Here is a 57,671-nt window from a genome sequence, read left to right as displayed (position 1 = left end):
GATTCCCCGTCGGAAGACCAAAGGGGCACTCGCGCTTGGTCGGTGATCAGCGAAACCGAGCAAGGCATATCGCCGACGCCTAACTGGATTCGAGTTGGCAATTTACCAGTCGTTCAAGAGGTTGAGCCTAACAATGATCATCGCTCGGCTCCCAAGTGTGAGATACCGGCCGTCTTATGCGGTGTGCTGGGCGAAGCCAACGATTTTGATTGCTTCAGTTTTGAATGTAAGAAGGGCAAAGCGTATCGCGTGCAATTGTACGCTCGCGAGACCTTGCGATCTCCGCTTGATGGTGTCGTGAATGTCTTTGGTCCTGATGGGAAGACGATTAAGTCAGCCGATGATGTGGGCGGCAAGCCCGATGGTTTCCTGACTTTTTCAGCCGCTGCGGATGGTCTGCATACCGTTCGGGTTTATGACCACTTACGTACCGGTGGCCCGCTGCACAATTACTTGATTGAGGTCACACATCAACTACCCAACTTCAAGCTCGACTTGAAGGAGCTGCGTCGTGATGAAGCGGCTGTGGTGTCGGTCCCTGTTGGTGGACATGCGGCGATGGTGGTGCGAGCGACTCGAGAAGGTTTCAACGAAGAAATCAATTTCGAGCTCGAGGGTTTGCCTGAAGGTGTGACAGCACAAATATTCCCCATGCCCAAGGGACGAGTGGAGATTCCCATCGTGTTAACCGCAAGTGCGGACGCGAAGTTGGGAGGAGCCCTGTTTGACATCACGGGACGTGGAAAGTTGGGCGATCGCGAGATCACCGCCGACCTTGAGCAAACTCATAAGATCGTTTTGGGTCAAAATCGCCGGGCGATGCTGGAGCATGTGACAGATCGGGCGGTGGTTGCGGTTTGCGATAAGTCGCCCTTTGAAATTGAGTTGGTGCAACCGAAGACACCCATCCTGCGTCGGGGCGACAAGGAGTTGCTCGTCAAGATTAAACGAGACGAGGGTTTTGAAGATGCTGTCTCCATCAAGACGCTTTATCTGCCACCGGGAATCGCGGTAAACAACAGCCGGAAAATCGAAAAGGGCAAGACCGAAGTTGTCGTTCCCGTGACAGCGAATGCCAATGCCGCACTCGGGGCGTGGCCCATCGTGATGCAAATCAGCTACGGTACCAAACGCGGAACGGCAACTGTCACAACGGCACCGATCATGTTGGATGTTCAAATGCCGGTGTTCGATTTCAAGTTCCCACGCTTGGCGGTCGAAACCGGCCAAGAGGCCAGTCTATCGGTCGCCGTTGAAAAGCTGCGTGATATCGAAGGCGAAATTGAGTTTCAGTTGGTTGGGTTGCCTAACGGGGTGACTTGTTCAGAGCCCGTTCAGAAAGCATCGCTCACTGACACTGCGGTGACCTTCCCGTTGGTCATTGATGAGAAGGCAAAAACGGGGACGCACAAAACCATGGTGGTGCGGACGCGGGTGACGCGAGACGGCGAAACGTTTATGCAAACCGATGGCCAAAGTGAAATCCGCATCGACAAGCCGTTGCCTAAGAAAGAACCAAAGGTAGAAGAGAAGAAGCCTGTAGCCAAACCCAAACCTGCAGCGAAAGCCGCACCTAAACCGCTAAGTCGTCTCGAACAGCTTCGTCAACAAAAGGAAGCCTCATGACTCGTTTTGCCAAACCTGGGCTGCGGCTCAACCAGCCCAAGTTCGATCAGCCCGCTGCTTGTTCCGCGGCGGTATGTGATTTGAAGTGGGAAGATGCCCAGCGAGCGACAGGTCATCGCAATGTTGCTATCTCGATGCTTCTTGTATTTGGGGTCGCCTGTTGCTTATTGATGGGCTCGGTTAACGCTGCGACCACCAATGCCAGTATCGCGAAAACCGACGAAGCCGATCAGGTGCAGTTCGACGTTTACCCGCCGAAGATCTCTCTGGATTCGGCTGACGATTTTCAGTCTTTCATCGCCGTGCTGCGGCGCGACGATGGTGGTACCGTGGATGTCACGGATGAGGTTCGCTGGACAGTCGAAGACACCAAACTGGCCAAGGTTGATGGGAATACGCTGCGGCCTCTCGCTGACGGCAAAACGTTTCTCGCCGCCCGATTCCGAGGTCAATTGGTGCGTGCCGAAATCACTGTTTCGCATGCCAGTGAACATCCGCCGGTCAGCTTCGCAAAAGACGTGATGCCGGTCTTAACCCGCTCGGGTTGCAATACGGGATCGTGTCACGGTGCTGCCCGCGGAAAGGATGGCTTTCGGTTGAGTTTGTTTGGGTTCGATCCCAACGGAGACTACGACCGCATCACCCGCGAAATCGGCGTTCGGCGAATCAATCTGGCTCTTCCAGCGGAAAGCTTGTTCTTGAAAAAGGCGGTGGGGTCGGTTCCGCACACGGGCGGGAAGTTGTTCGAAGTCGACAGTGATTACTACCAAACGTTGCATAAATGGTTGCAAGCCGGTGCTCCTAACGACGATTCTAAAAAGTTGCCCGCGACGGTAAGTGACGTCGCGATTTATCCCGCGCAGGCGGTGTTGGAAGGCGATGCTGCGTCGCAGCGAATGGTTGCTGTGGCGACGTACAGCGATGGAACAACTCGCGATTTGAGTCGGCTTGCTTCGTTCTCAACCAATAATTCATCCGTTGCGTCGATCGATCAGGACGGTGTCGTGGTTGCGGGTTCGCGAGGCGAAGCCTTTGTGATGGCGAGGTTTGATACGTTCACCGTCGGCAGCCAGGTTTTGACACTGCCCGCCGAAACGAAGTACTTGCCGCCAGCGACATCGCCGGTCAATTACATCGATGAACTTGTCGATCGCAAGCTCCAGCAATTACGGATTCTTCCTAGCGAGTCATGCACCGATGCAGAGTTCATTCGTCGTGCAACGATTGACATCACCGGTTTGTTGCCCGCCGCCGAAGACGTGACGCAGTTTGTTGCCGATCCGGCTGAAGACAAGCGAACCGTTCTCGTCGATAGTTTGCTTGAGCGTAAAGAATTCAGCGAGATTTGGGCGATGAAGTTCGCTCAGCTCATGATGATCAAGTCTACCAATCAGGTGTCCAAGAAGTCGGCGTTGTTATACGCCAGTTGGTTGACGGATCAATTCGCAAGAAATGTTCCGGTCAATGAAATGGTCGAAGACTTGCTGACCAGCACCGGTGGGACATTCACAGAGCCGCAAACCAACTTTTACGAGTTGGAGCGAGAAACGCTGAAGATGTCTGAAAACGTTGCTCAGTTGTTCATGGGAATTCGAACCCAGTGTGCCCAATGTCACAACCATCCGTTTGATCGCTGGACGATGGACGACTACTACGGCTTTGCCGCGTTCTTTGCTCAGGTAGGTCGCAAGCAGGCCGAAGATTACCGAGAGCGTATCGTTTACAACCGCTCGTCCGGTGAAACCAAACACCCGGTAACCAATCAGAACACGGCTCCCAAATTCCTCGGTGGCGACGTTCCGGAAACCAAGGGGAAAGACCGCCGTGAAGTGCTAGCCCAGTGGCTTGTTTCGCCCGAGAATCCTTACTTTGCTCCCAGCATTGCTAACCGAGTTTGGGCTCACTACATGGGCTTAGGCATCGTTGAACCCGTTGACGATATCCGCGTTAGTAATCCTGCGTCGAACCCGGAGTTGTTCCAAACGCTGGGAGATAAGTTGATTGAATACAACTACGATTTCCGGAAACTGGTTCGCGACATCTGCACGAGCCGTGCATATGCTCGAAGTTGCTTAACGAACGAGACCAATGCACATGACACACGCAATTTTGCTCACGCGGTGGTTCGACGAATTCCTGCGGAAAGCTTATTGGATTGCGTTTGCCAAGTAACCGAGTCGCCTGAAAAGTTCAGTGGTTTGCCGCTGGGAAGTCGGGCCGTGCAAATTGGCGATGGAGCAACCACTAACTACTTCCTGACGACTTTCGGTCGATCGCCCCGTGTCACGGTATGTGACTGTGAAGCGTCGACGGAACCATCGCTGTCCCAGGCTTTGCATCTGCTCAATGGCAATTCAGTGCATGACAAGATCAAGCGGGGCAAGGTGGTTCAAAAGTGGTTGAAGGAAGAAAAGCTTTCGCCGACCGATGTGGTCAATCGCATTTATCTGCGTTGTCTGGCTCGTTTGCCGGTTGCGGAGGAGCACCAAGCCGTTGATGAGTTGTTGGCGGAAAAAGATGCTGACGCCCAAGCGATTTTGGAAGACGTGTTGTGGGGCGTTCTAAACGGACGTGAGTTTGTTTTCAATCATTAAACGCGTTGCTGTAACCTGAATACCTCAGCGGTTTCCTTTTGACGGATACTAGAATGTTTCGATCTTTTTTCGTGTTGCTTTTTGCGAGTGTGGCAGGTTTGGCGGGCGCTGAGTCGGCCAAAGAAGTTCCTGGCAAAACCAAGGTGACGTACGAAGACGATGTGAAGCCGATCTTTCGCGAACACTGCATGACGTGTCACAACCAGGGTGACAAACGTGGTGGGCTCGCGCTGGATTCCTATGGCGTGCTGATGGAAGGTGGCGGTAGCGGCGAGGTCGTCTATGACGATGGCGATCCGGACGGAAGTCGTCTTTGGCAGTTGGTCAACCACGACGACACACCGGTAATGCCGCCGGAGCAACCCAAGATTGCTGAAAAGCAGTTGGCGGTCATCAAGGCTTGGATCGAGGGCGGTGCTCTGGAAAATTCAGGTTCCAAGGCGAAAGCCAAACCCAAGAATTCGTTGGCGTTTGCAGCCACCACTACCGGCAAGCCTGACGGTCCGCCGCCGATGCCAAAGGGACTTTCTCAAAACGTTCCAGTCGTCACGTCACGTGCTGCTGCGATCACGGCAGTTGCCGCTAGTCCGTGGGCACCGCTTGTTGCTGTCGCTGGGCAAAAGCAGATCGTTCTCTATCACGGCGAAACGGGGAAACTGCTCGGCATTCTTCCCTTTACCGAAGGTGTTGCCCAATCACTGCGTTTCAGTGGTGATGGTCGCTACCTGGTTGCTGGCGGGGGTGAGCATAGCGTCCGTGGTATCGCAGCGGTTTATTCCATCGAAACGGGAGAGCGTATGGCTACTGTTGGCGATGATTTCGACACCGTCTTTGATGCGGATTGCAGTAACAAGTTGGACCGGGTCGCACTGGGTGGACCGCAAAAGATGTTGCGGATCTTTGATGCCACCGATGGCACGTTACTATTCGACCTGAAGAAGCATACCGATTGGATCTATGCCGTCGCTTACAGTCCCGATGGTGTGTTAGTCGCGTCGGCCGACCGCAGTGGTGGTGTTGTGGTTTGGGAAGCCGATACGGGACGTCAATACTTGGATTTGACCGACCACAAGGGTGCTGTCAATTCGCTTAGTTGGCGTGATGATTCCAATGTTTTGGCCAGTGCAAGTGACGATGGGACCGTGAAACTTTGGGACATGGTCGCCGGTAAGGCGATTAAGTCAATCAGCGTGGGGAGTCCAGTGACATCCGTGCGATTCGATCACAAGGGCCAATTGGTTACCGGTTCGAAGAACAAAAAGGTTCAAGTTTGGGATGCCGCTGGTAAAAAGCTGCATGAGTTTTCGGGAGCAACTGAATCGGTCTTGGAAGTCGCCATCACGCATGATTCCAGTCGTGTTGTCGTTGGTGATTGGAGTGGTTCGGTGCAATTGAAGTCCATTGCGGATCCGGCATCCGGGATCGCTTTGCCAGCGAACCCCGCACCGGTTCAGGATCGCTTAAAACGGTACGACCAAGTTTTGGCAAGTATGCGAAGTCAACTCACGCCGCTGATTCAAAAACGGGACGAGGCCAACACCGCCTTGGAAGCCGCTAAGAAAAAGCTCGCTGAAACCGAAACCCAAATTAAGACGAGTCGTACTGAGTTAGATGCTGCCAAGAAGTCCGTTGCCGACCTGAAAAAGTCGATGGCCGATAAGAACGCTGGACTTGCACCCATCGAGAAACAATCGCAGGACCTGTACGACAAGATCGTTAAGTCGCGGCAATCGATCGACAAGGCGAACCCGGCCAAAGGGGCAGAGGAACTGGCCGTGTCGGAAACTAAGCTCGCCGAACTATTGACGCAGATCGCTAAAACGAGACGAGATGTCATTCAAGCCAACAAACTGGTCGATGATGCGGCCGGCAAACTGAAAGCGTTGGAAGGACGTGTTTCAGCGTTGGTGGAGGCGCAGAAGAAGCAGACCGAGCAAAGGGATGCGGGGCAGAAACGTCTCAACGAAGCGAAGGTGGCTCATGATCAAGTTGCGAGTAAGCTGAGTGACCAGGAACGAGAAAAGGCGGAACTCGCTGCCGCGGCTCAATAGTTGATGGAAGCGGCGCATCGGATCTTCTCAGACGAAGCGATTTGCAGAGTTCGAGCGGACTCATTGGTGTTTGCTTTGATGATCGAATTGACTACCGATTGAGCGTTCTCGCCTTGCGATGGTAAGTTGTCGCGAACAGCATGCCTGCCTTATCGAGGCTTGTTATCTGATCCGCCGACTTGCCCTTGGTTCTGAAGTAGTTCTATGCATCAATCGCCCGCTGAAACGGATGACACCATTCGTCGTGTGGTGAACGGTTTGCTAGCCGAGGGCGTGATCGCATCGAGTGATCATCACGCTCAACTTGGCTCGACGAATACGACGGCAATGGATTGGTTGCGAGCATCCATGGCGGATGCCAATACGAATTGGCGAGACGAATTGCCTAGGCTGGTGATCACGGACTGCCAAACTTCGGGGCGTGGCCGACAAGGGCGTAATTGGACCGCGCAGAATGACGGGTTAGCATTTTCGTTAGTCTGCAGCGGTGCCCACCGTCTGCTTTCAATCGCAGTGGGTGTGGCGATTGCTCAAGCGATTGAGTTCGTGGCTGGTCCCACATCGTGTGCGTTGAAGTGGCCCAACGACCTATGGATGAATGGTTCCAAGGTAGGCGGAATCTTGATCGAGGGCGTTAGTGTTGCTCGGGATGAGTCAACAACGGCCAGTGTCCCTGAAACGATCGCAATCGTCGGGATTGGGATCAACGTCGGTTCGAGCCCTGAAATCGAAGGTGTTGCGACTTCGTCCGTCGTTGAATCCACGGGTAAAGTGATTTCTCGATCCGAGTTGTTGGCCGAGATCGTTCCTTCGGTGCTTAATCAGTTCGCCACTGGACCGGATGGACACGACGAAGCGATCGCCGAATTTACTAAGCGTTGCGTGCTGCAGGGGGCACGGGTGCGGTGCTGGATCGACGGTGTGAACGTGGAAGGCGTATGCGAAGGGATCTCCTCCGCTGGCGAGCTTCTGGTTCGCAGCAGTTCTGGAATCGTTCGGTGTCAAAGCGGCGAGGTCACACGCGTTCGGCACGTGTAAGACCGTAGCGTGCTAGGTGGAGTGACGGTTTAGCGTGTACTGGTAGCCGCCAGCACATGGATGCATGAGGGCGATGCCGGCCGCAGGTAGCGTGTGATTGAAATTTGATCCGCCGTGATCGCTACAACCGGCATGACTGTTTTCAGCGAAAGCGATTCTGGTTGCGTTGAGTGATCTCGGTGTACTTCGTTTTCAGCCGCACCGTGGTCGCGTCCTAGTGTTGCTCGGACATTTCTATCGATGTCCTGAACTCGCTGCACCTCCTTAGCTACCTTTGTTTCGCCATGTCTGCCGCACCGACGACTACGCCCATTCCTTGGAAACATATCCGCAACGTCCTGGTCATGTTCGCTCCGTTGTGGGTGGGTTCGGCTGTGTTGTTCGGCATTTGTGGAATCGGGGTTGCTGTACTCTCCAAAGACCGATGGTCGGCTCGGCAACCGTTGGTGTTGCGTGACGAAGCGAATGGTGCGGTTGATCGACTGGGCCGTTTCGCCAGTCAAACCGAAATGAAAGCGGCTCAGGAAACGATTCTCGAAATGGCTCAGAATCCTGAAGTCGTCGCCGCCGCGTTAAGGCAAATCGGTCCACCTGATGGTGGCGAAGATTCGAGCTATCCGTCATCGCGAGTTGTCGATAGCGTCGCAACCCAGTGTGTTAACGTTGTCGCACCCCAGGGGAGCGAGTTTGGTAACACAGAGATGGTTTACCTGACCGTCGAAGCGGAAACTCAGGAACGAGCTAGCGAGTTCTGCGGCGTCATGCTGGATAACTTGACTGCCCACCTTCGAGAGGTTCGCCGTATCCGTGCGGATAGTGTGATTGTCGAATTGACTCATGCACGCGATTTGGCTCGTCAAAAGCTCGACTCAGCCTTGGCTCGGATGAAGAAAGTCGAAATCCAGGTTGGTTCCGACTTGGGCGAATTGCGGAACCTGAATGACACGATCTCCGGTGACGGAGCTAATCGCCGAACGATGCAGGAAAATGTACGCGAATTGCAAATCGCTGAATTGGAGATGGAGCGGTTGGAATCGCTTTATCGCGTCTTGCAAGCAGGTTCGAAGGACGCACGACACCTTTTGATCAGTGGTGACGAATTGCTGTCTAGTCAACCATCCCTGCAGCGACTCAAGGACGGCATGATTGATGCACAATTGGAATCAAGCAAGCTGGCAAGTATTTATACGAAGGAGCACCCGCGTCGTCGGGCCGCGATCACTGTTGAACGCGAGATTGCTCAACACATGCACGAAGAAGCCAAAGCGGCGTTGCAAGCGATGTTGCCAACCTTGCAACTCAGTCGAGATCGGGTGAAACGTCTTCGTGAACAACAAAGCTCACTCAACGAAAAGTTGAACCGATTAGCTGGCGTCCGAACCAGCTACTCGAAGTTGGATGCTGAAGTGAGAGCTCTGACTGCCCAGCTCGGTCAGGCTGAAGCATCGCTTAGTGAAGCACAAGCAAGCCGTTCGGCAGCGTTGTCTACTAATTTGCTGAGCGAACTTGGTCCACCGCAGGTTGGCGATTCGCCCGAAGGAATGTCTGGTTCAATGACCGCGATTGGGTCAATCATGGCTGGGTTGGTGTTCGGATTGGGGACGGTATTTCTAGTCGCTCCCGGACCGACGGGGCCAACCTACGGTCGTCGTTTGAATGACTATCTGGCCGGACGCCGCAGTACCGATCCGGGACACAAATCCGGAGAACGTCAAGAAGGACAAGCCGGTGCATTGCCGCCCAACGGTGTTGACCGGCGAGGTCGGTAGCCGAGCGATATGTCGCTACAATACGGCATTCATCTACAGATGCATCTTCGCACGGGGTACTGTCGAGTCAAAAGGCGAGATTGTCGCACTTGTTGACTTGGCCGGTTAGCATTTAGCATAATTCCAGTGAACCTGCACGGCGATGCGAAACGCGTGGTCGGTAGATACGAAGACGGGTACTGCTAGTCAAAGTTCCTTGTGTTTGCACTTTTGTGTCCGCATTTAAGATAGGGACACCCAAATGCGAAACAGCGATCGATAAATGCCGGTAGATGACCTTTCAAAGAAACGCTCTTGGCAATTCGGTTTCTGGCGTGCGTTGCTGAATTCGCACTGGGCCGCTTGGTTCATTCTGGTGGTCTCACTTGCGCTGACCGCGGTCGCGTGGTCGCTTTCTAATCGGTATATCCAGCGACGTGCCGGAGATCGCTTCAATTTCCGGGTCGATCAAGTACTGCATGCTATCGATCAACGAATGCTAGAGTATGAGCAGGTTCTTCGAGGTGGAGTCGGGCTATACAATTCGTCCGATTCGGTCAGGCGAGAAGAGTGGCGGACATACATCGCCAATTCTCAGTTGCAAAAGTTCTATCCTGGGATCCAAGGGATGGGAGTATCCCTGATCGTTGCACCAGAAGAGAAGGAAGCGTTCGAACGTTCGGTTCAGGAAGAAGGCTTCCCCGACTTCAAAATACGTCCTGAGGGGGAACGAGAGCTCTACACTGCGATTGTTTATCTAGAACCGTTTGACTGGCGAAATCAACGCGCTTTCGGATACGACATGTATTCAGAGCCAACTCGCCGTGCCGCTGCTTCGCACGCGGTGGATACTGGCGACCCGGCCGTCTCAGGGATGGTGACCCTCGTTCAAGAAACTGATGAGGATCCACAGAAGGGATTCTTGGTCTATCTACCGCTTTATGATCCGGCTATGCCCGTTGATACGGTGGAACAGCGACGCGAAGCGGCGATCGGATTCGTTTACGCACCCTTCCGAGCACACGATTTGATGCACGGGATATTGCGGTCTGGCATGCCCGACATCACTTTTCGGATTTATGACGCTCCGCATCCAACGTCCGATGCGTTGATGTACGCAAGTGATGAAGGCAGTGTTGATGGTGCCCCAGAGCATCGACCGGATTTCGAAAGTCAACGTGAACTGAGACTTCATGGACGCACATGGACGTTGACCTTTCAGTCCGAAGCAGGCTTTGTAAGCCAAGTCGAAACCTTGCCAAGCCTATTGGTGGGCTGTGGTGGGTTGCTAATCGATTTGCTGCTGTTCTTTGTGATTGGTGCCATTGGTTCCCAGCAGCGGACGGCGAGTGAATTGGCTAACAAGATGACGGCGGCCTATCGACGGACGGAAAAGCAATTTCGAGCGGTTTTTGATACCTCGCTCGATCCAATCTTATTGGTTGATGGTGATCAGCAGATTTTGTATGCCAACCCAGCCGCGGAAGCCATTTTCGGAGAAATGGTACAAGAGGTCGACACACGCTCGTTGCCAGATCTCTTTTTCGATGCGTCACCCAGCTTGGCCGCCGAGAAGGGAATGCCAGCGGATAAGGGAAGTGTCGCATTGCAAGAAGAATTCATTTGCAAGCGAGCGGACGGCACAACATTTCCCGCTGACGTCACATCGTCGGCCTGGGAAGACGAGGGACGAACGTTCATGGCCGTCGTCGTTCGCGATATTTCGGATCAAAAGCAGAAAGACGAAACCATTCGGCAACAAATCCAGGATCTCAAAAGGAGTAACCGTGATCTGGATGACTTCGCCTATGTTGCGTCGCACGATTTGCGTTCACCGCTGAGAGGAATCGAAAATTTGGCTAGTTGGGTAGTCGAAGATGCATCCGAATTGCTGCCGGAAGCTTCCAAGAAACACTTGGAAATGATTATCAGTCGGATCAGTGTCTTGCAGTCATTGCTAACCGACTTGTTGGCTTATTCACGGGTAGGACGCGTTAGCGAAAAAGTGGCCGAGGTCGACACACAGGCGATGGCTGAATCGTTGATTGAGATTCTCGATAAGCCGCCAGGCTTTCAAGTTCAAGCAGAAAATCTACCCGTCATAATGACGTTGAAGACGCCGCTTCAGACATGTTTGCGAAACCTGATTGATAACGCAATCAAGCACCACGACCGAAGCGATGGACGTGTGACTGTGACCTGTGAGATGGATGACGACAATGTGTGCTTCGTTGTGGATGACGATGGGCCTGGGATCCCTCAGCGATCTCAATCTCGTATCTTTGATATCTTCCAAACGTTGCAGCCCAAGGGCGGCCAACGCACAGGTAGCGGTATTGGCTTGTCGATTATCAAGCGAACGGTCGAAAGTTATGGCGGTAAGATCGAGGTCGATTCAGCCCCTGGGGAAGGTGCTCGATTTCGGTTGACCATTCCCCGTGTTATCCGTCGGCAAGAAGCCGATAATCAGTCGAACGCTTGACTTGATTCGGATGAGTTTAGCTATCGCTGCGTCAGTGATAGATCGCTTGAGCGTCTGGCGGTGACTACAGCGACGGCCCGAAAGTAATATGAGCTTGATGCAGGAAGCATGGCTCAGAGCCTTTTGCTAGACTCGAAACCGTCAATGCTGATGGCTCGAATTTGTTGAAGAGCCTTTCCCTTTAGCTCAGCATCGATTTCGCTTCGCTTGATCGTGATGCTGCGAAGGGCTTCGGTTGCTGAGAACTCACGGAACGTTTCAATGCGGTCGTTCGCGTGAAAACCAATCCAACCGATGCCAGAGTCGCAACGGACTTCGACGTCATTGTCGCTGAGTTGGATTCGGGGCGTTGCTGAGGATGTCGTTTCATTCGCATCGAGTTGCAACCATGGGCTCCAGCGAAGATACGACGCACTTTCAGGAGCGAAGTAAGCTTCTTCGCTATCCTCGAAGTTGACGAGGTTGCGGTTCCGACGACTACGAGGATCTTGAAAGGTCACGAATCGATTGAAGTGATCAAAGCCACGACTCATAATGCCAAAACGATCACCACAATGGGGTAGACCGAGTGCGTGACCGGTTTCATGGAGCGTGGCCCCAATCGTGGTGGATGCCAGTCCCCAGATCGCTGAGTGGCTGACGCTGTCGTCGTGAATTTTGGACGTGTCATATTGCGACTCGTCACGGAAAGTGTCGGCAGCTTGCGAAATGCTTAACGGCCAGGAAAACACTGAGGCACTACCAAAGAGGCCAAGGTTGGCGCCGCCTAACGCGGTGTGCCCTTTCATCTTGCCGGTAGCTGCGTCCTTGCGTGTGTAGGCGGCCAGTACCACGTTCTTGGCATCAGGATCTGGATGCTCTTGGTTGATCGATTGCCGGACGTTGTTCCACCAGCGATTGCTATCGCCTAAGGCGTAGTAGTCTTCTCGGGATAATGGACCTTTCCAAGTGTGAACGATTACCTTTCCCTTCGCGTCCCGTTCCAACCGAAAGGTGCGTCGACCATAGCCAAGTTCGTGCATTCGTTCGGCAGTAAAAGTTTGCATCAAGAGAGCGGCGGTACGCAGACGCGACTCGTATTCCTGCACGAGGTCGTCCGTTGGTGTGGCAAAGTCGGTGTTACCGCTGTTGTCGGTCATCCAAACCAAACGAATGTACTTCGGGTTGGTTTGCGGCTGATAGTGAATGGTCAGCGACAGCGGATCGAGATCATCGGCGATTAGCTGAATTTCATTCCGTCCAGGCGATAACTCCACCAACGCCTTGAAATGTCCGTTGAGAGTTACAGCGTTCGTTTTTAACGAGCCATCGGGAGCGTTGACGTTGACGATCTTGAGCTGCGACGTCTTCGATGGAACTGTGCCTCTTAGTAAGACAACGGAGTATCGAACGGTGGAATCTTGTTGATGATTTTCAACGGCTAGTTTGGGCAACTCGCTGTCGCTGGCAAACGATACCGTCGAGTGGTGACCGAATAATGCGGTGACACAACAACAAGTCAGCGCCAATCGAGTGGCAAATGTATTGAGACGGGTATCGACCATTGCGTGTAGACCTGAAGACCATGATGTGTGCTAGACCGGATGAGCGAATCTACGCGTGGCTCGGTCTGTGGACGGCTGGGTTTGGGGGCGGCTGGCTGTGCGAAAAATCGATCGCCGAGCCGAATCGTCCGCATAACGGGTTCATGCGAACGGTAGCGAAAAGTCGCTACGCACCCTGTGCCAGTTTAAGGACCAACTGTTCTAGCATGAAGCGGTCGCGACCTTCGGCGCTATGAGTGCCCTTAAGCCGCAGGTCAGCGTCCAAGAGCCAGCCCAACAATTTTTTGGCACGAGGTCGACCCATGGTCTTGAGTTGCTTTTTAGCAGCTTGCAGTTCACTGGGGCGGCGGATGCCTGCTGATGCCAATGCATCCTCGAACTGCCAAGCACGTCCGGTGCGTTCGCGGTGTTCAATGACGACCGTAGTCATTGCTAAACGACGCAGCGACCAAGCAATTTGTGGCAACAAGGCGATCGCTTTCTCGCCGCTGGTGAAAAGCTTGTCGAGTTGTCGAATCGCTTCTGCAGCGTCGCCGTTGGCAATCGCATCCGTAATTTGCCAGACCGTCTTGCCTTTCCATCCGGAAACGATTTCACGTACTAGTGATTCTTCGATCTTGCCACCAACGTCAACGTACAACGCCAGCTTAGCAATTTCGGTATCGAGCATCCCAATGTCTTCGTCGAGTAACTCGACCAAGGCGTCTGCAGCACCGGCGGACAGTTTGGTTTGGTGACGCTTGGCAACATAACCGGTTAGAAACTTCCGGCGAGTCGCAGCGGTGACTCCCACTTTCGTATCCGTTGCGTTTCCACATGCAACAAGCAGGTGACTCTTATCCGTCGCCTTGTATAGGCGGGTGTTGGTGGCCAGTGAGTCCAGTTCGAGCACGAGGCGGGCGGCATCGCCGGGTGCGGCAACGTACTTTTCCAGTTCCGTTCGGTTCGCCGTGACAAACTTGTCGGCTGAGCGAATGACCAACGTACGTTTGTCACCGGCATCGAAATCAAACAAGGACGCAGTTGCCAGATCATCTCTCAAGTCAGACCACTTCGTAGTCTCGCCTTCGAATTGAGCCCAGTCGCCACCTGCTACTAGGGTGTCCAATGCCCAGCGGCGGAGCGTGGAATCATTGCCGTACAGCACTGCGATGCGATCACCAGCGACGGTCGGCGTTGTCTGCGAAATGTATTCGAAGGCGTGTTGTCGAGGCATGGCTCTCGTCCATGAAAGTTCAATTAAAAAGCACAGCCAAGTCTGGCTCGATCGATCACGTTATATGGTGAACGGTTCCGTGGTGGATCGGAATCGATTGAGAACGAGATCGACTGAGAAACGGGCCCTAGCATTAATGCCGATTGGGCTCCAACTAACGTCAGACGGAATTCGCACAGACATGCGAGGTTCACGAAGACTCGGCTGTTAAATTCGCGGTGAGCGTTAACCGATCGGAACCCTACCGACCAAGTTATCGCCAACGGTGCCAACTCGGACCAGGGGCCCAAGTTGCGAATTTCGAATGCGCGAGCCGCCCGCCAATTGGTGGCGGAACAGGAGCCGATCTTAATTCCGTAGAGCTAGATGCAGGACGACGCCCGACGGTCCGCCGGCGATTTACTCGCCTCGCTCATCGGCGAAGGAGTAGATGCGATATTGCTCTTGATCCTCGACTTCGGACTTCAGTTTTAATCCACCGGATTCGTCAAAGAGCAACATCATGCCAGGACGCTTCAATGCATCATTTTCGTCCATTTCCAGCGACTGACCTCCTTCGAGTCCAACCACGGTAGTACCGGACAACACGCGGACATCCGGAGCTTTCTTAATAAGAAGGTTAATCGGATCGATCACGTCCGCATCACCGGTATGTGCCAGCGTGGATCCCTCGCTGAGTTGCTTCTTGAAAATGGGCATGGCGGTGGCGTATTGAACGTTGTGGTTCAGGCTAAGAGCCTTGGCAGTCGGTTGAGATTTCGAATACTTCACCTCCCGTCCCGCGACTTGGAAGGTTCGCAGTCGAGGTTGTTCGACCGGTCCCGTGAAGTAGCGGCTCAACGAAGGCAGTGAGGCTGGCGGGCTGGGCTCGCTCCATGGACTCCAACGAAGGAAATCACGCTTTTTGGTTTCCTCGGCCTTGTTCATCAACCCTTGAATTCGAGTGTATACCTCACGTGCCAGTGTTGAGCTTTTCGGCTGGTGGAGTGGGTTGGCGGGGAAGTTGGGGTCTTGGACTCCGAAACGTAGGCGGTAGACATACTTCCGGCCTGGCAGCGGGCTTTTGGGATCGCCGCCACGGGCAAAATCGTAAAATCGCATGATCTTGAAATCGACGGGATCAATCTCCACCATCGTCATCGATTCGGACATTCCCATTCCCATGTTCATGCCCATTTCCATGCCCATGCTCATGTCCATATCCATTCCCATCCCCATTCCCATACCGAAGTCTTCGCGGCCGCCGAATGCGTTGGCGCCAGGAATGGCGAGCTCAAGATCGTCCGGGTTCACCTCTTTGACTTCTACGGAAGATTCCATCATCTCCTGTTGAAGCTTGGCGTCCCGTGAAATCATTGGAATCTTGGGGTGCAACGCGAACTTGGAATAGTCGCTTAGCAACACCGGTGGGATGTAACCAGTCAAGTTAATGTCTCGGTAATCGAGCGGCACCAATTCCGGGGCGTATCCGGCCCAGGTATACGCGGCGCGTTTGAGATCCGATTCGCGGGTGCCGATCAGAATCCAATCCTCTTCGACCAATTGTTCGACAGGTTTCTTGGTCACTTCAGCCCGCTGGATCTCGTAATTGAAATACAACGGTTGATCTCGTTGAGGCAAATAGCCCTCCGCTTCGGAAAACGCCTTGCGGAAAGCTTCAGCGACTTGCTTGTGAGGCAACAGTGCAGTGCCCGCGATGAACCATGCCGATTGGATGCCGACGGGCTTTCCAGTGGTGTTGTTGGTGCTGCTAGAGGCTCGATAGCCGAAGTTGTACTTGTCGTTGAATTGGCGTTGGGCCCCTGGGGTCATCTCGGTATCCATTCCCATCCCCATACCGCCCATCTGCATCTGCATTTCCATCTCCATTTGCATCTGCATTTCCATCTCCATTTCCATCTCCATATCGTCCATGCCGCCACGGCGACCTCGTGGAGAACGTCGTTTTGTCGGAGCGACCGGTTTCTCGGTGACCTCCAACGCGTCGGCTCCTTCGAGCGATGACACACGGTTAGAGCCGTTTAGCACGGCAATGGTTTCGATATGACCGCTGGTTAGCAATTCCAACGGAGCAAACAGTTCTGGGTCCTGACGGCGTGTCGCGGAGTCCGTCGGCGACGTTGGGATCAACAGATGCGGTAGCTCGTAAGGCTTCGGGTCGACCGGGGTTTGCCGCTTCAAGGTCTCGGCAATGATGTCGAATTTCAGCGTTTCTTGCCGCGGGCCGATGATAGCCTCGGTGTGGTCATCATCAATACTTGAGCGAACCTGATTCGCTTCAGCCGCTAGTTGATCTGGTTGTTGCTCGTCACGCATGTCGGGCATCTGCAACCCGCCGTAGATCATCCACAGCGAAGCTGCAGCGACGATCGCCACGACGATTTTCTCGCCGTGGAAAATGAAGAAGTTTTTGATCTTATCGGCGTCCATGAGATTCTCCGTCGTGACAACGACTGGTGGAGTGAATGATTGTGTTAGTCGAAAAACTTAGGCGGCGAGTGTCGATGAAACGCACTCGATCCAGTCGCGGTGTGGTGATGTGCACGTCGTTGACGAGTCGATCGCAGCCGACCGTTCATTGATCGCGATTGCATGATTGAGGCCATCGCTTCGATGCCAGTTGAATGCGTTGTCACCCGCTGCGGGGGCCGCATCAGGTGCCGCGGGCTGGACGGGCGACGCCGCGTCAGAGGCGGGCGGAGTCGCTGCTGGCGGAGTTGCGGCCGGTGGCATTGCTTCCGGAGCAGCTGGCTGCGGAGTTGCGTCAACCGGCGGTTGATCCACTGGTGGCTGATTCACTGGTTGTTCAGGTGCTGGTAACGCTGCATCAGGAGCGGCCACGTCGCCATCGCCAATACCGCCAAGCACTTGGCCGTCGATCACGGTTTGAGCGGTAACCTGTTCGACACCCAATTTCTCTTTTTGCGGCGGGTTGTAGATGTGGATAAGTCCGTAGACTTCCACGTTTACATCCAACGGGAAAGTATCCGGCTGCGTGTTGCCCATCGCTCCGCCCATGTCGCGTCCCATGCCCATGCCCATATCCATTCCCATATCAGACATTGATTGGCCGGATCCGTTCAAAGGAAGGATGCGAGTCTGTTTCACCTGGACCATCAAGGGCACGCTTCCGCAGACCGCGATCAGTTCAGGGACTGCTCGCTGGTCGATTTGGACAGACATCATGACGGGCACACGTTTGGCAACCTTCAGAGGAGCATCCGTTGGTGAATCGCTTTCCAACGCGCTCCTTAATTGAGAACCGGTAATGGGCTGGTTCAGGGTGTCGACATAACGACCGTCCGCGGGGTCCACCCCAAGGCCGCCTTCCATACCCATTCCCATATCCATCCCCATGCCCATTCCCATATCCATCTCCATCCCCATGTCCATTCCCATATCCATCTCCATTCCCATCCCCATGTCCATTCCCATGCCTCCATCCATACCCATGGATGCCACGCCGGGCGATGCGAGGGCTCCCGCAACGAAACGAACTTGTCGTCCCATCGAAAGCTGGTTGATTTTGCGGATTTTGGCTTCGAAGGGTTGTTGAGCATCCCCATTAACCTGGGCAATGATTTGCAACAACTGTCGCAAAATCCACAGGTTCTCTTGGCTGTAATAAACTTCGAGCGTCGACGGTCGACGACCTTCCCAAGGAAACAATTCCGCGACAAGTGACTGTTGTGCGGCAATGGGCCACTGCACCAGTGGGCCGGTTTCAGCACCGGTGATGTTCACGCGGGCCGTGCTATTAAACATTTCGCCACCCTGGAAGCCTGAGTCCATTCCCATGGTATCGGACTGGTCTTTGCCAAAACTGGCTTTCCATTCCGCCTTTGCGATTTCCGCCATGCTCGGCAAAACATTGGGGATGTAGTAACGGTACAGGTTCAGCAGCTGGGTTTCTAGCTTTTGATCTTCAAGAGGCGGGTAGGCGACGTAGCTTTCAATCGGGATCAAATCGCGATACTCGTCGACGAAGTCTTTCGTCAGCTCTTTTTCAGGCCATACTAGAATGTCCTTTTGGGCGTCGTAGACATTTTGCCAAGCTTGAAGAACTTCATTTTGGCGACCCTCGATCATCGCTTCCATCTTCTCGTGCGAAGTTGGATTGGGGTGCACCGCCAATTCCGAGCGAATGCTTTTGACCGACGAAACCTCACTTCGAATACGGCTCGCTCGGCTTTCCCGTTCCGCGATCAGCGTCGACGTGACAGAATGCCAGACAAACAGTGATCCCAAAAGAATCAAGCCGACTGAAATCCAAAAGCCATATTGCTTGAGGAAATCTAATGCAGGTTTGAGTTGATCCATGGTTACGGTCGCTGGGGAATAAAGGTCAGGTTAGGAAGAGGAGTTGCTGAAGGTGTGCCGATTCATTTCGTCGCGTTAGTTCATCGCAACGTCACCGGATTCCATCGCGGCTTGTTCGGCTGCCTCGGCTTCGGCCTCCGCTTCCAGTTTGAGTTTGATTCGTTCCGAAAGTGCTAGTGGAGTCCAGACAAACTGGAACGTGAAGTCCAGTCGACGCACTCGCAGGGTTGGCGGTTGGTACAGAATCTTTTCACCATCGGGGCCGTCGATTTCCGTCGGTCCGGTAATCCCCTTCGGTGGCGTTAGCATTGCATAGGGTGCGGCGGGGTCGTAATCCGGATTGGGAATCAAGACTTCCACGGGTTCTTTTTCGTCCAATTGCAGTGGGTAGTCGAAGCCCATCTCTTTCGGCGTGAAGGTCAATTTCTCGCCGTCGATACCGGTCAGCGTGATTGGCTTTTCAATAAAATTGGTGGTCAGGTATTTGCGGACGTGGTTGGTGCCTTCCAGACCTTTCCGTTTCACACTGTTGTAATAGTGGTAACCGGTTAGCTGGATCACCCAGCCTTCACCGGTTGGTCCGGTGTCGGTAGCGAACTCGTCGGACAACGTCCGTTTCATCGTTCGCGCCCAGTTCTTCATTTCTTCCTTGTATCGCTGGTCAACCAGTGGCGTGTACCAGAGCGCCAGATCGGTTAGCTTCTTCGTTTCGATTTGGGTGATGTGAAAATCAATTCGATCTTCGTAGGGCAACTCGGTGGGCGAAGGAAGTTTCCCGTCGGGATAGTCTTCGCGGGGAATCAGCAGGTTGACCGCTTTGAGCATCTCCAGCCAAATCAGCCGTTCTTCCACATTTCCGGATACTTCTTCGCCGAGGCTGTTCAAGAACGCTAGGCGATTTTCAAGCGTCGAGTCTTTTGTCTTTTCGTCGCTACTGTAGGTGGTCAACTGCGACACCGACGACGATGCACCCTTCCAAACGTTCTCGTGCGTGGTCGCCCACGAACGCTGGGTGAACGCATATTGCACGGAAGTTCCTAGCAACAATGCGGCCAAACCAATTAGGGTCCAAGGCTTTTTCGCTCGGATCATCCGTTGCGTTAGGATTTCCTTGGGCACCAACGTGGTGTGGACTTGGCCCATTTCGAGGCCCTGCAAGCACAATCCGTAACACACCGCGAAAGTGGGCGAGTTGTCACGGAAGGTGGGCATCGACAGAACGTCCTCGCCAGCCAATCGGCTGAAACGATCCAGGACTTGGACTTCGTAGCCAAGGTTCTTGCCGAGGTAGGCTGCCAAGCCAGGCATCTTGACTGTGTTACCGGTGACCAGCAGTTCAACGATTTCCGCCTTCTTGTCCATGCTGCGGAAGAATCCGATCGACCGTTGGACCTCGGTGACCAGGTCATTGAAGACCGGACGCATGGTTTGGAAAACCAGCTTGGGGTCGACCGCTTCGCGAGCGTTGCGTTTGAGGTGCTCAGCTTTGGCGAAGGTGAGCTTCAGGTCCTTGGTTAATTGACGCGTGAAGTGGTTACCACCAATCGGCATACTGCGTTGCCAGATTCGGAAACCATTGGTGATCACCAAATCGCTGGAATCCGTACCGATCGAGAGGATGACTGTCGAAGTGGGGGGATTGTCGACGTCGAACTCTTCGGTCTCAAGTCGTTCGTGCATTCGGTCGTAGGCGACCGCGTTGTACAGCGCGATGGGAGCCAGTTGGATCGAATCGACCTGAACATCCGCTTCCTGGAACGGTGCCATTTGTCGATAAGCTTGATCGCGTTTCATCGCGAACAGCCCGACTTCACTTTCCAGTGCGTAGCCTTCTTGGATGACGGCCCCGGGCATCATCTGATAATCCCAGATCACGTCGGAAAGCTCGAACGGGATCTGTTGTTTCGCTTCGTAGCGAACGATGTCAGCGATCTTCTTCAGGTCCACCGGTGGCGGCTTGAAGAACTTGGCCAAACCACTTTGGCCTGGAACGCTGATAACGACCTTGTCCCGGATCGCGTCATTGCGCTCAACGAGTTGCGTCAACGCCTCGGCGATCATCTCGTCGGGGTTGGCGTCGGGCTGACTTAGAATTTTGGGGTATTCAATGAAATCGAAAGCATCAGCGACAATTTCGTCGCCTTTTTTGACACAGTGGAGTGCCTTCAGGGCGCTTTGCCCGATTTCAATTCCCCAAACGCCGGCGGAGCCTGCCATGGATTGCCTTGGAACGATCGTGTGTAGAAAAGAGATAAGTGTGTGCGGGAGGTGCCAGTGCGCTGGCATACTGATTAGTATCTCGTTTTCCTCCCTCTACGTCAAATTTTAGTCGCTCATGCTGCCTTTTGCCGAGTGTTGTGTGGTGATTCCATGCAACAGTATCGAAGATTTCCCTTCACGTCTGAGTTCTGACGCAGCTCGAAGTCTACTTGGCGGGCTGACGGCGGCTTGGCATCCGAGCTTGGTTGCGGCCATCGGTCGGCAGCCATCTTGGCACCGAGCCGACGAATTGCCGGCCCCTGGACGCGTCGTTAGCACCGCCGATCAGGATACTTTCAGTCAGTCATCGGAAGATCCAAACGGTGCCGAATATCGCTTAATCATCGTGCCACAGGCCAGTTTGAGCGAAATCGCCGGTGAACTGAGCGAGTGCCTGAAGGCGGATTCGCACGGGATTATTGATCGGGGGTTGGAAGCGCATGGCGAGGAACGTTTCCTGACCGACATCGTGATTTCGGTCACGGACCGAGGTGACACGCTTCGCAAAATTGCTGCTGCGTCGGAGGCACTCGGGTTCCAATGCGACGACCAAAGTTTTTGGAATTTGAATTCCGATTCTGCTGGTCGATCCGGTCAAAGGGACATCGGCGCGAGCGACTTTTTCGCGTTGGGCTACACTTGGTGGCAAATTCAGGTTTTGACGCGGCGGCTGCGGTACACCAGCAACCTGGACCAGGTCCATTTTGAAAAGCGGCTAGCGGAGGCTGCCACGACTCTGGTTGCTGGAGATGCGGACGCCGCGTGTGCGGCTCTTCATGATTGCTATGACGCATTGGCGGAAGAACGCGATCACTACTTCTCTTCCGATCCGGCCATCATCGATCTGGCTTTGCTGACACCTGGCACGCTGGATGACTGGATGAACGCCACGGAGGCCCAGACTCCAGATAGCCCGAAAGAGATTTCCAGCTCCGATGATCAGCTGCTGGGAGCCACCGGCGAGTCCATTCCGTTGCCGACACCGCAAAATATCTTGGTTGACGAAGAGGTTGCCCGAGCGATCCAGGAGCTTCCCGCTATTCCTGCCGAGGGGATGCGGCAACGTTTGGCCCAATCCGATATCGGAATTTGTGGTGGTGGCCCGTCAAGTGATTTATGCGTCCAGCGACTGACGATCGGTCAGGTCGAAGATCGAGTGGCCGGTGCGTTGTCGATCGTTGAAAAAACATTAGGGCGATTACCAACGGTCTACGCCCGACTCGGTGGTGGAATTGCTGCGGATTGGCTACCCGCGATTGTGGCGGCGAAATTCCAAGGCGTGATCCCGATCGACTTCATCAACGGCGTCGGGTTCGGTGAAGAATCGAAAGTCATCTTGGGCGACACGGGCGATGAGACCGAAGCACTGACTGCCAAGCCCATTGATGCTGCTGACGATGCTGCGTTTCTGACGTTATCGGCTTCTCTGGGCGAAGCGATCGACGGTGGCGAGATTGCGACCGCGTTGCTTGTCCATTGGCCTGGTGAAGGTTGCGATAGCTTTAACGACGTACGACGCGCGTCAACGTGGACGCTGGCGTTGGGCAAGTTTTGGAAGATCGACAAATACTTTTCTGAGGGCGAGCGTCCGTATCATCACGGTTCTCTTCCGGCGCCGACGTCGACGATGGAATTGCTGCTCGATCCGAACAACGCTGCATCAGCGGGCATGTTTGATTCGCAAACACAGCGGAATCTGCGTGGAATGCTCGCTCTAATTGATCCCGATGTGGCAATCCTTTCCTTCGATGACGGCGTCAGCCAATTGCGTCGAAAGATCGCTTCGGCACTCGGCTATCAAGTGGCCGAGAACGATGATTTGTCGACTGCAAGCAGCGCGGTGCTGGTTCATCCGCATTCACCCGCGGCCCGCCAACGAGTCAGTGTGGCTGGTAAGATCTCGGCGCATGCGTCGTCGGTTTTCCATGCGGCTAATGTAGGTGGACGAGCACAGGTGATTGCTGACGTGCCCGCTTGGGGATTTGCGGTAGTCGGCCAAGCTGCTGAATCGGCGGCGGTGGAGCCATCGAGTGATCATCCGAATTGGATCCAGAAGATGGGGCGTTGGATGCGTCCGCGGATTCGAAAGATCGTGGACGGCGATCGTTTAAGTAACGAGTTCATGGATGTGACATTGAATCGCGAGCATGGCGGTATTGATGGTGTGTACAGCGGTCGTGGGCGTGGCAATCGGTTTTCGACGCGGTTGGTTGTGACACCGGTATCGCCAAAGCAGGCATTGGTGGCGGTTTGCGATCGAGTCGACACGGTCACCAATACTCAAACGCTTGGTGAAGTCGTGATGTCCGGCCGGTTTGTCGATCCGGATGATGCATCGCGACAGTTCCCAATGTGGGAAGCACGGTATCAACTTCAACGGGGCAGTCGTCAGTTGAACTACCAAGTCAAAGTAGCCAGCCCGGTACCGGATTCGGCGGACGACGCGACGATCTGGAAACACCTACCTTCCCTGCGTGTGGCGATTGCGGAATCGCTACCGATCATTCGGTGTATCCATAGCGAGAAGCTACGTCGGACCAGTGCACGTCGTTTTGCGTCAACGACGGGTTTCGAAATCGAAGAATCTGACGACCGAACGACTTTGGTAGCGAGTGATCGACCTACGGTTCATCGCCGGGTAGGCGAGCGATTTCTAGATACGTTGGTTTCGTCGGCTGCCGGTTCGGACTGGCATTCGTTTGCGTTTGGTTTCGATGTTCGGGGACCGGTGGCGGCCGCTCGGGCTTTACAGTCCAAAGACTCGATGGCGGTGCCAATCCAGACCAACGCGTCGGGGGTGACGGAGTTATCGCAGCGTGGATGGTTGATGCACGTGTCGCCCTCAACAGTGGAGGCCCAGGTTGTCGATATCGGCGTCGTATCAGATCAAGGGAGCTATTTGGCCATCCACTTTCGTGTGATTCAAACGGTAGGCAAAGCCACGAAGGCGTCTCTTCGCTTTTGCCGCGGGGTGCACTCGGTGATTGAAGTTTCGTCGTTGTCTCGACCACTGGCCGAACTCAGTACTGGGCTAACGTTATCGGACTTAGAAAGTCATGCGATCGCACATGGCGTCGAAGCGGAAGACGACCGGGTTCAGTGGAGTCAACGGGCTCACGGGGTTGTGCATTTTGTCGTCCTCTTTGAGACCGGCGGCGATACATGAACACGTCGATGCCGGTCGATCTGATTTTTCGCGAAGCTGCCTTTGCAAGCAACTTGGTCAGTGAGCAACAATGGCGAAAAGCTGCTTCAGAGGTCAAGCGAAATCGGACTGCGGCTGGCGCAACCGCGCCTGTGGAGGATTCTGAACGCGCCGAGGTGGTCGATCAGATCGCTGCTGTGCTGATCCGTGACGAGGTGCTGACGGAATACCAGGCTCAACAACTTCGAGCCGGCCGAACGAAGCTGACGCTCGGCCCTTACATCGTGACGGACTTCCTAGGCCAGGGTGGCATGGGGCAGGTGTTCGCAGGCTACCACGAAATCATGGGCCGGCGATGTGCGATCAAGGTGTTGCCGCTGGACAAAGCCGACGACGAAGCACGCGAGAGTTTCCATCGTGAGATTCGGTTGCAGGCGTCATTGGATTGTCCGTATTTGGTGCGAGCCTTCGATGCCGGACGTGAAGGCAGTGTACATTACCTGGTGACCGAGTACGTGCCGGGAACCGACCTTCGGCAGTTGGTCAAAGAGAACGGCAAGTTGTCGGTACAGCAGGCTTCGTCGATCGTCGCTCAGGCAGCAGCGGGTTTGGCATACGCGCATGAATCCGGGCTGATCCATCGAGACATCAAGCCCGCGAATATCCTGGTCACGCCGGAGGGGCATGCAAAGGTCGCCGATGTCGGGCTGGCGGCGTTGGCGTATGCTGGCGACGAGGATCCACGAGCCGGGAAGATTGTCGGAACGGCCGACTATCTTTCGCCCGAACAAATCCGAACCCCGCATCTGGTTGGACCGCAAAGCGATTTGTATTCCCTGGGCTGCACGCTGTATTACTGCGCCACCGGGAAGGTCCCGTTTCCCAACGGTGATAGCCGCAGTAAGTGCAAGCGACACCTCACCCAAGCCCCTTGGGATCCTCGCAAGCACACGCCGGATTTGCCTTCGGAGTTCGTTGAAATCATTGCGGACATGATCGAAAAGGACACTCGTAAGCGGGTGCAGACGGCGGCGGAAGTGGTTCGCCGTCTGAGTGCTTTTGCGGCGCCGGGACAGGATCAAGGTGATCAGTGGATGGCCGAGTTGGGGCTGGAGATCGACGCGCCGTCCTCACCGGACTATTCCACCGATCGCTTGCTGGGGGCCGTCGGTGTGCAGCGAAAGCTGGTGCCAACGGGGATGGATACGGACGGTGCATGGCGAACCAGCACGGGCGGCCAAAGCGGTAGCGTTTCGGGGTTGTCCGACGTGAAAGATCAGGACGCGGTGGCGGAGCAAGAGGGAACGCCGCCAGCCAGTTTGGTACAAGCCGTCCCGAATCAGCCAGCGGCGTTCGGCCCGCTGCAAAGTGGAAAAGAGGCAGCCGTTCCGCCACCGATCGCCGAGCCACCGGAGGTAAGGTCAGCGGGCAAGACGGTCACTCGCACGACGCTGGTCATCGCCACCGTCGTAGCATTAGCCATTGGTGCTGCTTTCGGTTTCGCAGTCTCGTGGGTGCTGCGATAGGACACTCTTGTTGGACTCGCACCGCCATCTAGACACTGGCGGTGCTTGCGTTCTGCTGCCGTGTTCGCGTACGACCTAGTTCGGCGCCACTAACGAATCGAGGAACGCCAGAATGTCTTGGCGATCTTGGTATGAAAGCGACAAGAATCGGTCCCGCGTGCCTGCGGATTCGCCGCTATGCATCGCGATTGCTTCCAGTACGGTTTCGGCTCGGCCGTCATGGTAATAAGGAGCCGAATCTCGTAGACCCCACAAAGGCGCGGTTCGCCATTCTTGGTTGAACTTAGTTGGTTCGATATCCATTCGTTCGTACCTGTCGATTCTGGCTAGTGCGTGCTGAGTCGCCTCCGGATTTAATCTCGCTTGCATCTTGTTTTGCGCGTTTTTTGCGACTACCGAATTGTTTTTCGTGTCTGGATTGTACATGTAGTCGATATATCGAACGGAGAAGAGACTCGTCGGTCCCTCGGGAGCATAGAAAACGAAGGATGGGCTGTTCTTACCGTAGTTTTGCGATGATCGTGATGCCTCCACATTCATGCCGATGCTGGACGACGAGTCGAACCCCTTGGGAATTTCGATCATCTCCGTCACACCGTAGTAGGCTTGGTTCACCTGGGTAACGAATCCTGTGGGGACGGAGGCAGCGACTTCGCTGTACATCAGTTTGCGATTAACGATATAGGGTTCAGCGTGATTTAGATCGATTGTTGAGCCGCCCATGTCGTGTAAGAGTAAATCGCTGTAGATGCCATGAGCGGGGCCCATGTCGCGAACGTGACATGTGCTACAACCGATGCTGTTGAATAGTGTTTCGCCATTGCGGAGTGCAGCGAGTTCGCTAGTGCTGGTCGGCAGATTTTGATGCGGGGCGGGCAACGCAGCTACGAAGTCACCGATCGATTCAATTTGCTTGTCGGTAATATCGAAGGCCGAGTTTCGATAGCCTGGATTCGTCACATCGCTCGCTTGGGTTTTTCGCCGCGTCTGCAAGCCCATCTCGTTGGCGCAAGCTTGGTCGGTGAATTCCAATAGTGTTGCGATGTTCGCGCGCCAGCCGAACTTGCCATACCGTCCGTCACTTAGCGTGGAAGGACGCCCGCTGATTTCTGGGTGGGCTTGTTGTTTGCGAACTTGGGCGTCGAGCAACTTGTCGGGAACCCGGTCAATTAAACCGGCACCAAACAATGCGGTTGTATTTCGCCCAAACATTCTCGCGGCGATACGGACTTGGTATCCGTCGACTTCTTGTTCGAAGATGATAGGAGATGCATTGGCGATTTGAACTTCGGACGCCTCGATTGGGCCTCCTTCATCGCTGAACTTCGCACTCGTCCGGAGAGTCATGGCATCATGGAATTGACGTAGCGTTTCACTGCCGCCGTGATGCGGAAGCGGAGCCACGTTAGTGATGTTGCCTTCGCCCTGCACAAATGCCGGGTGGAACCGTGAAACCAACGAAGCCAGTGACATGCTGTTGATCGGGGCCCCATAAATCTCGATCGCTTCGATGCCAATCGATTTTGCATTGAATTCAGCCTCGCCCGCTCCTCCAATACCACCGAGTTGATGGCACGCGGCGCAGGAAGTGGCGTTGAACAAAGGCCCTAGACCGTCGCTGCCGTGAATGGGATTGCTGGGCTGCCATTCCTGTTCGAATAGCTGTTTTCCTTCCATGATCGACTGAGGCGATACCGCCCACACGGAACTCATGCAAAGGAGGCTGGCAAGCCCGCATATAAATCGTGCGTTCATTTTTGTACCTGGCGAATCATCGTGATGGAGCGACCGGGTGGTTCGCCATCACGAATCGGGTAGGGAAGATCCGTCGACGATCGAAAGAAGAGGTAGCGTGTCTGGCTGGGGCGTTCCAAGTCCAATGGCCGTGAATTGTGGCGATAGAACCATGTTGCTAATTCTCGCACGTTGGTTTCTCGGATGGGGCCATTACCGAGTGCATCATCAAGATCCCGCCAACCTAATCCACGGCGTTGAGCAATATCGGAAACCTTGGCGAGTTGTGGTTCAGTCCGATTGCGAAGAAAAGGCGGTGGGATGTGCAACGCGAAGGGCTGTTGATCTCCCAGTTGCGTAAGCCAGTCGCCGATGGGATCTTCGCCTTGCATTTGAACTGGCATTGCCCGTTGGTCCCACACTGTTTCGACCAAGTCGAGATACAAGTGGCGCAGATCGGCCCCCGCGATGAAAGGCAGCAAGCTCGTGACCCAGGGATCGCGAGTTAAAGAATGTTGTTCCAAGGCCACGAGTCGATTGAAATCACGCGGGGGAGTCATTCCCAATCGCTGTTGGACATCTTTGACGTAAGTGTTTTGCAATTGGACCGCGACCTGTCCGAATCGAAGTCGAACTTGGTCTGTGAACGCTTTGTTTTCTTTGATCGCATCGACGGTTTGTTCGTCAGGTGTCGTGCCGAACGCGTTGATTTGTTGGTCGATTTCCAGTTGCCAAATTCGCGGTACCTGTCGGCGACTGCGATCAGCGATTTGTTTGACCAGTTGATCCGGATCATTGCGGAATTGTTTGAGCCATCCGCGTGTCTCTTCGGCATCTTCGATCAGTCGTGTCAGTTTATTTCCTTCAGGGATGCCAACGAGTGCACTGAGCGTACGGTAGTGACCGTCAGTGACGACAACCATCGATCGCACCGGAGGACGATCAGCTTCCCCGCCGGTTAAAACCGCAGGTATTCCCAGCGGCCAATGCTGGCCTTCGATTGGTGCCGAAGGGTGGACGAAACCAGGCGGGATCCTGGAGATGGCTTTCGATATCGGTTTTTCGCACCAGCAAGCTGGGCGAGCTATCGGGCGTTTGATTTTTCCCAGCGATGCCCAGGCGGGATCGATGTCGTCAGTGATCAGGATGATCAGCAGCGTTTGATCAGCAGAGATGCTGACTTCACGCATGGGAGCGTACCAAAAGCCAGTGTCCTTCGCGTTTGCGTTACCAGGTTTAGCGAGAGCAACGATGTCTTTCGCCTTGTCTGGTTCAGCCAGGGCCGGCTCAGCTTTACCGACTTGAGCTTTATCCTCTCGAGCTACGTTGGCGTTGTCTTCCGCTTGAGCGACCGTGATTCCTGGACTCAGTAATCCGAGGCTCAGCATTCCCGTCCACAGAACTCCCGCCCGCAGAAATCTGCCCCGCAGTGTCCCCATCCACATTGCGATCAACGTCGCCTGTGTTCGATAACCTGAAGCAAGGTCTCGTCCGTGGATACGCACGAATCTAACTCGGTTGAAATGGGGGAATCAAAGCTGAGAACGTTGCGAGTGCTCATTTTTAGCGTGTTGCTGTGGCTGCGTCAAAAAAATAGTGGCCCAAGACTGATGTTTTTTGGGTTAACCAATCGAAACACGCTTAAACGACCTAATCGGCACTGTTTTAACTTCGTATCGACCGTAATGGACGGGGTCACGCGTGCTTGCGTATCTCGGTCAATCTGACAACGCGCATGGCCCAGCACCACGGGATGATGGGGTGTCAACGCACAGGATTGAAAGAAGTCGAAGCACGGCATCCTCACGTTTAATGAGGGCGTACGTCAGGCAACCTGTCTACGGATTGGCGTTGTTATCGCCCGATGCCCCGGATTCCGCTGATGCTGATTCCGCTGATGCTTTAGGGATCGCGTAAGCCGGGCGAACTTCGTTGATGATCGCCGTGCCACATGTAGCAGCCAGGATCGCGACGATGAGCCAAGCAAGTCGAGCGGCGGGTTTACCGAACCGGGATGTGATCGCGGCGATCGAACGAATTCGGTAGGGTGACGTCCAAGGGCCTAATGAGATAGCCAGGGCGATCAAGGCAATGATGAATGCCAAGCCGGCGATCAATCGCTCTTCCGAAACCACAACTCTAGACGTCTCGTTGTCGCATTTGCCGTTGGATCGCTCGCCGCTGCATCCGTGCGGTTTCGAGATCCGGATTGATGTCCAAGCAATAGTCCAGAGCGTCAAGCGACTTGGCGAGGTTGCCGTTGAGGAATCGAATCTTTGCCAAGCTTTGCCAAGCCAGATAATGAAAACGGCAGTGCCACAAACAGGCTCGGTAAGACTGTTCGGCTCGCTTGAAGTCTTCAAGTCCGTGCCAACAAATCGCCAGTTGGTGGTGAGCTTCAGAATAAGTTGGGGCGTTTTCAACCAAGATCAAAGCGGGCGACAACGCGGCAGCGTACTCGCCACCATCGTTCAGGTGCATCACTCGCAACAATTGTTGGTGATGCATGGGAGCGGCGTCGCGAACCAACACGGCACGGAAGGAATCATCGGCGACCAATCGTACTCCGCGATCGGAATCCGAAATCGCTCGGCCCAAAGCGTCGACGCAGCGAGCGTCACCCAGCATTCCCAAAGCCAATGCCGAGGCTCGGCGTTGTTCGACTTCGCCCCGGGTCATCAAAGCTTTCAGAGTCGAAAGCGTGTAGTACTCATCAACATCGTGGGCAAAACGACACGAGTCAGCCGATTGCAAATAGCGTCGATAGGCCGAAGCCAGTCGGTTTGTATGAACAAGCGGTGTCGTCACGTCGGCATCCATTGAAATAGGAATAATCGGTTCAAACGTTCCATCAGCGTGGTAGAGTTCACAAACTTGTGTCCCCTTCATTTGACTTCCCGATGTTAGACCGATCATCGTGACGGGCAAGATGGCAAAACCAAAAGAGTTACCACGAAATTTCTTGAGCCGCCGATTGCCGAGGCAATACACCCTGGCCGTAGAGCGACTCACAAGTGTGCAAAACAACGCAAAACGCGGGTGTTTTTCAGCTTTGCTGGTGTTCTTTTGGGGGTGTTTGATGATGCCACTGGATGTCGCCGCAGAGCCCCCGCAAAACAGTCCTCTTTTAGGGGATTCATTACGAAAAACCTCGATCACCCTAAGCGTCGAGGACCAATCCGTCGAACAAGTCCTTCGCCAATTACTGCGGTCTGTGAACTTGGGGGTAAAGGGGGGAACACGCAAACAAGCGGGAGCGGAGGAATCGACGGTGCCGGTATGGTCGTTGTGGCTGGATCGTCGCGTTGATCCGTCGCAAAAGATCAATCTTACCGTCGCTGGCTTGCCCGCTTCGCAAGTCATTCTGAAAGCCATCGAACCATTGAAATGGTCGGCGTATCCATTACCCGGTGTGCTGCTGGTCGGACGGCCCGAATGGGTGAGGGAGACCCTTTCGAACTTGCCAGCCGCTGTGGTTGAGAGCAGGCCACGGCTTGGCCGCGACGGCGGTGCTGAGTCAGACGTATCGTCAGATCGGGTCACCGTGGACTGGCCAATCGGCACCACGGCGGCGGAAGTCTTGTCGATGATGATCACCCATGCCGAATCGGTTTCGAAGCCGATCGGTTGGTTGCCACATGATGTTTGGCGTTCGGGCAGCCTTACCGATGTGGATCGCACGCTGGCGACGGCATTGGTGCTTGCGCAGTTTGACATGAAGCTGCAGCGTTCGTTGTCACTTCAATCGTTGCTGAGTGACGGTGATCGCATGCCGCCAAGTGTTTCCAAATGGCCGGACGATCCGGCTGCCGCAACATTCACTCAGCTCTATCCGACTGGTGACGTTGCCGTGGCTGTTCGCGAATCCTTGGCGGAAAAGAAGAGCCGTTCGTCGGTTCGTGCTAACCGGCAAGGATTATTGGTTCGGGCAACCACTGAAACTCACATGGACGCAGTGGTGGCTATGTGGAACGTCGTTCCAGCAGCGGGCAACCAAAATCCGGAGCCCGGAAAGGAACCGGTCTTCGATTTGAAGTTGGTCAACAAAGCTGTTGCAACGGTCCTGAAGCAGTTAACTGCGGCGTCCGGGAAGAAGCTAAGCATCGAGCCCGAAGCCGAGCTCGCGAGTCAACGATTGGTCAGTCTCGACGCGAGTCAGAAAACACTGAAAGAGCTTGCTGAGCTAGTCGCTGAACCGGCGGGGTTGACGGTGCAGTGGAATGATAACGAAGTCGTCGTCCAGAAAAGAGCGGCGCCTTAACACTGCGACGTCAGGATATCAGTCACCGATCGTGACTGTTCATCTAAACGCCAGTGCCCGTATCGCAAGTCGTTACTTTAGGATTCAGCACTGCAGTCAGCGAGTTCAGCTAGCGGACTTTGTATCCAAGTTCTCGCAGTGCTTGGCTAACCGAGGCAACGTGATCACCTTGCAATTCAAGACAGTCATCGTCAGCTTTGACAGTGCCGCCGGCGCCGCACTTGGCTTGCAGTTTTGAAAGTAACGCAGGCAGATCGTTCGCTTTGGAGGTCAAGCCGGCGACCACCGTAACAACCCGTTTTGCCTTGCGTTGTTCCTTGCGAACCTTGGCGGTCTGTTTGCCTGGTTCTAAGCGATCGGCATCCCGTTGACGGCGTTTTTCTGCTTCGGCTTTTTGATCAGCCGTGCAGACGCATTCGCTTTCCAGTTTACCGCAATCGTCGCATTGCGGCGGGATGTCAAACGGCGTACCAGCGAATAAACGTGTCATGGAAAACGAGATTTACAATCGGGTGGAAACTGCCAAGCGTGCCGCCACGCAAGACCAATTGGTATCACTCAAGCGATTGCGCATCACTCAAGCGATTGCGCATCACTCAAGCGATTGCGCATCACTCGAGCAATTGAACATCATCAAGAAGACTTCTTGATGATGCCTTTCTTCTTTGTCGCCGAAGCAGCGGCCTTCTTCTTAACCGCTTTCTTTTTGGCTGTCTTCTTCTTTGCGGCTTTCTTCTTGGTCGCCTTTTTCTTGGTCGCCTTTTTCTTGACAGCCTTCTTTTTCTTCTTCTTTTTCGACGGGCCCTTCGCTGCTCGCTCGGCGAGTAGGTCCAGTGCCGCTTCGAAGGTCAGTTCTTTGGCGTCCGTTCCACGTGGGACCGATGCATTGGTTTCGCCGTCGGTCGCATAGGGTCCGTAGCGTCCCTCGAGTACTTTGATCTCTTGATCCGTGACCGGGCTCTTCTTTTCGAAGACCTTGATCGGTTCCTTCGGTGCGGCGCGGCCGCGTGTCTTGGGCTGCTTCAGCAGTGCGACGGCTTCGTCGAAGGTCACTTCCAGCGGTGACATGCCGGCAGGCAGCGAGCGGGTTTCTTTTTCGCATTTCACGTACGGTCCATAGCGACCATCGTGAGCCATGATGGGCTCGTTGTTGTCGGGGTAGTTGCCCAGGTTCCGAGGCAGCGACAACAGCTTGCAGGCCATCTCGAAGTCGACGTCTTCGGCCGGAATGCTTTTGGGGATCGACTGATTACGTTTCTCTTCGTCGTCCTTTTCGCCCAATTGGATGTAAGGTCCGAAGCGACCGGCCTTCATGTAGATCGGTTTGCCGGTTTCGGGGTGAGTGCCCAGCGGCTCGTCTTCACGTGAGGCGGACTCGAACAGCTCCATTGCTTTTTCGAGATCCATTTCGTCTGGTGCCATGCCATCTAGGATCGGAGCTTTGCGTTCGCCTTGTTCCAGGAACGGCCCGTATTTGCCGACGCGTACGAAGACCTCTTCCCGGTTTTCGCCTTCTTCAGGAAAACCGAGCGAGAACTTGGCGGTCAATCGTGGATCGATCTCTTCGATCTTGCTCGCCAGACGGTTTTTTAGCCCGATGGCGTCTTTGTTGCAAAGCTTCTGTGGCTCAGCGGACTCATCACCGAAATAGAAGTTCTTGAGGTATTCCAGGGACTCCGCTTCTTCGCGGCTGATCGTGTCCAGGAAGTCTTCCATTTGGGCCGTGAAGTCGTAGTCGACCAACGCATCAAAGTGCGTTTCCATCAAACGGATGACGCTGAACGCGGTCCAGCTCGGGACCAACGCACTGCCCTTCTTGTAGACGTAATCGCGTTTTTGGATCGTATCGATAATCGATGCGTAGGTACTCGGACGGCCGATTCCCTTTTCTTCCAACATCCGCGTAAGTGATGCTTCGCTGTACCGAGCGGGCGGTTGCGTGGTGTGGCTCTTGGGGTCAATCGTTTGCGGTTGCAGTGCATCGTTTTCGCTGACCGCGGGTAGCAGACGTTCCTTGTCAGCCAATTCCGCTTCTGGATCATCGCTGCCTTCGACATAGGCTCGCAGGAAACCTTCGAACAGAATGCTCGTACCCGAAGCGGTGAACTTGCAGTCGCCGCCTTCGATGGAAACAGCGATGCGTTGCTTTTGGGCGTCCGCCATTTGGCAGGCGATGGTTCGTTTCCAAATCAGCTCGAACAAGCGGAATTGATCTCGATCCAGTTCCGATTGAACCGCGGCAGGAACACGGAACGGAGTACCGGCAGGCCGGATCGCTTCGTGAGCCTCTTGGGCGTTCTTGACCTTGCCTTTGTAGACACGGACCGTGTCGTGCAGGAACTTGTCGCCGTATTCCGATTTCACCAGTGCGCGAGCGGCGTCAATCGCCTCGGTCGACAACGTCGTCGAGTCGGTACGCATGTAGGTGATGTAACCGTTTTCGTACAGCTTTTGAGCTGCCTGCATGCAGCGTCGTGCGGTGAAACCAAGCTTACGGTTGGCCTCCTGTTGCAACGTACTGGTCGTGAAAGGGGCACGCGGTCGCTCGACGAACGGCTTGACTTCGACCTTGGTAACCTTGAACTCTTCGCTGCGTAGCTTTTCGGCCAATGCGGTCGATTGGGCCTCGTCCATCTGCAGCAATTCAGAGTTCGTCAATAAGCCCGTGTCGGCATCGAAGTCCTTACCTGAGGGAATCTTACGGCCTTCGACTGTGCTTAGCGTCGCGGGCAGCGAATCGCCGTTGCTGGTCGAGAAGATTGCTTCCAAATCCCAATATGTTGCGTCGTGGAAAGCGATTCGCTCACGTTCCCGTTGGACGATTAATCGAACGGCGACACTCTGCACTCGACCGGCTGAGAGCCCAGGGCCAACTTTTTTCCACAGCAACTGGGAAACGTCGTAGCCGTACAAACGGTCTAGGATTCGACGGGTTTCTTGGGCGCGAACGAGCCCGTTGTCGATTTGCCGCGGTTCGCTGAGCGCTTTCTGAATGGCTTCCTTGGTGATTTCGTGAAAAACCAGCCGATGGACAGGCACCTTGGGCTTCAGCAATTCGTGCAAGTGCCACGAAATCGCTTCTCCTTCGCGGTCTTCATCGGTCGCGAGATAGAGACTGTCGGCCTCTTTCAGGGCCTGTTTGAGCTTGGTGACCTGCTTTTTCTTGTCCGCAGGAACAATGTAGACGGGTTCGAAATCGTTTTCGACGTCGACGCCTAAATAGGCCCAAGGTTCTTTCTTGTATTTTTCCGGGATGTCCTTAGCCCCGCCAGGCAGGTCGCGGACGTGCCCGACGCTGGCTTCGACTTGGTATCCGCTACCCAAAAACTTGGAAATCGTGCGGGCTTTGGCGGGCGATTCGACGATCACCAAACTTTTGCTGGTCGATTTAGCCATGGACGAGACGAGTCGTTTGGAAGTGAGTTGAAATGGAAAAATAGGGGGAGCAGGCGATACTCAATCCCGGCGTTGTGACCGAAACCCGGCCTAACGTCAACACGAGGTACTGGCGAGATGCTGCACATTGAAACATTCGGTGAATACTACAACATCTTATTGAACGTCGACGGCAAGATCCGATCTTGTGAGTTATCTGGATCCGCGATACGCTCGCACTAGTGATAAGGAAGTTTCACGCGATTCTAGGTCAGGGAGGCCGATAGATGAGTCCATTCCGATTCTTCGGTTCGTCGAAAAAACGACGTTCCCCGGAAACGACCTTAGAGTCGCCGGCGTCTCGTGAAACTAGCCAAAATCCTGTGATTTCGTTCGCGAAAGGATTGTCTTTCGCTAGCAATAAGTCATCAGCGAGCGCCTCCAACTCACCCGATGCCGGTGCGGCATCCGTCTGGTTTGATCCCGCTGGGGAGCAACCAGAGCTTTCTCGAAGCAGTTTCACCGCAGCGGAATCCGGCGGCCGATCCGTCCTGGCCGCTGCCCATGGAGTCGCAGCTACAGGGGCTTCCGCTTCATCCAGCTCCCAAGGTTCAGCGTCCCAAGGTTCAGCGTCCCAAGGTTCAGCATCCCAAGGTTCAGCATCCCGAGGCACGGCTTCTCGTGGCTCAGCATCTCACAGTTCCGCGTCGCAAGGTTCTTCAGAATCTGGAATTTGGAAGCGGGGCGTGCCGGTAACCGGTTTGTTGCAGCGATATTCGATTCGCGGCAAGTTGTTTATGGGAATCGTGATGTTGGTCGTGACCATCATCACGCTGACCGTCGTTGGTCTTTATGGCTTCTATCGCTATCGAGATCTGGCGGACGCGATCAGCGAGCGGGCGACAGAGCTTCCCATGGCCACCCACCTAAGTCAGTGGGCGGCGACGGCTCGAGACAGTAATACACGAATCTGCCAAATGAAGGCCCGCGAGGGGATGATTGATTCATCCGTTTTGGCGGTTTCCGATCTGCAGCTCGAACGAGCCCACTTCGCCCAAGCGATGTTGGAGCTTTCGCTAATCGTTAACCGTTATGGCGACGCGATCGGCGTTTCCTGTTCCTCTTGTGATTATCCAGGTTCGTTTGATGCCCCCACATCGGTAGCCAGTCAGCGTATGGACTTGGGGCACGACTTTCCGCATGGTTCCGATTCGCTGAAGCTATTTGGTGCGAGTCAGCCCAACACGGATCACGCTGCAGCAATCCCGGCAACGGATCGCTCGGTCATGTTGATCGACACCGACGAGCAGCGCAGCCTCGCTGAAGGCGATCGGCCAGACAATCCATGACATCGAGCGGATGCGGCAAAATCCTCGCTCGCTGGCGATCTTTTACCAAAACGGTGGCAATGAACTTTCCGCGAAGCTTGCCCGACTTTTCGAACAGACGAACCAACACCTTGGGTTGATCCACGGTCAAATGGCTGAATTCAGCGACCATGTTCGATCACAGCACCGATTTGGGATCGCTTGTTCGTGGGGAGCGCTGATCTTCGCGACGGTGGTTACGTGCGGAATGATCATGTACTTCCAGTGGATGGTGATCGGACCATTCAGCAATCTGGTCAGCGGAGCCCGGTTGGTTGCGGGAGGTGAATACGGTCACACGATCGATCTGGGGCGAGAAGATGAGATCGGCGAACTGGCCGGCATTTTGAATCAAATGACGGATCGATTTCGTCAAAGCATGATGCACATCAATGATTTGGTGCATCAACAGGAAGAGGAAATCGAGATCCGGTCGCGGGAAGTGATTCGTAACGAACAACTCGCGGGTGTGGGTTTCTTAGCCGCCGGTTTCGCTCACGAGATCAACAACCCAATGGCGGCCATCGCCTGGAGTGCGGAATCGCTTGAATCGAGTATCAATGACTTGAAAATGGTTGCCCCCGAGCATCGATTGCTCGATGAAGAGATGATGGAATCGCTGCAGGAAAACCTGCAACGAATCGAAGGTGAAGCTTACCGGTGTAAGTCCATCACCGAACGGATGCTTAGCTTCAGCCGAGTGGGCCATGTCCAACGCGAAATCATCGACATCGTGCCGTTGGTGAAAGACGTCGTGGACCTAGTCGGAACGCTAGGCAAATACGAATGCCAAAACATCAGCATCGACAGCCAAGGCGAGGTGTTGGCGTATGCAAACTCGCAAGAAATTCGCCAAGTGGTTTTAAACTTGGTGACCAACGCGATGGAAAGCGTGGACGCCGATGGCAGTGTGACGATTCGATTGCGAAACCAAGGATCGCTTGCCAGCGTCTCAGTGCTGGATACGGGATGTGGAATGAGCAAAGAGGTCATGCAGCATCTGTTCGAGCCGTTCTACACTCGCCGCCGCGACGGTTCTGGTACCGGGCTGGGACTCAGTATTTCATACCGAATTGTATGCCAGCACGGCGGGCAACTGATTCCGCGCAGCGATGGTGTCGGTTTGGGCTCCACGATGGAGTTGCGATTGCCTGTTGACCCATCCGACGTTGCCGAACCCAAGCCAATACGCGCTCCATCGCCCGCTGTTGCTTGGCGAGAAACCGCCGCGGCTTAAAGCCGTCAATCGTAAACGCACGCCAGACATCCAAGAACAATCCTGCCTCAATCATTCAGTTTCATGAACCAACGCGCTAAGTCCAAGTCGAACGCAGCAAAGCCCGACGAAGCAGAGATGCACATCCTGTTTGCCGATGACGAAAAACATCTCCAGGAGGTAATGCGGAAGGAGTTGCCCAAGTTGGGTTACCGGGTGACGATTTGTCCGGATGGCTTGACCGCTTTGGAAACGCTTAAGACCGAACGGATCGATTGCCTGTTGGTCGACCTGCACATGCCCGGTTTGACGGGTATCGAAGTTATCGAGAAAGCCCGTGACATCCGCCCAGATGTCGAAGCGATCATCATGACCGCGAATCCAGACATGGAGAGCGCGATCCAGGCGATTGAATTCGGTACGTTCATGTACCTGACCAAACCAACGCGTTTATCTGAAATCGCTACGATCCTGGGCCGTGTCAGTGAGCGGCGCAAGGGTAAACAGATGATGGCGGCGCTGATGCATCGATTGCAGCGGGCCGAAGGTCAAGGCGACTTGATTGGTGGGCACTCTTCGATGGAGGCGGTTCGCAAGTTGATCGGCCGCGTCTCGCCGACTGATTCGACAGTTTTGATTCGTGGCGAGACCGGATGTGGCAAAGAGTTAGTGGCTCGCGCGATTCACGAACAAAGTTTGCGAGCCGAGAAGCCGTTTGTCGCAGTGAATTGCGGTGCGCTTCCCGAAACGTTGATCGAGAGCGAACTGTTTGGGCACGTCAAAGGTGCATTCACGGGGGCGGACACCGCTCGCGTTGGTCTGCTCGAAGTTGCCAGTGGCGGGACCTTGTTTTTAGATGAAATTGGCGAACTTCCTCTGGCTGTGCAGGCCAAGCTTTTACGTGTTCTCGAAACAGGCGACATCCGCCGTCTTGGTGACAACGAGAGTGTTCACGTGGATGTTCGGATCGTGTGTGCAACGCACCGCGATTTGGAAAAGATGGTGGGTGAGCAAACGTTCCGAGAGGACTTGATGTTCCGCATCAATACTTTCGAACTGCACGTTCCACCGCTTCGTGAACGACTCGATGACTTGGTTCCACTTGCTAACCACTTGTTACGCCGACACCGTCGTGACGGAGTCGATGGCCAGTTGTTTACCGATGAAGCGATTGCCGAACTGAAACGCCACCAATGGCCTGGCAACGTGCGTGAACTCGCCAACGTGATTGAACACGCTTCGGTGCTCTGCGATGCCTTGCCGGTGGGCGTGGAAAATTTACCATCCCACTTCAGCCAACGAAAGCTTCGCGATGATTTGGTCGGATCATCGCCGATGTCGCTGCGTGAGATCGAGCAATTGGCTATCGAGCGAGCGATGAAGCGACACGAAGGCAACAAGAAGGCCGTCGCCGAAGAGCTCGGTGTCAGCTTGAAAACGCTTTACAACCGGCTCAACGATGCCGCGCCGGCGGATGCGGAAGCGGCATAATTTAAAAAGTCCTTGCGGATTCTCCGCTGAGGGTGCGTAGCGATTGGCGAGCCAGGAAGCTCACTGAGCTACCAGGTTTGGAGTTGCCAGGCTTGGAGTTGTAAACTCCTTCCTGGATTGGGTTTAGGTCTTGGTGTTGCGTCCGCTTTGACCCCTGCTGACTCGGTGCCTGTTGATTTCGCAACGCCAGCCGGTCTCAGGTTTTGGCTACTTTCCCGTCACGGCCTCGGGCAGTGCGTGTTTGCCAGCGTTTGCCCGATTGCGAATATCGGTGTGACGCCGGCTTCGAGTGGTATACCAGTGATACTTCCCCATCGCTTCCGAATCGGTTGCAATAAGAGCATCGTATTCCACTGCGATCACGGTGTTTCTTGCATCGGGTGCAGTGGATGGTACCTCTATCTTCGTGGTGTGGTTGTCGGCATCATAGGTGACTGACAACGCATTGCGTTTTGGATCAGCCAAGAGATAGGCTTTGACTGGCTGGCCAACGATTCCATGGAACTCGATGCTTTCCGGTTTCCACTCTAAGACGTGAAGGTAAACGGTCTGCTCCTTTTGTGTCATGGCGCCCCACCAGAAGTCGTAGTCGACCGGTGAGGGATTCGTGCCGTAGATCGACTCGCCATTTGCATCCATCCATTGCCCGACTTCTACAAGACGTTCAGTTTCCTCTTGTAGCAAGTTACCCTCCGGCGTCGGACCCACGTTGAGAAGCAGGTTCACGCCGCGTGCGCCACATAGCGCTAAGAATTCGATGATGTCCTTGGAACTTTTCCAGTGATCGTCATTGCGGTCGAATCCCCAGTTGTGCCGCATGGTCATGCACGTCTCGGTGTCCTGCGTCATTCGCTCCGCTGGGAGCATGCGATCGGGAAGTGATTCGAAGTCGGCGTATTTTCGATCATTCTCGGGAACCTTGCGGCTATAGAGGCGACTGCAGATCACGGCGTTCGGTTGCAACTCGCGAACACGTGCACCCTGTTGATTGGCTTCGATGACGTTGTTGCCGCCGACATCAAACCACAAGACAGCCATTTCACCGTAGTTGGATAGTAGCTCGTCAAGGTTCTTCTCAACCAGGTCGAGATACTCTTCGTTGCTTAACGTTCCGGGTTTCCGCTGGAACGAACGATGGTACCAATCTTTGAACTGAGAATAATAGACACCGAACTTCAATCCTTGCTTTGCGCATTCATCGGCAAGCTCCTTGATGATGTCACGTCTAAACGGAGTCGCGTCCATCACGTTGTAGTCGGTTGCGTCTGTGTCAAATAGGCAAAAGCCGTCGTGATGCTTCGATGTGATCACTAAGTACTTCATTCCAGCCGCTTTCGCCGTCGACACCCACTTGGCTGCATCGAAGTCTGTCGGATTGAACTTGGGGGCAAGCGTTTTGCGATATTCTGGTCCAGGGATTTTGGCGCTGTTCATCAGCCACTCTGCACTGGCGCCGCCCTGTTCTTTCCCGTAGTCCTTGCCCTTCCACTCGCCACCTGGAATCGAGTACAGCCCCCAGTGAATGAACATGCCGAAGCGGGCATCACGCCACCACTGCATGTGTGAGTCGTCGGTTTCGTTGAGCGTGTCGGTTTGTGCGGCTGGCTGATCGGCAGGCGCAATTGTCGCTTGAACGTTGAGCAAACACGCGTGCAGTATTGCGATCAGGAGGATCTTCGTTGGCTTCATTTGGTTATTCCGGTGGCTGTCGTTTTTTCGTAAATAGCTAGCGTGCTTTTGATGTTTTGGATTGATAGAGCGGTTGGCTTGGTGGGCTACTTGCCTCGGTAAGCTTTTAATTGAGCCGCCATTTCCTGCACCACTTCAGGGTGTTCTCGGTAAACGTTTTGCGTTTGATTGACGTCGGTGTGGAGGTTGTAGAGTTGAGCGGGAGGAGCGTCTTTTTTGATCTTGGCGTTCTCGATATCGCTATTGGGGGTGTTCACCAGTTTCGTGACCGCGGGCCCGCCCCATGCGTGCTGGTTGGGTTTGGACCCCGTGAAGCCGCCATCATTTTTTGCGGGGATGTACATCCACTTCCCTTTACGAAGTCCCATGTGCGACTGCCGGTGAGGAGTCACGATCATCTCAGTGCGGAGTTGGTGATCGGGGTCTTCGAGCATTGCCGGTAGCATATTGACGCTGTCTTTTTGCTCGCTTTTGGCTAGTTTTTGGCCAGTCAGTGCGGCGAAGGTTGCCTTCATGTCGACCATGCTCATTAGCTGGTCGGACTCACTACCGGCAGCGATTTTGCCGGGCCAGCGAGCGATGAAGGGCACGCGGTGACCGCCTTCCCAAACGCCAAATTTGGATCCAAGCAGGTTGCCGTTGATCTTGTGGCCCTTTTCCGCAGCGACGCGTCCGCCCAGATTGAACATTCCGCCGTTGTCGCTGGTGAAGATGACAAGTGTGTTGTCGGCGACCCCTTTGGCTTCGAGCGTTTTCATGACTTCGCCGACGATCCAGTCGAGTTCATGTACGAAGTCGCCATAGACGCCACAATCGCTCGTTCCCTGAAAACGTTCCGCCGGCGTGAAGGGATGGTGCACGTTGGTGGTCGCCAGATACAGGAAGAATGGTTCTTGGCGGTCCTTGATCCATTCGACCGCTTTACCAGCAAGCGTTGTTCCGACGGTGTAGTCGTTGTAGTTTTGATGCGCACGTTTAGCTCCTTTAAACATATTCTGGGTGCGCTGCGCCGCTTCGTGGGGGATCGGGGTGATCGGCGTTGTCTTCTCTTTGGACTTCCTGCCTACATACACCAACGGATCGCTGGGATCTCCTTTTTCAATGTGATCGTTTTGCACAAAGACATAAGGCGGAGCACTGTTGACCACGGGAACTCCGAAGTAGTAGTCAAATCCGAGATCTTGCGGTCCTGGGCTAAGGGGCTCTTGCCAACCATTTTTGCCCTCACCAAACCCTAAGTGCCACTTTCCGATAACCGCCGTGTCGTAGCCGTTTTGCTTAAACAAATCAGCAATGGTTTGTGTCTCGGGAGCAATCAGCAGCGGCGAGTCAATCGGCGCCGGTCCCCAAATTCCTTTTCCGTCCATCGCACGAAAAGGATATTGACCTGTGAGTAGACCGTAGCGTGATGGTGTGCACACCGCCGAGGCTGTATGAGCGTCGGTGAAGCGTCGCCCCTCCTTTGCGAGTTTGTCGATATTAGGCGTCTTCAGTTTGGTTGCGCCATAGCAACCAAGATCGCCATATCCCAAGTCATCGGCAAGAATAAAGACCACGTTGGGCGCCGCTTGTGGTTGTTCATCGGCAGATGCGGTTCGTAAAGCCGGTCCGAGGCTCAGCCCGAGGCAAAGGCTTAGTATGACGTGCAGCCGAGGCGTTTGATTCGAAAAGTGATGTTGGTCGTTCATGATGTTGATCCAGTGGTTTGGAGACGACACGCGTGAGGCGTTCTAAGGGTGTTGCTTAATTTCGTTAGGGAAAGCCTCTGCGGCTTTCACGTCAATCAGTTCTTCTCGTGAGGGTTAATCAATCCGTGAGGACGCTGGTCTGAACCGGTGATCTTGACATCACCCAGTTCAGCTCGGATGCGTTGTGCTTGTTTGATTAGCTCAGAGGCTAACTCGGGATGCTGAGCGATGATGTTTGTCTTTTCACCGATATCCGTTTCCAAGTCGAACAGCATCGGTTGATCCACGGCGAGGTGAATCTTGTAGTGGTTTCCACCGGCTCGTTTCGCCCAATACGGTTGCTCAGCTATCGTGCGCGGTAGGTGTAGCTTCCACCTGCCCTTGCGTACGGCCTGCAACTTCAAGCCGTTGTAGTAATAGAAAACCTCGTGCGGACTTTGTGCGGTCGATCCGGTAATGAGGCCGAAGATATTTTTGCCATCGATCGTGCGGTCCGTTGGAATTGAAACGCCGGCCACATGACAAAATAATGGCAGCAGGTCCATGCTCGTGATCATCGCATCGGAAACCGTTCCGGCGGGAACATGGCCCGGCCAATGGAAAATTCCTGGCACTCGGTGACCACCTTCCATTGTCACATACTTGCCTCCGGCGAGCGGCTTGGGCGAACCGTTAACAGCGGGGCCGTTATCGGAAAGGAAGACCGTTAACGTGTTTTCGGCAATACCAGCTTCTTCCACAGCGGCCCGTACCCGGCCCACGCTATGGTCCAGTTCCAGCAAGAAATCACCATAGGCGGCACTTCGTCCTTTTCCAGATAAGCCTTGGAACGGTTTGCTGGGCAGGATCGGCGCGTGGGCGATGTGGTGCGAAAGGCAGATGAAGAATGGGCCGTCCTGATCTGACTTGATGAAATTGACGACCTCATCGGTGTACATTTGCGTCACCTTCTCGAACTCAATATCGGATTCCTGAACCTCGCGATTTCGATAGAGCGTATCGGCGTCTTCAAGTCGGTTGGTGTAGTTGCTATGCAGCCCTAGGTATTCGTCGAAACCGGCATCGAGAGGATGAGAGCCATCGACATGAAATCCAAGATGCCACTTGCCAATCAACTTGTTCGTATACCCGGCTGTTTTCAGTAGCTCTGCGATGGTGAGTTCATTGGGAGCGATCCCATAGTCGGCGTATTTAGGAGTGTTGTGTCGAGAGATGGGGTGGCCGCAACGCATCGGATAACGCCCGGTCATCAGCGCGGCTCGCGATGGTCCGCATACGTTGGCCGCCACCAAACAGTCGGTCGAACGAAAACCTTCTCCGGCTAACCGATCTATTTCCGGCGTGCTCCGTTTCGAACCGTAGCAACCTAAGTCGCCGTAGCCGACGTCATCCACCAAGATCAAGATGATGTTGGGTGGATTGGAAGGGCTCTCGGCGACGGCTAGGTTTACCATTGCGAAAAGACTCAATAGCAAACCGTATGACAGCCGCTGAAAGTTGGGATTGATCATTTGCTTCGTAAGAAGTGTTGCGTTGGATGGCAAAGTTTTGTTGCGTTGCGTGACAATGCCGACGTGATGTTTGAACGGTTGGGCATGATGCCTATCGATGTGTAAGCGTGACGGCGTCCTTGATGAAGCCAGGAGGACGGCGGTTGTGGGCCAATTCCGCTTCGAATGCATCCGCCTTCATTCGAAGTTGCTTCGCGACTTCGGGATATTGGTTCAAAACGTTTTTCGCTTCGCCCATATCGACGTCCAAGTCGTACAACGCATTGATTGGTGAACTGGACCCTTTGCCCCGTCTTCGCTTGTTCGCATTACCATTGGCACTGCCGATATGAAGCTTCCACTTGCCCGATCGGACCGCTTTCAATTGATTGCCTTTGAAGTAGAAGAACGCCTCGTGCGGAGTCGCTGAATTTCCAGCCAGTACCGACCAGATGTCCTTTCCGTCAATCACCCGGTCCGACGGAAGATCCGCTCCAGCGAGTTTGGCGAATGTCGGCATTAAATCCATCGCCGTCAACAATTGATCGTTCACCATTCCCGCAGGAATTTTGCCGGGCCAACGGACTACCGCTGGGACTCGTTGGCCCCCGTCGTAAGAACTTCCTTTTCCTCCCGAAAGCGGTGCTGCCTTGCCAATGGACGGGCCGTTGTCTGATGTGAAAATGACCAGCGTGTTGTCGTCCAGTCCATTCCTTTTGAGCGCATCGAGCACCTGACCGACCGACCAATCAATTTCGCTGATCGCGTGATGGTAAAGCTGGTCGCGGGTCTTGTAATCGACTCCCTTCTCCGCCTTCAGTTTCGATTTGATTGCATCGGGAGCATTCACCATGAACGAGGGTGACAGGTGAATCGGGCGATGCGGAAGCGGATGCGGAAGATATAGGAAGAATGGTTGTTCGTGATGTTGATCGATGAAATCAACCGCTCTTCGAGTCATCCGCTGCGTCAAGTAGTCCGCATCGGGATCTTTTTCGATCACCTTTTCCATTTCCATCAAAGGAAGCGGTGGGAAGTTGTGTTTTTCGTTTGTGTGAAATGGGTGAATGTCATGGCTGTACGGCAGGCCAAAGAACTCATCAAATCCTTGGCGAGTTGGAAGAAAGTCCGGCTGATCGCCGAGGTGCCATTTGCCAATCAAGCCGGTGCGATAGCCAGCCGATTTCAAGACTTCGGCCATGGTAACTTCGTTCGGATTCAAGCCGTTTTGATCACCAGCTAAGAAAACACCATCGGCAAGTCCGACACGCTTGGGGTAACAACCGGTCATCAAAGCAGCTCGCGAAGGTGTGCAAACCGAGCCCGCCACATAAAAACTAGTCAGCCGTGCTCCCTCGGTTGCCATCTGGTCTATGCGCGGCGTCTTGACGTGTTTTCCGCCAAAGCATCCTAGATCCGCGTAGCCTTGATCATCAGTCAAGATGATGACGAAATTGGGTTTTGAAGGTTCTGCTTTCGCAACATTCGTCAGGAGGACGGCAGATGCATATACGGTCAACAAAATCGCTAGAAAGACTTTTGAGCTCATGCGTATTGCACCTGGATGTTGAGAGACTGTTCGGATTTTAAGTCGATTGAACTTGGCAGCCTTAAGTGAATGCTCCCGTTCTTAGTGGTAAGTTGTGACGCGACCGTCCGTCCACCTACCTGCACTTGGGCAGACTCTGGATCCCTGCCTTTCGGTAACCCCAGCACCACCTCGCTTAAACGAAGACGACCTTCTCGCAGGTCAATGGAGGCTGTGAGCTGTTTTGCTTTTTGAGTTTGGGAGAAGAGTCCATAACCTTCGGCAACCGTGAAGAAGCTGGCATGGTCTTCAGGAGTCAAGATTGGCCGGAAACCGATGGTGCCCGCCGGACCGTCATAATGGAAACCTTGCAGCGCAAGCAGTGCAGACCAGACGCTTAGCGAACGACCGTAGAACTTGCCGCATTCGTCATCGCCGAATGGGTTGCCAGAATAACCCCACGGACCGTTTGCGAAATCGGAGACACCTTCGGTACGCAATCGCCCGTTGTATCGATCCGAGATGATCTTGATGACCATCAAGCCTTCACGCAGCATGCCGTTTTGGATCAACGAGACCGCGGCACCGTATTCGAAACCGGTCATCACTTCGTCACCGTATTTCATACCCGGGATCGGTTGTGGCTCGCGGGGCCAAGTGATCATCTTCATGCCGCCATCGTCAATCTCGCAGTACTGTCGTGGCTTAAGTGATTGGCCGTGGAAGTCGGCCAGAAAGTTGTATTTTAAAAGCGACTGCAGGGCCTGTTTGACACGATCAGCAGGGAAGTTGCGATCGATACCAACTTGGTCGGCCCACCACTCGCCGAGCACCTGATCGATGTGGCACCCGTCCAAGTAGTCCTGGTTTCGCTTCTCGCCGACCTCTTGGATGTAATACTCGCCGTTCCAAAGTCGCTGGTTTTGAAGCCGCTTGCCAGACTGCCGGATTTTGCGGTACTCGGCTGCTGTGTCGGGCTCGCCCATGATCTCAGCCATCCGAGCGCCGGCCTCAAGCGACGACAAATACAAACTGCCGATCCATGACGAGCAACCTGTCATGTCGCCATCGAGCGTGTTGTGCTGATTCGTCTGCAAGAAGCCGTCTCGACGCGGGTTCCAATGATCGATGCCCCAGTCAATTGCTTTTTTTACTTTGGGCCATTGCGATTCAAGCCAGCTATTGTCGGCCGCGCAGAGATGTTCTCGGTAGGTGTTCAGGATCGTTCCAAAGTGACCGTCCGCGGCAGGCTTCTGGCTAGTGTGTCGATACGGAGTCAATCCATTTGGCAGTTGCATCGAGTAGTCCTGTTCACGCATTTTGCGTCCGAGCTCTGGCAATAAACGCGCGTGCCCTTGTGCGTAGTGCCAAACGTGAGTGCAGTTGCCGCCGCAGCATCCCTTGGTGGGATTGCAACCTTCCCAGGCGCCGAAGTATCCATCGGCCGACCACCAACATGTTTGGCTGCGCAGGACCGCCAACTGCGAACTCATTCGGTCCAGTAGCCAAACGGGAATGGTGGATGCGTATAGAGTGTCGTGAAAGCGTCGGGTGCGTGCGTTTAACTGGTCCAGATGCTCACGCAGGTACGTTGCCACGCCCAGGGCGTTAGGCCACCAGTTGGTGTAGTTCTGGCCTTGGCGATTCCACTTGCCTCCTTGGGATCCACCTTCGCCTTCAAGGTTGACAGTCGCTTTTCCTTCCCCATGCCGACCGTCTTCGAAATACCAACTCAGCACAAAAGTGATCGACTTGGTTTCACTGGGCGCAAGGTCCAGGGACGCCGAAATCGCACCGTTGACGGTCTTGCCAGCCGCAGAAACTGAGGATGTCGCCGGTCCGTCGCACTTACCATCGGCTAGGAAGGTTGCATGCAGTTCTTCGGCAGAATCCCATTCGGCACAGCCAGTTGCATTTTCCGCTTGCGTCATTAGCACCATGTCTGAGTTCGCGATGCCCTCGCGGGTCATGTGCAACAACGTCCAATTCTTTACCGACTCGGCCGTCGATTCGTCGGAGGCGATGTTCTTTTCAGCCGGAGAGTTTGTTGCCTCCTCGTGCGTGTTTTGATGGCCGCGGCTAAGAACCTCGTTTCGATTCTTTCCATAATTACCGTTTTTGCCTTCGGCGTAACCGAGTGCATTTTTTTGTGCCGCCAATACGTCCACTTTGACGGCGATCGGCGATGGGTTCGTCACCGTCAGCGTATAAATCGCGCAGGGGATCGCTGAATGCTTTAGATCCATCGGGATAAACGGATTGAAGACTTCCAGTTCCACTTCCACGGGGAGTGATGGTTCTTCGAAACGATATTTAGCAAGCGGGTACTCGCCTTCAAACTTCAGAGCCTTCATCGCAGCAAACGGACCAACCGGTGCCGTTTGCAGTGCTCGCACCACGGCGTTTCCGCCAGTCGCAGGCTGTGCTCGCACGGCGAGGAAGCTGTCCGCGACACGCTCTTCGGAATGGTTGCAGGCGATCTGCCATATAGCGGGCTCCGCTTTACCATTGAACTGAATGCCACCCGCGCCGATGCCGCCGACGGTAAACTGGATGGCGTCAAGATGTTCGCCCTCGTACACACGAGTTTTACCCCGAGCGGTCAACGCCGGATCATTCAAGATCGCTTTTTCTTTGCGTGCACGCCGAGCGTTCCGTTCATCTTTCACGCGAGCGACAATCTCGCCGGTCTCTTTCAAACGCTGCCCCCATCCGGCCGCTTCTAAATGTATTTGAACGTCCGCTTGGGTGAGCCCACTGGCATAGCATGCGACCTCATCCAGGCAAATGTCTGCATCGCCCCATCCTTGCACCGTCGTTTCACCGAAGGTCATCGTTGACTTGGCTGGTCCGCGACGAGTGAACTCGAATGCCCCACCGACCAAGCTGCATTCGTATCCATCCACGTATGCTCGCACATCGAGATCGAAGCTGGTGACCGCCAAGTGATACCAACGCCCTACTTCGATGGGTTGATCGGTGGGCAGGTTGATCGTGGTCAGCACATCTCCGTTCACGTTTCGGTAGATTAAAGCGGACAGGTCGTTCTTGACGCCGACGATGTAACGAGCTTGCTGGCCATCTGTTTGAGCGATGATGACGGGATTTTCGGTAACGCTCGGAGGAGAATTAAGCTTGAAGAACATCTCCAGCGTTGCCGCTCTGCCTCGCAGGTGATTGGTTCGCTTGACCGAAACCAGATGTTTGGGAACCAAGCTGAGAGCCTTCCCTGTGACAGCCCCGTCAATAAACTTCGGCGCCCCGTTGCTTGTCGCCGACGCCTTTCCCATCTCGTCGGTTAGGTCGCCATCCAAACGCCAGTAACCACGCAGTGACTGGTGAGCCCTGACGGCATCGGAGTAACTTTCACGCCGATTGTCTGCTTGCACAGGACCGCCTTGCAGGCTCGCCGTCAACGCGCCGGCGGCAACCAGAAATCGCCGACGGGACAGGTCGACGTCGGGCCCACAGCAAGAAGCTTCTTCGGATGGTTGATTGATGACGTTCAGTTGCATCGTTTCTCTCGATGGTTTTGAATTTCGTTTGAACTTTTGAGTTTCAGGCCTACTGTTCTTCATCTTCATACGGAGTCTTGAACTGAGACACCGCTGGATTCCGATCTGTGGCACGGCCCAAAGCCTTGGCGATACGGTTAGCTCGCGAAATTGACTTGGAAGCGTTGACCGGCAACAAGCCGCAGCGTTTGGGGGAATCGCAAAACGTAACGACCCGCGTCGTTCGTGAACTTGGCTTCCACCGATTCACCGTCGACTTCTACACTGGCTTGACTAGCGGAAGTGCCTTTGACTTGATCGATAGCCAATTCCGTTAAGGCAAGTTCACCGTACCGCAAGTCGATAGCGGCGGATTGTTGCCCGCTCGTAACTTGTTGGGAAAAACTGCCCCAACCTTCTGCGGTCGTGAACGCAGCTCGAAAGTTATCAGCCTTGAGTCGCGGCCCGAAAGCGAGTTTGCCGGCGGGGCCGTCATAGCGATAACCGCACGCCGCCATGTAAGCACCGTAGCTAGCCATCGCACGGGAGTAGTGGTCACTGCATTCGACTTCGTTGTACGGGTTGCGGGCGCGTGGTGAGTAGCGGTCGTGAATAGCCTTGCCGATTGCTAGTCCTTCTTGGACCATGCCTTCCCAGATCATGTGGCCGGCGACCTGCCATTCGAATCCGGTCATGCATTCGTTGAGGTAGCCAGCGTAACTTGCCTTGCCACTTTTCGGTTCGATCTTGCCGAATGGAAAACTGCACATCACCAGACCGGCATCACCCGCCGCCGCGTAATAGCGGCCGTTGGTCATGACCTTGCGAAATGCTCCCACGTTGGGCGTGAAGTTGTATTTCCACAATGCTTCCAAGGCTTGCCGCGTTTTGTCTTTCGGTAAAAGCGGTTCGATCCCCAGGTTGTGCAGCCAGGAATCACCCAACACTTGGTCGATATGGCAACCATTTGTCGATCCATGCTTTTGGTTGTCCGCTTGGCCAGGTTTGTGCACGAAGTAGCCAAAGTCATCGTTCCACAACAGTTCCACCATCGCAGGGACGCCCCTTTGAACGATCCGTTCGTAACGTTCAGCGACCTGGGGCTGATTCATCTGGCGGGCCATGATCGCTGCAGCCTTCAGCGACGCATGATAAAGATTGATTAGCCAGTGCACCTGACCGAACCACGGTTCGTCGAGCGTGTTGTGTTGTGAACCAGCCAACAAACCGTCTTCGTCGCGATCCCATTTCTGGATCACATGATCCATCGATAGCTTCACGCGGTCCCAAATGCTTTCCAAGAACCGATAATCCGTCGTCATCTGGCTCTCTCGCAAGACACGCAAGATTGTGCCGCAGTTTCCATCGATGGCGTCGCCAAATTTTGGGTTCGTATAGCGATGCTGTATCGAGCCAGTTTTGTCGTCAAAGCCAAGACCGAATTCAATCTTGTCACGGTTTTCGCGTTCGATGACAGGGAAGACACGGGCTAACCCTTGGGCGTAGTGCCACACGTGGGTGCAGTTGCCGGGACAGCAACGGACGCCTTCTTCAAAATTGTAAATCTCGGTGTCGCTACCTTTCGGGAAGACACGCTGACCCATTTGCGTTTGCACGCAGTTGATGGGGATAAACGATCGTTCCAAAAACCAATAGGGCAGCGTTGAGTCGTACCAAGTATCCACCCAAGTTTTCGTTTTCCCGTAGAGCTCGCTCTCGCGAGAGGCAACTTGATTGGAAGCCGCCGCCGCGGTGGGCCAGATTGTTGCGTAGTGATTCCGGCCCAGCGAGGTGCCCTTTCGTCCAAACTCGGTGCCGTATTGCACCAGCGGGAAACGCCAGGAAATCGCAAAAGAAACAGTCTTCGATTCGCCTGGCTTCAGGTTGAACTTTCGTCCCATGGAAGCGAAGGAATTGTCGTTCGAACGGTCGTTGTTTTGAATCGAAGTGTTTGTAGTGAATATCCCTTCGACGCCACCGGAAGCTTTATCCAGATTCAATAGTTCCGGTTTCTCTTCACCAAAGATACCGATTGCCATCGCATTGGAGTTCGACTTTTCACTGCCGCATTCGATCGTGGAAGCATTCGGTAGTTCGCGATAAATGCTTGTCTTTTTCGCTTTCGCCCCATTGGTGTTGTTCTCAATCCATCCAGCGATGGACAAGTTTTGCGATGCCTTCGATTCGTTGGTAATTGTGTACCGCATCACGATGACTGGATAGCTTGATTCGTCACGGTTGAGCGGGATGAAAGGAGTGTATGCCTCCAGTTGCACTGAAACGGGGCAGCTTTCGTCTTTGAAGCCGACGAGTCCCATCGGGTATTGATTCGTGAACTGGACCTCGGCGAAACCGTTGGAGTCGAGTGTGTGGATCTTTCCGCCAACCTGCAGTGCAAAACCTTGTCGAGCGGACGGTTTAGCCGCATCCGGTTGCATGTAGCGAAGGCCCTTCGGCGTGTGCTTCTTGTCCTTTGTCGCGTTGAGATTCCAGTACCAAAGCCGTCCGTCTCCGCCGAGGTAAACTTGTCCCGTACAAATGCCGCTAATCGGCATACCGATGAATTTTAGGTCGTTGCCCGTCGCAGTCATCGCTTCGCCACGCGCGTACAGACTGTCGATCCACTCCTGGCTTAGCTTCTTGTCGGCGGGAATAACATTGTCAAAGTCGTCGGCCTGGAATGGGCCAGCCATCACCTCCGTTTGACCCGCCATCAAAATCGCCGCGGTCAAGCCCGTTGCTTCAATGAACCCGCGTCGCCCGATCGATGGTGCCGAACAGCAACCATCGCTTTGGCAGTTCTCTTTGAGTGATTCTTGCATTTGTTTTCTGCTCTTAGCTGTTGCGATATCGAGATCGCATGAAAGTTGAGACCGTGCTTCAGGACCAACCTTAGAAGTGGGACGCTTTGTTACTGAGGGCTCTTCAACGATAAAGGCTGAGGGGCTTCAACGAAGGCCGCAGGTCGACTGTTTTCGGCAAGCTCTTTTTGGAAGTCTTCTATATAAGATCGAAGGCGTGTCACCACGTCGGGGTGGTCAGCTAGGACATCGTGCTTCTCACTAATATCCGCCTCCAGATCGAACAAAGCAGACATAGGTGGCTTCGTGGAGTTTTTGGTTGGCGGCAAGGCTACGTGGAGTTTCCATTTTCCCGAGCGAACGGCTCTCAATTCATTGTCCCGGTAGTAGAAAAACGCTTCGTGCGGGCTTTTTTCGTTTTCGGTCAGCACTGGCCAAATATTCTTGCCGTCGATTACACGATCCGTCGGAACGTCCCCACCGGCGAGATATGCGAAAGTGGGTAGCAAGTCCATTGCCGTCAACAGTTCGTCGTTCACGATGCCGGCTGGGATTTTGCCAGGCCATCGGATCACGGTCGGTTCGCGAAGACCGCCTTCAAAAGTGCTTCCCTTTTTCCCTCGAAGAGGAACCGCCTTTCCCGATGCGGGACCGTTATCGCTGGTGAAGATAACGAGGGTGTTCTCGTCCAGTCCGTTCGCTTTTAAGGCGTCGAGAACTTGGCCGACGGACCAATCGATCTCGCTGATCGCCGCAGGAAACAAACGTGTTCGGGTTCCGTACTCAATCCGTTTTTCTTTTGCGAGTTTCGCTTTGACCGCGTCGGGCACTTGCTGCATGAATTCAGGCGAGACGTGCAGCGGACCGTGTGGAATAGGATGCGGAATGTAGAGGAAGAAGGGGCGATCTTTGTTGGTTTCGATGAAGTTGACTGCCCGCTTTGTGATTCGCTTGGTCAGGTAGTCGGCATCGGGATCATGTTCGATCACCACTTCACCTTCCATCAAAGGCAGCGGTGGAAATTGAAAGTGGTTCTGGCGTGGATGAAATGGATGAATGTCATGGCTGTATGGAATGCCAAAGAACTCATCAAAACCTTGCCGCGTGGGCAGGAATTCCGGTTGGTCACCCAAATGCCACTTACCAAAGATGCCTGTCGTGTAGCCGGCCTCCTTGAGCACTTCGGCGATCGTCACTTCGGCTGGGTTCAAACCCTTCGAATCACCCGCCAGTAAGACGGCGAAGTCCGAGCCGTATGCCATGTCGACTCGGCGAGGATAGCAACCTGTCATCAAAGCGGCGCGCGACGGTGTACATAAAGGTGCGCCCATATAGAAGCTGGTTAGCCGCATGCCTTCAGTCGCCATTTGATCGATGCGCGGCGTCTGGACATGCTTGCCACCAAAACAACTTAAGTCTGCATAGCCTTGATCGTCGGTGAAGATGATGACGATGTTGGGTGGCGCTGTTTCGGATGCGATTAGATGACTGACGCCGCACCAAATGCAGGACGCGACTATCAGGAAGAGTTTGGAACTCATAATTCTTAGTTTGGGTGCGTTGGTCTTTGAGGCGGTACCATCGGGCTGGCTATGTAGCGACGGGAGGCGACCGCTCTTTAGGGCGTCGCAGCGAAGATGCCTGTGTCTTGCTGTTGGGCCTTTTGAAGGGCAATGAGTGCAAACCCGTTTGCGAGCCATTGATTCCGTTAAGGGTGGCCTGTTTGTCGGTATTGGATCGTACTGGCAATGCTAGTTCGCTAAAGATGGTAGGGTGTCGTCTGTTTGGAGGACATGCTTTGTCCACATCACGAAGTCGGTACGTACGTTAGGATTCACGTACGCTAGGATCCACGTTCCACTTTTTATGCGGAGGCAATCGAGACGAGTGTTGCTTTTCAAACTCGGTGGTTTTCGTAATCGAGTCGTTTGAATCATGTTGGAGAGTGGACACATTTTCCTTCGGACACTAGCGAACTAGTCGGCTACTGGGTTAGTGGCCAGTTCATCGATTGGCCTCGTTGAAGTGAGATTACTTCGCTGAGTTTGTCTTGTGCGTAAACTCGGAACGTGGTGTCCTTGGTAGCGCGGATAGTGGCTTCGGTGAGCTTGTCGTCTTTCCATTGCATGTCGACTTCCGTTCCGCCACGTGCTTTCAAGCCGCTTACCTTGCCACTGGGCCACGCCGATGGCAGCGCCGGCAGCAGATGTAAGATATAAGACGCACTGGCAATGGCTTCGTCTGGTACGACGGGAACAAAATGCGTGGGGTGTTTTGGATCTTTTCTATAAGCAACAAAAGCTGCGTCTTGGACTGTCGTCGCATCGGCGTTGATACTGCGCAGATGGCTCTGCAGTAACATCTCACAAACACCCGCTGCTCCACCGAAGTTGCCATCGATTTGGAACGGAGGATGAAAATCGAAAAGGTTGGGGTAGGCTCGTTCGGAGGTCAGGAACCGATAGATTTTATGAGCCCGATCACCGTTGTGCAGACGCGACCAAAAACAGGTTTTCCAACCTGTGCTCCAGCCTGTGGATTCATCACCGCGATGCTTCATGGTCACCAAAGCTGCGTCGTGCAACTCTTCGGTCGTCAGAGGCGAAATATCGCGACCAGGATGCAAAGCAATGAGATGCGAGATATGCCGGTGTGTGTCTTTGGGGTTGTCCCAGTCTTCAGGCCATTCTTGAAGTTGGCCGTGTTGGCCAATTTTCTGAGGGCAGAGTTTGGGAATCATTTCCTGCAAGGTTGCCCGGAACTCGTCATCTCGTTTCAGAATCGTGGAGGCTTCGATGCAATCGGTGAATAGATTCAAGACGAGTTGTTGATCCCATGATGCGCCGTAGGCTTGCTTATTTAGCTTGCCATACTGTTTGACCAAGTAAGAGTTTTCAGGCGACCAAGTTGGATAGACGACTAGGGTGCCGTCTTTCCAAGGAGCGAGATATTCGACAAAGAACTCGGCGGATCCTTTCAAGACCGGATAGATTTCTTCCAGATAAGCGAGGTCTTGGGTAAAGGCATAGTGATCAAACAGGTTTTGGCAAAGCCAATGTCCACCTTGTTGGTTGCGCCGGCCATGTACGTTTTGTGCCGTAAAGCCGAACACATTGCTGTTCAACCCAACACTCCAACCTTTATCGATTCCAAACGTTTCACGAGCAGTGTGGCGTCCGGATTTCGCGAGGATCTTCATCCATTCCACGAAGGGACGGAATGATTCGGATTGGTTCGCAGCGTCCACCATCCAGTAGTTCATCTGCACGTTGATGTCGGTGTGGTAGTCGCAGTTCCAGGCTGGCTTCAAATCAGCATTCCATAAACCTTGTAGGTTGGAAGGAACTGGTGCGCCACGCGAGCAACTGAGTTGTAGATAGCGACTGTAATGGAAGTAAAGGTTTTCCAATTCGGTGTTGCCATCGCCAGCAACAAGACGGTCGGTAGTCAATCCAGACGGCTCAAAATCCAATTCCAATCGGCAACGATTCAAGATGGCGGATACATCTTCGATGTGTGATTCTTTGAGGGCCGCCCAGCCGAGTGAAGTCGCGGCAGTGATGGTTTGTTCGCAATCCGTCTGGTAGTCGCGTCCTTTGAATGTTGGATAGTCCGGCAAGTAATCTGAGTATCCGGCTAGGTAAATGGTCACATCGCTAGCGTTGGAAATCTGAATAGACCCATCGGCTTGCGGCGCCACTTGGGCGTCCCCCGCATCGATCTGGACGATTTGCATGAACTCAATATCGTCCTGAACCATCGCCGCCTTCCCCATCAGCACAATCCGCTTGTCCGCTGAGGTAACCTGCGACCCTTTGTGTTTGGTGGTGGCCTGAACGGTCAAGTTTAGCTTGGCGTGATCGGCGGTGTAGCGAACCATGACCACGTCGTGGGGATAGCTACAAAAGAACTCGCGGGTGAAGGTTCCATCACCGATGGAATAACGCACCGTCCCCAGGCCTGTGTTGGAATCAAGGGCGCGATGGTAGTTGTCGATGGAACTGGGATCATGCCCAGTAGAAATCAGCAGGTCCGTGAACGGCGCGTAGTTTCCAAGTGGTTCGGTGGTGCTGAGATACTTAGTCGAGAGACTTTCCATGCTGCCGGGCTTGGTGCCGTACTTTCCCTCTCGGTACGCTTGCCGAACTGTTTCGAGATCTTGCGGTGCGGCTTGGCGTGCCCCGGATTGCGTAACTTCATCGAGTCCGCGTTTGGCATTCATCCACAACGTAATGTCGTTGATCAGTAAATGTTCCACATCAACGCCGCCCGAAAACATGGCGCCCAAGCGGCCATTGCCGATCGGCAGTGCAGTTTGGATATAGCCGTGGCCTTTCGCTTTTCCTTTGCCGCGATTAAGCAAGTTATCTTTGGCGGGCGCATCGTACGTCAACACGTAGCGATCATTGGCTGCACCGATTGATGCGAGTGTCATCCAAGTCCCGAGTAACAGTGCAGAAGTCTTGATGATCATTAGGCAGTTTTTCGCGGGGGGCTCGGTTGTTTCAGTCATCGTCTTATCGCAGACACTCATCGAACACCGAAGGAACTCATCGGGAGTTGTCTTCTGGGTTCGTGGCAACCAATTGTTCCAACTGCGTACTGCGATATCAGTCAAAAGTGACTAGTGCTTCGGCTACATTTCATTTTGGGGTTGATCGTAGTGGATGAGGCGACGAATCCCATCCACTCACCAACCAGACGGGCTCGTCGCCTCGCCCACTACACCCCAAAGTTGAATATGGATGAAGCACTAGTTTGAATTTAGAAGCTACCTTGTCAACGATAACTTCGGTGGCGTGTGTTGGCGACCAAGAGTATACGAATCGTTCGTAAAAGTTTTTCGCCGCTTTTGTTCTTAGAGAGGTCGTTCAACACAAACGATTCTGACAAGTGACGCTTGCTGTTGATACATGCGTCGGCATGATCGTTGGCCTAGTCATGACGCTTCGTAATATCGTATTGGACACCGTCCCAAGCGTGTGAGGCAAGTCGTTGTGACACGCGATCTGAACCGTATCAAAGTGCTGTGAGCTGGCTAGTTCAGGGCGTTGTTTACTTCTCGTTCGGGTAAGCTGGTACGATCTAGGTAAGTGCGATCAGGTTGGTCTTCGTGATCACCGTAATCGCTGGCGGCTACTGAATTGTTGAAATTCCCCGACGAATGAATAGTCAATCGCAAAATTTGCCGACCCGTATCTCGCTGTTGGAACTTGCTCAGTCGGGTAAGGACCATCCGGCTTGGGAAGAGTTGTTGGCGTATTACCGGCCGTTTATCCGTCAGATTTTGACGCATTTAGGCGTGTCCGATTCGGATCTTGATGACGCTTGCCAACTTGCACTGATGCGGCTTTGGCGTGATCTAGTGGACTATCAACACCAACCAAACCGGGCTCGGTTTCGTAGTTGGTTATCGCAACTGATTCACAATACTGCGATGGATTGGCACCGTCGCCAACGACGAAACAAGCAAAACGTTAGTACAGACGCAAACCATGTCGAGCAAACGTTGCTGTTGGCTTCCGAATCGGAGCTAGAACAGCGGATTGAAAAGGAATGGCGACAGCATATCGTGAGGCTTGCCCTTGAGCGTCTGAAGTCAATCTTTTCAGGTGACGCGTTAGACGTCTTTGTCCGCAGTGTGGAGGGAGAATCGGCCGCAGAAATTAGCCGCGATTTAAATATTCGCGAGGAAAGCGTGTACGTTTTAAAGCATCGAGTCAAAAAGCGGTTGATCCTCGAATCGTTCGAATTGCGACGCGAACTTGAATTTCCCGATAGCATGCCATGACATGCCATTACGCTTGGTAAATCAATCACTTAGGCGAAGATTCCATGGCTGATCGTTCAGCTCCTCAAGACTCCATCGAACGAATCGATCTCATCGTGGACGATGTTTTCGAGCAAGCGGATCCGACGAAAGCGTATGGGCATGGTTTGGAATCGGACGACGATATTTGTCCGTTGTTTTGTGCGATTTCTCGGGTT

At 54.1% G+C, this 57,671-nt stretch carries 34 protein-coding genes (2 of these 34 running past the window's edge); 14 read left to right on the top strand and 20 right to left on the bottom strand.

The features are described from left to right. The 6 genes from ACR3ZL_RS18485 to ACR3ZL_RS18460 all read left to right on the top strand — a co-directional run. On the top strand, window positions 1-1,626 hold the 3' portion of the coding sequence (locus ACR3ZL_RS18485) for a PPC domain-containing protein (protein WP_486172866.1). 879 nt of this gene lie to the left of the window's left edge; the window shows 1,626 of its 2,505 coding nt (coding positions 880-2,505); its start codon lies beyond the left edge, outside the window; it ends in the stop codon at window positions 1,624-1,626. Window positions 1,627-1,760: 134 nt separating this feature from the next. Beyond that, on the top strand, window positions 1,761-4,220 hold the full coding sequence (locus tag ACR3ZL_RS18480) for a DUF1549 domain-containing protein (RefSeq protein ID WP_473653518.1): 2,460 nt from the start codon (window positions 1,761-1,763) through the stop codon (window positions 4,218-4,220). Between the two features lie 53 nt (window positions 4,221-4,273). Further along, a complete protein-coding gene (locus ACR3ZL_RS18475; protein ID WP_473651632.1) occupies window positions 4,274-6,271 on the top strand; it encodes a c-type cytochrome domain-containing protein in 1,998 nt (665 codons plus the stop codon). A 204-nt stretch (window positions 6,272-6,475) separates the two neighbouring features. Further along, window positions 6,476-7,309 (top strand): biotin--[acetyl-CoA-carboxylase] ligase, encoded by an 834-nt coding sequence (locus tag ACR3ZL_RS18470; RefSeq protein ID WP_473651633.1) that lies wholly within the window; start codon window positions 6,476-6,478, stop codon window positions 7,307-7,309. A 284-nt stretch (window positions 7,310-7,593) separates the two neighbouring features. Further along, window positions 7,594-9,078: a GumC domain-containing protein gene (locus ACR3ZL_RS18465; RefSeq protein WP_473651634.1), complete on the top strand. Its 1,485-nt coding sequence runs from the start codon at window positions 7,594-7,596 to the stop codon at window positions 9,076-9,078. 262 nt (window positions 9,079-9,340) lie between these two features. After that, complete coding sequence (locus ACR3ZL_RS18460) at window positions 9,341-11,539, top strand: CHASE domain-containing sensor histidine kinase (RefSeq protein WP_473651635.1); 2,199 nt, start codon at window positions 9,341-9,343, stop codon at window positions 11,537-11,539. A gap of 113 nt (window positions 11,540-11,652) precedes the next feature. On the opposite strand, the gene ACR3ZL_RS18455 is transcribed toward ACR3ZL_RS18460, so the two are convergent. From ACR3ZL_RS18455 to pilM, 5 genes are all read right to left on the bottom strand, one after another. Continuing rightward, entirely contained in the window at window positions 11,653-13,083 is a 1,431-nt protein-coding gene (locus ACR3ZL_RS18455) for a metallopeptidase (RefSeq protein ID WP_473651636.1), read from the bottom strand. A gap of 166 nt (window positions 13,084-13,249) precedes the next feature. After that, complete coding sequence (gene holA / locus ACR3ZL_RS18450) at window positions 13,250-14,299, bottom strand: DNA polymerase III subunit delta (RefSeq protein ID WP_473651637.1); 1,050 nt, start codon at window positions 14,297-14,299, stop codon at window positions 13,250-13,252. 399 nt (window positions 14,300-14,698) lie between these two features. Continuing rightward, a complete protein-coding gene (locus tag ACR3ZL_RS18445) occupies window positions 14,699-16,729 on the bottom strand; it encodes a hypothetical protein (RefSeq protein WP_473651638.1) in 2,031 nt (676 codons plus the stop codon). A 57-nt stretch (window positions 16,730-16,786) separates the two neighbouring features. After that, window positions 16,787-18,619, bottom strand: a complete 1,833-nt coding sequence (locus tag ACR3ZL_RS18440) for a hypothetical protein (RefSeq protein WP_473651639.1) — start codon at window positions 18,617-18,619, stop codon at window positions 16,787-16,789. A 75-nt stretch (window positions 18,620-18,694) separates the two neighbouring features. Beyond that, window positions 18,695-20,836 (bottom strand): type IV pilus assembly protein PilM, encoded by a 2,142-nt coding sequence (gene pilM / locus ACR3ZL_RS18435; protein WP_473651640.1) that lies wholly within the window; start codon window positions 20,834-20,836, stop codon window positions 18,695-18,697. 145 nt (window positions 20,837-20,981) lie between these two features. Here pilM and ACR3ZL_RS18430 point away from each other — a divergent pair, with 145 nt between their 5' ends. Both ACR3ZL_RS18430 and ACR3ZL_RS18425 read left to right on the top strand, forming a co-directional pair. Continuing rightward, the gene (locus ACR3ZL_RS18430) at window positions 20,982-24,044 is read left to right on the top strand and encodes a hypothetical protein (protein WP_486172865.1); all 3,063 of its coding nucleotides are present in this window, start codon (window positions 20,982-20,984) and stop codon (window positions 24,042-24,044) included. Beyond that, window positions 24,041-25,549 (top strand): serine/threonine protein kinase, encoded by a 1,509-nt coding sequence (locus ACR3ZL_RS18425; protein WP_486172864.1) that lies wholly within the window; start codon window positions 24,041-24,043, stop codon window positions 25,547-25,549. The genes ACR3ZL_RS18430 and ACR3ZL_RS18425 overlap by 4 nt, the downstream gene beginning before the upstream one ends. 75 nt (window positions 25,550-25,624) lie before the next feature. Here the strand turns inward: ACR3ZL_RS18425 and ACR3ZL_RS18420 are convergent, their stop codons facing one another. The 4 genes from ACR3ZL_RS18420 to ACR3ZL_RS18405 all read right to left on the bottom strand — a co-directional run bounded on the left by ACR3ZL_RS18420 (window position 25,625) and on the right by ACR3ZL_RS18405 (window position 30,211). Next, complete coding sequence (locus ACR3ZL_RS18420) at window positions 25,625-27,262, bottom strand: di-heme oxidoredictase family protein (RefSeq protein ID WP_486172863.1); 1,638 nt, start codon at window positions 27,260-27,262, stop codon at window positions 25,625-25,627. 38 nt (window positions 27,263-27,300) lie between these two features. Further along, window positions 27,301-28,788: a hypothetical protein gene (locus ACR3ZL_RS18415; protein ID WP_473651646.1), complete on the bottom strand. Its 1,488-nt coding sequence runs from the start codon at window positions 28,786-28,788 to the stop codon at window positions 27,301-27,303. A 333-nt stretch (window positions 28,789-29,121) separates the two neighbouring features. Beyond that, the gene (locus tag ACR3ZL_RS18410) at window positions 29,122-29,418 is read right to left on the bottom strand and encodes a hypothetical protein (RefSeq protein ID WP_473651647.1); all 297 of its coding nucleotides are present in this window, start codon (window positions 29,416-29,418) and stop codon (window positions 29,122-29,124) included. A gap of 4 nt (window positions 29,419-29,422) precedes the next feature. After that, complete coding sequence (locus tag ACR3ZL_RS18405) at window positions 29,423-30,211, bottom strand: HEAT repeat domain-containing protein (RefSeq protein ID WP_486172862.1); 789 nt, start codon at window positions 30,209-30,211, stop codon at window positions 29,423-29,425. Between the two features lie 151 nt (window positions 30,212-30,362). Between ACR3ZL_RS18405 and ACR3ZL_RS18400 the strand changes: the two genes are divergently transcribed. Further along, entirely contained in the window at window positions 30,363-31,544 is a 1,182-nt protein-coding gene (locus tag ACR3ZL_RS18400) for a hypothetical protein (protein ID WP_486172861.1), read from the top strand. A gap of 109 nt (window positions 31,545-31,653) precedes the next feature. Here ACR3ZL_RS18400 and ACR3ZL_RS18395 read toward each other — a convergent pair whose 3' ends face one another. The 3 genes from ACR3ZL_RS18395 to ACR3ZL_RS18385 all read right to left on the bottom strand — a co-directional run bounded on the left by ACR3ZL_RS18395 (window position 31,654) and on the right by ACR3ZL_RS18385 (window position 35,592). Then, window positions 31,654-32,034, bottom strand: coding sequence for a translation initiation factor (locus ACR3ZL_RS18395; protein WP_473651650.1), 381 nt, complete (start codon window positions 32,032-32,034; stop codon window positions 31,654-31,656). Window positions 32,035-32,177: 143 nt separating this feature from the next. Further along, window positions 32,178-34,940 carry a type I DNA topoisomerase gene (gene topA / locus ACR3ZL_RS18390; RefSeq protein WP_473651651.1) on the bottom strand — a complete coding sequence of 921 codons (2,763 nt, stop codon included), beginning with the start codon at window positions 34,938-34,940 and terminating at the stop codon, window positions 32,178-32,180. 250 nt (window positions 34,941-35,190) lie between these two features. Further along, window positions 35,191-35,592 carry a hypothetical protein gene (locus tag ACR3ZL_RS18385; RefSeq protein WP_473651652.1) on the bottom strand — a complete coding sequence of 134 codons (402 nt, stop codon included), beginning with the start codon at window positions 35,590-35,592 and terminating at the stop codon, window positions 35,191-35,193. Window positions 35,593-35,665: 73 nt separating this feature from the next. On the opposite strand from ACR3ZL_RS18385, the gene ACR3ZL_RS18380 reads away from it, so the two are divergent. The 3 genes from ACR3ZL_RS18380 (at window position 35,666) to ACR3ZL_RS18370 (ending at window position 38,993) form a co-directional block, all read left to right on the top strand. Continuing rightward, entirely contained in the window at window positions 35,666-36,268 is a 603-nt protein-coding gene (locus tag ACR3ZL_RS18380; protein ID WP_486172860.1) for a hypothetical protein, read from the top strand. A 10-nt stretch (window positions 36,269-36,278) separates the two neighbouring features. Beyond that, a complete protein-coding gene (locus ACR3ZL_RS18375; protein ID WP_486172859.1) occupies window positions 36,279-37,523 on the top strand; it encodes a sensor histidine kinase in 1,245 nt (414 codons plus the stop codon). 117 nt (window positions 37,524-37,640) lie between these two features. Beyond that, complete coding sequence (locus ACR3ZL_RS18370) at window positions 37,641-38,993, top strand: sigma-54-dependent transcriptional regulator (RefSeq protein ID WP_473653519.1); 1,353 nt, start codon at window positions 37,641-37,643, stop codon at window positions 38,991-38,993. A gap of 207 nt (window positions 38,994-39,200) precedes the next feature. Here the strand turns inward: ACR3ZL_RS18370 and ACR3ZL_RS18365 are convergent, their stop codons facing one another. From ACR3ZL_RS18365 to ACR3ZL_RS18330, 8 genes are all read right to left on the bottom strand, one after another. Beyond that, window positions 39,201-40,682: an alpha-L-fucosidase gene (locus ACR3ZL_RS18365; protein WP_473651654.1), complete on the bottom strand. Its 1,482-nt coding sequence runs from the start codon at window positions 40,680-40,682 to the stop codon at window positions 39,201-39,203. A gap of 86 nt (window positions 40,683-40,768) precedes the next feature. After that, entirely contained in the window at window positions 40,769-42,370 is a 1,602-nt protein-coding gene (locus ACR3ZL_RS18360; RefSeq protein ID WP_473651655.1) for a sulfatase family protein, read from the bottom strand. Between the two features lie 95 nt (window positions 42,371-42,465). Continuing rightward, window positions 42,466-43,824, bottom strand: coding sequence for a sulfatase family protein (locus ACR3ZL_RS18355; RefSeq protein WP_486172858.1), 1,359 nt, complete (start codon window positions 43,822-43,824; stop codon window positions 42,466-42,468). Window positions 43,825-43,972: 148 nt separating this feature from the next. Further along, on the bottom strand, window positions 43,973-45,409 hold the full coding sequence (locus tag ACR3ZL_RS18350) for a sulfatase family protein (RefSeq protein WP_473651657.1): 1,437 nt from the start codon (window positions 45,407-45,409) through the stop codon (window positions 43,973-43,975). Beyond that, window positions 45,406-48,903, bottom strand: coding sequence for a GH116 family glycosyl hydrolase (locus ACR3ZL_RS18345; protein WP_473651658.1), 3,498 nt, complete (start codon window positions 48,901-48,903; stop codon window positions 45,406-45,408). The genes ACR3ZL_RS18350 and ACR3ZL_RS18345 overlap by 4 nt, the downstream gene beginning before the upstream one ends. Before the next feature lie 137 nt (window positions 48,904-49,040). Beyond that, window positions 49,041-51,704, bottom strand: coding sequence for a GH116 family glycosyl hydrolase (locus ACR3ZL_RS18340; protein WP_473651659.1), 2,664 nt, complete (start codon window positions 51,702-51,704; stop codon window positions 49,041-49,043). Window positions 51,705-51,793: 89 nt separating this feature from the next. Next, the gene (locus ACR3ZL_RS18335; protein WP_486172857.1) at window positions 51,794-53,224 is read right to left on the bottom strand and encodes a sulfatase family protein; all 1,431 of its coding nucleotides are present in this window, start codon (window positions 53,222-53,224) and stop codon (window positions 51,794-51,796) included. A gap of 443 nt (window positions 53,225-53,667) precedes the next feature. Beyond that, window positions 53,668-56,157, bottom strand: coding sequence for a glycoside hydrolase family 95 protein (locus tag ACR3ZL_RS18330; RefSeq protein ID WP_473651661.1), 2,490 nt, complete (start codon window positions 56,155-56,157; stop codon window positions 53,668-53,670). Window positions 56,158-56,847: 690 nt separating this feature from the next. Here ACR3ZL_RS18330 and ACR3ZL_RS18325 point away from each other — a divergent pair. Next, a complete protein-coding gene (locus tag ACR3ZL_RS18325) occupies window positions 56,848-57,474 on the top strand; it encodes an RNA polymerase sigma factor (RefSeq protein ID WP_473651662.1) in 627 nt (208 codons plus the stop codon). 44 nt (window positions 57,475-57,518) lie between these two features. Further along, window positions 57,519-57,671, top strand: the beginning of a protein-coding gene (locus tag ACR3ZL_RS18320; RefSeq protein WP_486172856.1) for a serine/threonine protein kinase. 1,899 nt of this gene lie beyond the right edge of the window; only the first 153 of its 2,052 coding nucleotides appear in the window; its start codon is at window positions 57,519-57,521; its stop codon lies off the right edge, out of view.

Source organism: Rhodopirellula sp. J20-39 (assembly GCF_057365095.1).
The sequence above is the reverse complement of the archived record's forward strand: the minus strand, read 5'-3'. Positions and strand labels throughout refer to the sequence as shown.

Coding starts and splice junctions, on each gene's coding strand:
- ACR3ZL_RS18480 (WP_473653518.1), top strand. CDS start 1,761: ATGCTTCTTGTATTTGGGGTCGCCTGTTGCTTATTGATGGGCTCGGTT.
- ACR3ZL_RS18475 (WP_473651632.1), top strand. CDS start 4,274: ATGTTTCGATCTTTTTTCGTGTTGCTTTTTGCGAGTGTGGCAGGTTTG.
- ACR3ZL_RS18470 (WP_473651633.1), top strand. CDS start 6,476: ATGCATCAATCGCCCGCTGAAACGGATGACACCATTCGTCGTGTGGTG.
- ACR3ZL_RS18465 (WP_473651634.1), top strand. CDS start 7,594: ATGTCTGCCGCACCGACGACTACGCCCATTCCTTGGAAACATATCCGC.
- ACR3ZL_RS18460 (WP_473651635.1), top strand. CDS start 9,341: ATGCCGGTAGATGACCTTTCAAAGAAACGCTCTTGGCAATTCGGTTTC.
- ACR3ZL_RS18455 (WP_473651636.1), bottom strand. CDS start 13,083: ATGGTCGATACCCGTCTCAATACATTTGCCACTCGATTGGCGCTGACT.
- holA (WP_473651637.1), bottom strand. CDS start 14,299: ATGCCTCGACAACACGCCTTCGAATACATTTCGCAGACAACGCCGACC.
- ACR3ZL_RS18445 (WP_473651638.1), bottom strand. CDS start 16,729: ATGGACGCCGATAAGATCAAAAACTTCTTCATTTTCCACGGCGAGAAA.
- ACR3ZL_RS18440 (WP_473651639.1), bottom strand. CDS start 18,619: ATGGATCAACTCAAACCTGCATTAGATTTCCTCAAGCAATATGGCTTT.
- pilM (WP_473651640.1), bottom strand. CDS start 20,836: ATGGCAGGCTCCGCCGGCGTTTGGGGAATTGAAATCGGGCAAAGCGCC.
- ACR3ZL_RS18425 (WP_486172864.1), top strand. CDS start 24,041: ATGAACACGTCGATGCCGGTCGATCTGATTTTTCGCGAAGCTGCCTTT.
- ACR3ZL_RS18420 (WP_486172863.1), bottom strand. CDS start 27,262: ATGAGTTCCGTGTGGGCGGTATCGCCTCAGTCGATCATGGAAGGAAAA.
- ACR3ZL_RS18400 (WP_486172861.1), top strand. CDS start 30,363: ATGATGCCACTGGATGTCGCCGCAGAGCCCCCGCAAAACAGTCCTCTT.
- ACR3ZL_RS18395 (WP_473651650.1), bottom strand. CDS start 32,034: ATGACACGTTTATTCGCTGGTACGCCGTTTGACATCCCGCCGCAATGC.
- topA (WP_473651651.1), bottom strand. CDS start 34,940: ATGGCTAAATCGACCAGCAAAAGTTTGGTGATCGTCGAATCGCCCGCC.
- ACR3ZL_RS18375 (WP_486172859.1), top strand. CDS start 36,279: ATGCGGCAAAATCCTCGCTCGCTGGCGATCTTTTACCAAAACGGTGGC.
- ACR3ZL_RS18370 (WP_473653519.1), top strand. CDS start 37,641: ATGCACATCCTGTTTGCCGATGACGAAAAACATCTCCAGGAGGTAATG.
- ACR3ZL_RS18365 (WP_473651654.1), bottom strand. CDS start 40,682: ATGAAGCCAACGAAGATCCTCCTGATCGCAATACTGCACGCGTGTTTG.
- ACR3ZL_RS18360 (WP_473651655.1), bottom strand. CDS start 42,370: ATGAACGACCAACATCACTTTTCGAATCAAACGCCTCGGCTGCACGTC.
- ACR3ZL_RS18355 (WP_486172858.1), bottom strand. CDS start 43,824: ATGGTAAACCTAGCCGTCGCCGAGAGCCCTTCCAATCCACCCAACATC.
- ACR3ZL_RS18350 (WP_473651657.1), bottom strand. CDS start 45,409: ATGAGCTCAAAAGTCTTTCTAGCGATTTTGTTGACCGTATATGCATCT.
- ACR3ZL_RS18345 (WP_473651658.1), bottom strand. CDS start 48,903: ATGCAACTGAACGTCATCAATCAACCATCCGAAGAAGCTTCTTGCTGT.
- ACR3ZL_RS18340 (WP_473651659.1), bottom strand. CDS start 51,704: ATGCAAGAATCACTCAAAGAGAACTGCCAAAGCGATGGTTGCTGTTCG.
- ACR3ZL_RS18335 (WP_486172857.1), bottom strand. CDS start 53,224: ATGAGTTCCAAACTCTTCCTGATAGTCGCGTCCTGCATTTGGTGCGGC.
- ACR3ZL_RS18330 (WP_473651661.1), bottom strand. CDS start 56,157: ATGATCATCAAGACTTCTGCACTGTTACTCGGGACTTGGATGACACTC.
- ACR3ZL_RS18325 (WP_473651662.1), top strand. CDS start 56,848: ATGAATAGTCAATCGCAAAATTTGCCGACCCGTATCTCGCTGTTGGAA.